The sequence below is a fragment of the Spirillospora sp. NPDC052269 genome (assembly GCF_040679435.1).
GTDB lineage: Bacteria > Actinomycetota > Actinomycetes > Streptosporangiales > Streptosporangiaceae > Spirillospora.
In genome coordinates, this window is sequence record NZ_JBFAUU010000036.1 from 1 (window position 1) to 52,576 (window position 52,576).

The window sequence follows — 52,576 nt, forward strand, 5'->3', positions numbered from 1 at the left end:
TTATAACTGGTGTGGTTACTGGAGTTCAGAGGTTTGCTCTTCCTATCTCCCTTCCCACGTTCTGGACGCCGCCGCCCAGTCCGCCCAGGGCGCGCGAGATGCCCGGCCGGAAACCCCGGCCGGGCATCTCGCCGAACTCATGACGCCGGCCAATTGATCAACAGTGCGCGGCGTGCCCTGAGTATGTTCCGGGAGCGGGACGGGAAGGTCTCCCCGCCCGGTCAGCGCCCACCTGACAGATTTTCGAAAATGCGTTCGACCACGGCCGCCTGATCCTCCCTCAGGAAGAAATGCCCGCCCGGAAACGTGTGCGATGAGAAATACGCGGTGGTGTGATCGGCCCATCCGCGCGCGTCCTCGGCAGTGGCGCTATCGTCCTGTTCCCCGACAAGCGCCACGACAGGGCAGTCGAGCTTCGGGCCCGGCCGGTACCGGTAGGTCTCGACCGCACGGTAATCGCTGCGCAACGGCGGAAGGATCATCTCCAGGACGGACGCGTCCTCCAGGATGCGCGGATCAGTGTCGCTCGTCCGCTTCAGGTGCTCCACCAGCCCGGCGTCGTCCAGCAGATGGACCGCGCTCTCCCGCTGCACCGCGGGCGAGCGCCGCCCGGACAGGAACAGCACCGAGGGGTGCGCGTCCAGTCGTTCCTTCATCCGGGTGGCCACCTCGAAGGCGATGACCGCGCCCATGCTGTGCCCCAGGAACGCCACGGGCTCCTTCATCAGCGGCTCCAACGCGGTGAACGCCGCGTCGGCGAACTCGTCGATCGTGGCCGGGAGGGGCTCGCGTATGCGGTCCTGCCGACCGGGGTACTGCACGGCCAGAACCCGCAGTGAGCGGCTCAGCGCCTCCGACAGCGGGCGGAAGTAGGTGGCCGAGCCGCCCGCGTGCGGGAAGCACACCAAGGTCGGCGCGTCGTCCGGGCCGGAATGGAAGCCGCGGAGCCAGAGGTCGTCCAGGTCGGTCATCGATAGATCATCCGTTCTCTCATCGTTCAGCGAGTTCGAGAGAGCCCGGGCACGCGCCCGAGCTCGGCCAGGCCCTCCAGCAGACGGTCGGTATCCTCGGCCGAGCTGTAGGGGGCGAGCCCGACGCGCACTCCGCCCTCGTCGCCCAGCCCGAGTCGGTGTGCCGCGTCCACCGAATAGAAGGTGCCCACCCCGGTGTCGACTCCCCGAGCGGCCAATCGGCGGTGCACCTCGCGCGGCACGTGGCCGTCGACGGTGAGCAGCAGCGTCGGGACACGGTGGCGCGCACGCGAGTGCAATGTCACGTTCCCCAGTCCGGCCAGTTCGCTCTCGAGCCGAGCACGCAGCGCGTCCTCATGGGCCTCCACGGCCGCCATCGAGGCGACGATCCGCTCCCGGCGCGTCCCGCTGGGCGGCGCGGCCAGCTCCGCCACGAAGTCGACGAGGGCGGTCATCCCCGCGAGGACGCCGTAGGGGAGGATGCCCAGCTCGAACCGTTCGGGGACTGTGTCGGGCGAGGCCGCCAGCTTGTCCGGCTCCAAGGCGTGCAGCAGTTCCGGCCGCGCGGCAAGCACCCCCAGGTGCGGCCCCATGAACTTGTAGGCCGAGCAGGTGAGCAGGTCCGCGCCAAGCCCGGCGAAGTCGACGGCCGTGTGCGCGGTGTACTGGGCGGCGTCGACCTGCACGAGCGCCCCGACCTCGTGCGCCAGCCGGGCGATCTCCGCGACCGGGGGACGGGTTCCGACCAGGTTGGACGCGGCGGTCACCGCGACCAGGCGTGTGCGTTCCGACAGCACCTCGCGCACGTGCTCGACCGTCAACTCGCCCCGGACGGGGTCGAAGTCGGCCCAGCGGACGGTGGCCCCGGCGGCGGCCGCGGCCTCCGCCCACGGCCGGGCGTTGCACTCGTGGTCGAGCCGGGTCACCACCACCTCGTCCCCCGGCCCCCAGGTACGGGCGAGGGTTCGGGCGAAGTCGTAGGCGAGCTGGGTGGAGCTGCGTCCGAAGACGATGCCCTGCGGGTCGGCGCCGAGCAGGTCACCGAGCGCCGCCCGGGCCTTCAGCACGATCTCCTCGGCGTTGCGTTCGCCGGCGGTCCACTCGCCTCGGTTGCACAGTGGGCTCGACAGCGCATCCGCAATCGCCTCGATGACGGGCTGGGGCACCTGCGTGCCGCCCGGCCCGTCCAGGTGCGCGGATCCGGCCTTGAGCGCAGGGAACCAGGCCCGGACTGCATTGACGTCGTAGGGAGGGGAGTACGGCACAAGCGCTCCGTGGGTGTCGGCAGCTGGTCCTCCGACGAGGATCTCCGCCCGGCTCCCCGAAGACCATGAGAAACAGGTGGCAGAAATGCCCACCACACCCCGGCCGGATCCACCTCCACCCTTATGACCTGCAGGAACGCGGCGACGCGGTCGGCGGCAGTCCCGGGGCCCTACGCGGGCGGGGTCGTCGCCAGCGCGGCGGTGCGGACGAGGTCGGCCACGGTGCCGGAGAAGGTCGGGAGCATCCGCAGCGCGAGGGCCCAGGCGTCACGGGACGGGTCCAGGTGCTCGCGGACGAGCGGGGCGAGCGCGGCCACGGCGTCCGGGCGGCTGCTCATGGTCTCCAGGACCTTGTCGGCCGGATGCGCGAGGGCGATCACCTGCTCCCAGGTCACCACGCCCTCGTCGACCGCGCCGCACAGCCACCAGCTCGCCGGGTGTCCGCCGAGGATCTCCTTCGGCGTCTCGTCCTCGATGAGGGTGTCGGTGTACTCGATCCACCGCCACCGGCGGCGGCCGGCCTCGTCGCGGACCGGCTGCGGGCACTCGGGGATCCCGGACAGGCCGAGTAGGGAGAGCGTGCCGAGCTCGCCGCGCCGGTGCGCGGCGACGAGTTCGTCCCAGTGCCACAGATGCGCCTCGCGGAACACCTCCGCCGAGGGGTGGGAGGAGTTCTCGCGGATGTGGTCGAGCTGGGCCTCGGCCGTCTCGGCCTCGGTGACGGTGGCGCGCAGCTCCGCCAGGGCCTCGGCGGGGTCCGGCTTCGCGAGCAGCTTGGTGACGGGGCCCCGCACCTCCTTGCGGATGACCTTGCGGGAGAACACCAGTCCCTCGGGCTCGTTGTCGAGGAGGTGACGGACGGCCGCCGGCCCCTTGCGGTCCCACAGGTTGAGGAGCAGGCGCAGCTGTGGGGTGATGCCGCGCACGCGCACCATGCTGAGGATGTACCGCTGGAGCCGTTCGTCGGAGCAGCTGACGGCGTCGCGGGCGCGGAAGCCGCCGTCACGCTTCAGGAGGCGTTCGACCAGGCCTTTGTCGATGCGTCCGGAGAGGAGCCGTTCCCGCTGGAGGCCGGTCGCGCCGTTCCGGATGAACAGGCGGGCGTTGACGACCGGGTCGCCCTGGCCCATCAACGTCTCGATCGCCTCGGCGGTGATCGAGGGACGCTGCGCCAGCGCGAGCCGGTAGCGCTTCGGCCGGGCGCGCATCGCGAAGTCCAGCCACTCGTCGTGCCAGGCGCCCTGGCCGAACAGGTCGGCGACGGTGCGGTCGTCGAAGTGCTTCAGGAGCTTCAGCTGCGTCTCGACGGGCGCGAGGTCCAGCAGGGCGACGAACTTCGCCCGCGTCCCGGAGACGGACGCGACGGCGTCCCAGGCGGGCAGGTCGCCCGCGCCCGGCCAGCTCGTCGTCTTGGCCCCCTTCTTCTTGGCCACGGCGGCCTCGGCTCCGGCCTCGGCGAGCAGGTCGGCGAGATCGCCGCGGTAGCGGGGCAGGCGGGCCCGGACCGTCCGCCATGCCTCCACGTCGTCGCCCAAGTGCTCGGCGACCAGCGCGGGCGGGACGATCTGGCCCGCGGCGACCTCGGCGGACGACGCGACCTCGCGCAGGTCGGCAGGACAGTCGGCGCGTGCCGTCAGGGCCTGGAGCACCGGCGGGACGAACGGGCGGTCGGCGTGCGCGCGACGGACCGCCTCCCAGTCGACGTGGTCGCGCAGGCCCAGCAGTTCCACGAGGTCGCCGGACTCCGCGTCCTCGTAGAGCTCCTCGATCAGGCCGTCGGTGCCCTCGGCGACGGCCACCGCCTCGTGCAGCACCGCGACGTCCCCGTCGGCCAGCACGATGCGCAGGACCTCGGCGACCGCCGGGCGAAGCCCGCTCCGGTCGATATCGCTCAGCCGCGCGAGGCCGCCGTCGTGGTCGTGGACGGTGAGCAGCGCGCGCAGCTGCTCGGCGCGCGTGAGTTCCGAGCCGACGTCGGCGAGCGTCGCGCGCGCCGCCCCGTCCACCGGGCACACCACCTGGGCGCGACGGCGGGACGTCGAGCGCCGGTTCAGCTGCTCCAGGACGCCGTGGGGCCTCGTCGTCCAGTCGTCGCCCGGGCGCGGGGCGGCCAGCGCCTCGCGGCAGGCGCGCAGCGACCATCGGCGACCGCCGAAGTCGACGGCGTGGACCACGTCCCGGACGCCGGTCGCGGTGAGGCGGATCTGGAGGGCGACGTCGCCTCCGACGACGGCGTCGTTGTCCGCCAGGAACTGGAGCGGCCCGGAGCGTCCCCCTTCCAGGAGCGCCTCGACGAGGCGCTCCGGGAGCGGCCCGGCCGACAGCGACCTGCCGAAGCAGTCGGGGAGCGAATCCAGCAGCGAACGCCATTCGCGCAGGTCGGAGGCCGCGAACAAGGCGGAAAACGCGCTCTGGTCGGTGTCGATGAGAAGCTCCCGAGGACGTCCGGCGGGCACGCGGGATGCCCGTTTCGGCCGGGAAGCGTAGTACCCGAAAGTTGATCTTCGCCACCGCTTCCCCGGAACCGGCCCGGCGCATTCCCACCCCGGCGGGGGCGAGCCACTGCACGAGCATCGCCCCGAAGCCGTCGCGCTCGCTCCGCGGCACGCGGCTCAGCGCGTGGTACCCGCTTTCGATCGCTCCCCGGAGGACTGCGGCGGGGCGCCGGGGTCTGGAGGTGGGACATCGAGCCGTAGCGGGCAACGGGCGCCGCGTACTCGGCCGGGTTGTGGAACTCGATGCAGCGCGCACTTGCCGTTGTCGTAGGCGACCGTGGAGTACCGCGACGAGTTTCGAGCTTCTCGCCGTCGAACGTGAGCCAGGTCAGAAAGAGATTCGGGGCATCGCTCGGGGGCCCTTTTCGTTCCCCAAGTACCCGGGGGCCAGCTGCACCAGGCCTACGCGGACTTGCGGCCGAACACCAAGTTCGATGGCCTCCGTGCTCTTGGGGGGGTCACTGCTAAAGCTGATGCTGGTGCCCTCCTCCGTGACTGCCGTGGACGAGTGCCCGCGGAGATCGGCGATGTCCTCGATCGGCACCCCGCTGGCACTCGTGATCGAGACGAAGGCGACGAGCGCGTCTCCGGGGCCGTGCGTCTTGCTCGGCTGGGGGCGCACCGCCACTTCGACCAGGTCATCGCGATGCCTTCGCGTGACCGAACGCACCTGCCCGCTTGCATAGTCCGGTGTCGACCGGGCACGTGCGACGTGTACGGCGGATCGAAGGGAGGAGACATGGGTTTCCTCGACAAGCTCAAGAACAAGGCGCAGCAGAGCAAGGGACGCGGCAAGGAGGCGGCCGGGCGGGCTGCCGACGACCCTTATCTGGAAGCCGAGGGGCGCAAGGACCGTGCGGCCGGCGGTGCGAAGCAGGTAGGCGAGAAGGCCAAGGATGCCGCCCGCGAGATCCGCAGGAGCACCGAGCGGTGATCCTGCTCCAGTGGCTGGGACTTCTGACGTGCCCCTAGCCGTTGGTTGAACCTCGCTCCCCTGATTCCTGCCATCGCGTTCGGAACAACGGCGGTGATGGTGTCGCCTTCCCCACCGGGGCGCAAGCCCCGGTGGGGACTCAAATTCGGGTGACGTCCTGTACTGGAAGACGAGCCCCGAGGACCCGGAAGCATGGCCGGTGGTCGTCCGCACCGGCAACGCCGAGTGGCACGAGTTCCCGGTCGGCGTCGTGGAGTTCCTGACCGGCATGTATAGGCGCACCCTCGATGTGCCGGGCATGCCCGACAACTTCCCCGATGACGACCCGGAGGTGCTGGGCCTGAGCGACCAGATCGACTGACCGCCGGCTGAGCCCCACCGAACCCCCCTTCGGGGGGGCTCCTCGCATGCAGACGACCGTCGGGTCAATATCGGCAGGTGGACGATGTGGGTTCGCCGTCGCTGACAGAACGCAGTACAGATCTCAGATGGACGGAGCCGCACCTACTCCCAGAGCTCCGCTGCAGCTCAGCAGAGGCCGACTGCCTCGTCGAGGCCATCACCGTTCTGCATGCCACCAGATCATGGTCTGAGGTTTGACAGTCTTGCTGTGCGCTCTTCGGGGCGTCAGGTGATCATGGCGTTGGCGTCGTCCGGACGTTGGCCGCTGTGGCCGGCGCGCGACTCTTGAGGGAGATCTGGCAGTGGCCGTTCGAACCCGTTTGAGCTTCCGGTCCCGTGGACTCGGCGCAGTGGTCGCGGCGGTGTTGCTGGTCGCCGTGCCTGGCGTCGCCGAAGCCGACGGCGGTCCTCCGGGGTCGGTGGTGTCCAACTATGAGACTGCGACGGGTGCGGTTCTGGAACGTGATGCTGGGCAGAGCTCGCCGATTCCAGGGCAGCCTGGCAAGAGTCTGTGGGTGTTCGGCGATACGCCGATCGCGGTCAACGGTTCCGTTTGCGATTCGTGCTTCATTCCCGGCAGTACGGCCGCCGTCGGCACGGACACGCCTGGCAAGGTGCCGACCGGGCTCAGCGAGCTGCCCACACCGCCTGCGGCGCCGGCCCTTCCCAACAGCGGCGCACCAAAGGTGTTCCTCCCGAATCGGACCGATCTGAAACTCCCGGGCGGGGCGGGGTGCGGCACCGGTGGGTATTCGGCGTCCTGGGTGTCGGGCGCGACGCCGGGGCCTGACATGCCCTTGCGCTACGGCGGGACCTCCTATGACGCCCGCAAGCTCGTCTTCCTCATCTACGGCACGTTCTGCGTGACGAAGAGCGCGATGATCAACGAGGGGTTCGCCGCGACGTTCTACGACCCGGTCGCCAACGCCTTCGTCGCTCCGTCGACCATCTTCGGCCAGGCACCGGACGGTACCGAGAGGCCGTGGCAGGAGAATCTCAGCTCGCCGGTCTTCTCCTCGGACGGCTATCTCTACATGTACGCCACCTGCAGTCCGTTCAAGTGTTCAGGCGGCGGAAGCACGACCGTCGTCCGGACCCCAGTGAGCAAGTGGAATAGCGGCTCGTCCTACCAGTGGGCGGCCTCGGCCTCGCCTACCGGCGGGGTCACCAGCTGGACTAGTGCGTCCGCCCAGGCCGTGACCGTCCTGCCCGGGCAGGCGGCGCTCACTCAAGTGGACGTCAAGTCCTATCCGGGCCACGGGCTGATCATGCTCGGGCAGACCGACTTCAACGGCGCGTACCAGAAGTGGACGGCTTCGTCCCCGGCGGGCCCATGGAAGGCAGGGTCCTCTGGTCGGCTCGGCGAGTGCGCCACCTACACCAATAACTGGTGCTACGCGTTCACCGGACATCCCGAGTTGAGCACCTCGGCCGGGGCGATGGTGTCGTACTACCGGCCCGACAGCAACCGCATACGGATGGACGTCATCCCTTGGTAGCAGCGGAGCTGCTGGAGCTGCGGTACCGCGGGCACTGGGGAGGCGACCTCACCTGCTTCCAGGACCGGCTCCAGGTCGCGCTCCACCCTGGTGTCGTGCTGCCCGCTCGCGCATCCCGAGTTCAGCCCGGGCGCGGAGGATCAGGCGTCCGGTGGGCACCAGGGGCCCTGGTGGACGGTCGGGCCTTCGCCGAGGTGGAGGGGCAGGCGGCGACCGGTGATCTCGTGTGGGGTGATCCGGACGAAGGACGCGCCCGGCAGGTCGAACCATGCGGTGGGGCAACGCCGCGCCAGCCGGTCGGCTTCGGCGGGATCGTCGACGATCCGGGCCGGCCCATGGATCAGGACGCTCCAGCCTGTGCGGAGCGCGGGTTCGGCGTCGTCGGCCTCGAAGGCGAGTTCATGGCTCGCTCTCGCCGCCTCCAGCTTGTCGCCCGGGGCCGTTCGGAAGACCACGGTGCCTTCGTCCAGGAGGAAGTTCACCGGCAGCACGACGGTGCGCCCGTCGTCGCCGGTCCAGGCGACGCGTCCGACTGTGGCGGTCTCCAGCAGTCGCAGGCAGGCGGGTCGCTCGAGGACATCGGGAGAGGCTGGTCCAGTCATCAGCAATGTCCTGTCTCGCGAGGGGCGAAGGGGAAGCAGAGTGGCGGCGTCGCCTGGCCTCGACTTTCGAGGACGGCGTCGCCGACATGTCCATTCCAGCTGCCGCCAGGCCGTGTCCATAGGGCCGGACGGCCCGTCTGTCAGGGACCTTGGTCCGTCCGTCCGCCAGGGCGGACGGACGGATGCCCTTCGCATGCCGCCGCGTTCGTTCGGACGCGCGGTGTTCCGGCGGGCTCAGCGGGTGGGGTGGCGGTCGAAGCTGGTCCAGGCGGTGTCCCACAGGCGGGAACGCACGCGTTCGCAGCGGCGGCGGAACAGCAGGTAGACCAGGGCAAGGGGCGCGGCCACGACGATGCATAGCGCGCCGACGGCGACGACGGTGTCGCTCACCGTCCTTGCATGGGAACGTGGTGGGTCGGCGGTGAGGCGGGTCGGGGTGGCCCAGAGCTGCACGGCGTCGCCGACGGCCGTGGCACGGGCCGTGGTGTAGGAGCCGACGATGTGGTGGCCGTCGGAGGCGGTGCCTGTGACTTCCAGCCGAAAACCGCGCCTGCGTTCGGTCACGCCCGTCACAACCGCCGACACCGGACTCCATGTTGCGGCCTCGGCGTGCTCGACCCGGACGCCGTGGTCATAGGACGACGCGCCCGCACGAAGGGAACCAACCAGCGCGGCGACGAGGAAGAAGGCCACGAGGGCCAACCCGAGAAGCCGTTGGTGGCGGTCCACGTCGCGGCGCAGGGGGTTGCCGTCGAAGCCGCACAGGCGGCGAAGGGCGCCGAGCCGCGACCGCGGCCCGGGGTGGCGCGAACGGCTCATCATCGGCTCCTCGGTCGTCCTGGAGCACAGGCTAGGGAGCGGGCACGGTCCCGGCCCAGGGCCGAGGGGCCCATCGGCGCACGGACCATGGGTCCCTCCGACCAGCGCGGACCGAGGGACGAACGTCCCGGCTTCAGGGGGCCAAAGCGCCTTTGCGCGGAACGACTCCCCCGGTGGTGAACAGGGTGCCGACATAACGCCAGCGTGAGGAAGCGAGAGCACGATGACTGCCTCCGAACAGGGCCATGTCCCGTGTCACCCCGCGTCCACAGGCCCGAACAGGAGCCCCGCCGGTAGCCAACAAGGCCGAGCGGATCAAAGCCACCAGAAGGAGCACGGCCCATGCACCGGCGAGCTGGAGCTCCGAACACAGGCTGGACACCAGTCGCCGACACCATGTGATCCACGAAGACCCAAGCCAGGAAAGCCGTTGCGGGTGGTTCACCCAAGCTGGTGATCTCCGTCTGGACACCCGGGCCGAACCCCGCATGCGCGGGGGCACGATTTGGGTGCCGGTGTCGGCCCTCTCGAAGGGACCATCCCCGCGTGTGCGAAGCCGACACCTCTTGACCTGGGAGTCTGTGTGGCGGAACGTGGATTTTCATTTAGTTGGACTTCAGGACTGACTGGTGTCCGTGCGGCGACAACGACACCGTAGCTGGTGAAGATTCTGGTGGTTTGATGCTTTGAGATCCCCTCTGTTGTTTGGGCTGCGGTGGGAACGCGGCGGCGGCTGACCTGACCGGATCAGCCTGGACGTCAAGGTCGGCCCCCGAAACGCCTGGCCAAGGGCTGTCCCGTAGCGGTCGGGGCCCGGCGGCGATGATCTTGGTGTGGAGCAGGTGTTCTGTGCGGATGACCGGGTGTGGGTGCCGATGTTCACGGGGTTGTCGGTGCGGCAGTTCCGTCGTCTGGTGCGGGTTGTTGCAGGTCGGGGTGGTGAGCAGACCGGGACCGGTCGCCGGTGGGGTCTGCCGCTGGCCGACCGGGTGCTGCTGATCGCGGTGTACTACCGCACGAACGCGGGCGATGCGGCAGGTCGCGTTGTTGTTCGGGATCTCCAAGTCGGCCGCGCACCGGATCGTGGACCATCTGGCGCCGTTGCTGGACCTGGCCCCGACCTCCCGGCGGCACGGCCCCGACACGGTACTGATCGTGGACGGCACGCTGGTGCCCGCCCATGACCGCGCCATCACCGCATCGTCGAAGAACTACCGGTTCTCGGTGAACATGCAGGTCGTGATCGACGCCAACACCCGCCTGGTGACCGCGGTCGGCCGTCCGGTGCCGGGCAACCACAACGACTGCACCGCCTACCGCGACTCGGGAGTCGAGAAGGCGGTCGGGGACGCGCACATGATGGCCGACGGCGGCTACCAGGGAAACCCGCAGGTCATCATGCCCTACCGCAAACCCCGCAACGGCCGTGAGCTGCTCGCATGGCGGGTCGAGCTCAACACCGTCCACAAACGCGTCCGAGCTCGCGTCGAACACGCCTTCGCCCAGAGGAAGTGGTGGAACATCCTGCGGAACTGCCGCCGCAAACACGGGCGGCGTCCTGCACGCCACCCGCGGCATCGCCCTCATGCACAACCTGACCCTGGCCAGCTGAGCCAGCCACCAACAGCCCGACGACATCGTTTGCCGTCCGGCACCCGCTGACCATTACGGGACAACCTTTAGCCCGGCCTTGTCCAGAAGCACGGACGCTGTCGGTCTGAGGTGCGGTCGCGGGTTCTAGAGAACCGGGGCGGGCTCTGCCCGGGAGCCCTCTGCGCAGATGGGGCTGATCGCCAGCCGGATCAGGTTGATCGTCCTGTGGTCAGCCAAGTGTTGTACCAGGGGCGGAAGCTGTCACCGAGGGGGTGAATGCCCATGTCACTGCATCGGCCGTCCAGCCAGAGGTTGCCGCGTTCGGGTCCGGTGATGACCAGCCGGATGATGTAGCCGCAGCCCTCGTGGACGATCGGCAGCGATCCGGTGATGTGGTCATCGTCCTCGTAGCCCGGTGTGTCGTAGGGCGGGTCCCAGGGGCGGTCGTGCGGAAACGCGGTGCGTAGGAAGTCCGGATTTTCGCTGGGCAGTACGTCTTGCGTCGGGTAGTGGTCGAGAGGGAACAGGCCGTAGTACGGTCCGGCTCCGCCGTTGCCGACCCGCAAGAGGAAGTCCCGGTATTCGCCGGGCAGGCGGATGCCGTGCCGACTTTCGAAGGAAGCGAGAGCAGCCCGTGACAGGGGCGGATTCAGCGTGTACTCGTGGGCGCCGGCGCCGAAGGTCTTCAGGTCTGGGTCGGCGCGCCGCATCTCGGCAAGCCCGGTCCGGACCTGGTGCCGGTTCCACATCCGAATGACCCTCGACCTCAGTCCGCGGCCGCGCGCACTTCACCTCGTCCTCGGCTGGCATGAACGCCTCGACCAACTCCCGCGCAACCGCGGACACGCGGCCCGATCGATAGAGGTCCCCGACCTCAGAGATCACCACCAACTCGACACCGATCACCATATCGGCCCCGAGCCCCCTGGCCTATGGCCCTGGCCACGGGTCCCCGCCGACCGCCGTCCGGCAGGCGGGGAGCCACTCGTCCGGCCGCCCCTGCGCCGAGCCAGCCCCCATCATGGACAGAGCCGTGGCCGCCACAACGGCAGCGCCTGCGGGGCCGACCTCTGGTTCGGCCAGGGAGCAGCGGACTGGACGGGGCCATCCCCGCGTGTGCGGGGCCGATTTAGCGGTGGCCTTCACGGACACCACGCGCTCAGGACCATCCCCACCGTTCGACGTATCCGGTGTCGACGGAGCCCGAGGTTGAGCCGACCATCCACCCGTCTGTGGGCGCGTCGATCGAGAAGCCGCCCAGGACGAAGTCCTGCATGTCCGGAACCTGGGCGTACGGTATCGCCCGCCGGCCGCCGCCGTTCCAGCGCAGCATCACCGACCCGCCGTCACCCTGAGGAGCGTCATTGCATCCGGAGCTTCCGCCCCCTTGGCCATAGGTTGCTCCTGAAGCCCACGCGCTGTCCTGACCGGTCGCCACCACGCTGTACAGCGACCCACCGTTCGCCGACGCAGGAACGATGCAGTCCCGCCAGGCGGGCGCCACCGGCTGCACCGCCGCGACCGCCATCGCCAGCAGAGCACTCATGTTGGGCATGATGCCTTCCCTCCAAGAGGGAACGAAATTGCCAATCCCCCGTTATTGCCCCTGCCGCCCCGACCGCTTCCCCCGGCCTGCCCAGCCAACGCCGGACACAACGCCCCCCCTCAGCCCCACCCGCATCGGAGCATTGCATCGGGGCCGTTTCTGTTCCTGGAAGGCGTCGGGGAGCCACCTGCACCGCACTACACAGCCCTGCTGCGGAGCAACACAGAGTCAGCGACCTTCGCCTGTTCACCGGCGCCGTTCCGCACAGCAGTTGAAGGGGCGGAAGGTTACGTCATCTGACGGAATCGGGGGCGATCCGACCGGCCTAGCGTTCCGGGCGTTAGGTATCCGGGGACCATTGGGTGGGCGGGCGCGGAGTGCCGACTTGGTGGTTCGGGCTGCTGCGGTGCACACGATGGTGGCCGGTCAGGCTCCGCAGCGGGCTCTGGCGGTGCGGGGTGACCGGATCGTGGCGGTCTCTCCCGACCCGAACGGCCTCGACCATTTGGTGGGGGCGCGGACCAGGGTGCATGACCTGCCTGGGGCGACGGTGTTGCCCGCGTTCGACGACACTCACACCCACATGGTCTTCGCTGGGCTCGGGGCGGACGATGTGCCCGTCCACCTGGCCCGTGACATCGCCGGGTTCCTGGAACTGATCCGCGAGCGGGCCAAGATCACTCCGGAGGGTGAGTGGATCCGCACGACCACCAATTGGCAGGAACTCAATCTGGCCGAGCGGCGCATGCCCACCGCCGCCGAGCTCGACCGGGCCACCGATCGTCACCCGGTTCTGGTCAAGCGTGGTGGCCACAACGACGTCGTCAACACCTTCGCCCTGCGTCTGGCGGGCATCACCATCGACACCCCTGAGCCGCCGGGCGGCGTCATCGGCCGCGATGCTGACGGGAACCTCAACGGTCGGTTGATCGACAACGCCCAGCGGTTGGTGGAGCGTCTGGTCCCGGCTCCGGACCGGGCGCAGCGTATCGATGGGCTCCGTCTGGCCAGCTCCTGGTACGCCGCCAGTGGCATCGGCACCGTCCGCGACTGTGCTGTCAGTCCCGAGGACTACGCGGTGTTTCGGGATGCTCGCAGGAGTGGGGCGCTCGCCACGCGGGTGCGTGCGCTGCTCCATACCTTCGGTATGTCCAGCGTGTCCCAGGTGGAGGATCTGCTCGACGTCATGGAGGAGTGGCGCTACGACTCCGACCCGTGGCTGCGGGTGTGGGGCGTGAAGTTCGGTCTCGATGGCGGGCTCGAGGCCGGAGCGACCGAACTGCCCTATGCCTGCGATCAGACCTACTCGGGCACCCTCACCTGGGAACCCGATGTCTTCACCCAGGCCGTGGAGGCGGTGGTGCGGCGTGGGTGGCGGGTCGGCACCCACGCCCATGGCGACCGCGCCGTCCGTGTCCTGCTGGATGTCTATCAGCGGGTTCTGGACCGCAACCCGGGTCTGCCCGCCGGGGCGCTGGTGATGGAGCACGGTGCGCTGGTCGGGCCTGAGCAACGTGCCCGTGCGGTGGCGATGGGTATCCCGGTCACCATTCAGCAGCCCCTGCTGCACGACACCGCGGAGGTGGAGACGGGGTTTTGGGGGCCTGAGCGGGTCGCCGCAATGTATCCGGCGCGGGAATGGCTCGACGCGGGTGCGCTGATTGCGGGCGGGTCGGATTTCCCGGTCGGGCGGTTCGGCGCGATGCGGTCGGTGTGGGGCATGATGACGCGGCAGACGGTCATCGGCGTCCAGGGGCCGGAGCACGCCATCACCTATGGCGAGGCCGTCGCCCTGCACACCACCTGCGCGGCCCGGCTGCTCGGGGAGCACGACCTGCGCGGAATGCTCAGCCCCGGACGCCTTGCCGACCTCACCATCTGGGATCGCGATCCCGGCCGCTGCCCTGCCGACGATCTCCGCGATCTCGTTCCCACCCACACCATCGTCGGTGGCGCCGTCGTCGCCAGCCGGTGATCTCCAGGCCGTTCCGCGTGAGGAGCGGCGTGCGGTCGCCTGTCGTCGTGCTGATCGCGGATCATGGTGGGTATGACGAACGACGCTATTTCGAAGGACGGCAGGGCGCGGGTGCTGGCGGACGGCACGGAGCTGCCGCTGCTCGGGCTCGGTGTCTGGCAGGTTCCGGACGGGCCCGAGTGTGTCAACGCGGTCCGCTGGGCCCTTGACGCCGGGTACCGCCATATCGACACGGCCCAGGCCTACGGCAACGAGGCCAGTGTGGGCAGGGCGCTCAAGGAGAGCGGGCTCGACCGTGAGGAGGTGTTCATCACGACGAAGTTCCTCCCCCGTTCTCCGGATCCGGTACGGGCCATGGAGGAGAGCCTGCGCCGGCTCGGCGTCGACCAGGTCGACCTGTACCTGGTCCACTGGCCGCAGGGCGGGCCGCTGTGGGCGTGGACGGGTATGGAGCGCGCCGCGGAGCTGGGGCACGCCCGCTCGATCGGTGTCTCGAACTTCAGTACCTCCGACCTGGCGAGCGTGGCGGCGACCGCCGAGCGGATGCCCGTGGTCAACCAGGTCCACTACAACCCGTTCGCCCACCGGCGGGCGCTGCTCGACGACTGCCTGAACAGGGGCATCGCCCTGGAGGCTTACAGTCCGCTGGGGACTGGGCAGCTCCTTTCGGACGCCGCTGTCGGGGCCGTCGCCGCGGAGGTCGGCAGGACTCCCGCGCAGGTGCTGCTGCGCTGGTGCACGCAGCGCGGGATCCCGGTGATCCCCAAGTCCGTCCACCGTGAGCGCATCGAGCAGAACATGCAGGTCTTCGACTTCGACCTGTCCGACGACGCGCTGGCGCGGCTCGACAGCCTCGACCAGACCGAGGGCACCGGAGAGGCTCTCGAACATCCGTGGTGGTGATGTGCGTCGTGAGGCGTCCGGTCGGCGTTCGGCCGGCCGGGCGGGTCACGGTCGCTCTTGTTCGTCCTGGTGGGCGGTGAACGCGGCGCCCACACCGCCCAGTGCTGACTGGAGGCGTTCGAAGGCCAGGCGGACGGCGACCGATCCCTCACCGATGGCGGCGGCGACACGGCTGACCGAACCGCTGCGGACGTCGCCGACGGCGAAGACGCCCGGCCGGCTGGTCTCCAGGAACAGCGGCGCCGTGGCCGCGTCCTCCAGGTGGGAGGCCGGGATGGCGCTGCCGGTGAGGAGGAAGCCTTGCTCGTCCTCGGCGAGTTGTCCCGCCAGCCAGCCGGTTCCCGGTTTGGCGCCGACGAAGATGAATAGGCCGGTCACCGGCAGTTCTGAGGCGTCCTTGCGGTCCTTGTGGTGGAGTCGCACGGCCTCGAGTCGCTTCTCGCCGACCAACGCGGTGACCTCGGTGGACGTGTGGACGGTGATGTGCGGGTCGCGTTCGATCCGGTCCGCGAGGTAGCGGGACATCGAGGCGTCCATGGACGTCCCGCGGACGATCACGTGGACGGCGGCGCACGGTCTGCTGAGGAAGAGCGCGGCCTGGCCCGCGGAGTTGCCGCCACCGACGACCGCGACCGGCCCGGTCTCGCAGGCTTGGGCCTCGGCCTGCGTCGCCGCGTAGTACACCCCGACACCCTCGAACTCGGTCAGGCGGTCCAGGGGCAGCCGGTTGTAGCGTGCGCCTGTGGCGATGATGACCGATCTCGCCTGGACGGCCTCGCCGTCGTCGAAGGTGACCCGGTGTGCGCCGTCCCGGTACGAGAGCGAGGACGCCCGGGCGGCCAGCTTGATGCGGACACCGAACTTCTGCGTCTGGAGCGTCCCGCGTGCGGCCAGTTCCTCCCCGGACAGGCCCGCCGGGAAGCCCAGGTAGTTCTCGATGCGGGACGAGGTTCCCGCCTGGCCGCCGACCGCGGTGTCCTCGGCGAGCGTCGTGTCCATTCCCTCGGACGCGCCGACGACCGCGGCCGCGAGTCCGGCCGGTCCCGCGCCGACGACGAGCAGGTCGCAGACGCCCGGCGGGTACGAGTCGGCGTCGCCGGAGATCGCCAGGGCGTCCAGGAGGGCGTGGCCGCCGGGGTTCCGTAGCACCGGTCCGCCGGGCACGATGATGATCGGCAGTTCGGCGATCGGGACGTCCAGGCCCTGGAGGATCCCTTCGGCCTCCGGCGACGCCTCCAGGTCGAGCCAGTGCCAGACGAGGCGGTTCCTGGCCAGGACCTCCAGCAGCCGCCGTGTGTTCCGGTCGAAGCGCGAGCCGATCAGCGTCAGGCCGCTGCCGCGGCTGACGAGCGCGGAGTGGCGGAGCAGGAAGGCGCGCAGGATGAGGTCGCTCAGCCCCGGTTCCTGCGCCATCACACGCCGGAGCCGCTCGACCGGCACCGCGAGCACTCGTCCCGCCGAGGTGGTGACGGCGGTGAGGAATGCGCGCTGTCCGGTGAGCATGCCGATCTCGCCGAGGAATTCCGACGGGCCGAAGGAGGCGATGACGGTCGCGTCGGGACGTCCGTACCCCTCGACGATGTCGGCTGTGCCCGCGAGCAGGACGATCAGGTCGTAGGTCTCGTCGCCGTCGGCGAACAGCACGTCCCCGGTAGCCACGTCGCGTTCGCTTCCGTGGGCGCGCAGCAGGGCGAGCTGCGCCTCGTCCAGTGCGGGAGAACGTCCGGGAAGGGAGATCAGGCGGTCGTCCGCGCCCATGGCGCCTCCAGGCGAACGGTCAGGGCTTGCGATGGCCCGAATGCGTTCATTCTGGGCCGGACGCCGAACCCTCGGTATCGGCAATCCGACCGCACCTGGAAGCGCGGTCGTGATCAAGCCGACACGCGTGTTGAGGACCGGATGCGGCGGCGAGTTTCACCATCACGGTGCCGCCCGGCTCCGGGCTCGGCTTTGGACGGGGCTGCACTTGCTCGCGAGTGCCGACGCTGAGTGGGGCGGGTGTGTCCGTCCGGCTGTTGCCTGGTAGGCCGAGGCGGGGTGCCTCAGTTGGTCAGCAGGTGTTCTCGGCCGAACATTGTTGCGGCGGCACGGGCGCTTGGTGTGCCGGTGTCGAGGTTCGCGCCCGCCTCGCGGAGCGTGGTCACGACGTCGTCCGCGCCTTTGAACAGGGCGCCGGCGATGGGGGTCTGGTCGCGGGCGTTGCGCAGGTCCGGATTCGCGCCTCGGTTCAGGAGGGCGCGTACCGTGTCGGCGTGTCCGTGGTAGGCGGCGAGCATGAGCAGGGTGTTCGCCGCGGGGTCGGCCGCGTCGACGGGCAGTCCGTGGTCGACGAACTCCATGAGTTGTTCGGTGTCGCCGTCCCTCGCCAGGTCCATGGCCATCGCCATGATGCGTTCGGTCTGCTCCGACGAGAGTCCGCGGTCACTCATGAGTGTTTCTCCTGGTCATGTCTGCGGGGTCCGGTCGCCGCTCCGGCGTGGTGCACGTGATCGTGTGCCACGCCGGAGCGGCGTTCGCGGGGACGGTCCGAGGGACCGTGGTTGGCGGGGTCTCAGATGTTGCCTGCCGCGAGTGCTTCGATCGCCTTGCGGACGCCTTCGCCGTAGCCGGGGTCGGCCTGGGTGCAGTTGGCGATGTGCCGCTCGATGGTCGCCTGGGAGGCGCCGTTGATCGCGCGGGCGGTGTTCTCGAAGAGCACCTGCTGCTGCTCGGGGGACATGTTCCGGAACAGGTTGCCGGGCTGCTCGAAGTAGTTGTCGTCGTCCTCGCGGAAGTCGAAGCGGTCGGCGAACGCGCCGACGGCCTGGCGCGGCTCGCGGTAGGAGGGCTGCTCCTGCCAGCGACCGTAGGAGTTGGGCTCGATGCCCGGCGTGGCGCCCTGGTTGCCGTCGACGCGCATGGCTCCGTCGCGGTGGTAGGAGTTCACCGGGTTCTTGGGCGCGTTGACCGGGATCTGGTGGTGGTTCACGCCCAGGCGGTAGCGCTGGGCGTCACCGTAGGAGAACAGCCGGCCCTGCAGCATCTTGTCGGGCGAGAAGCCGATGCCCGGGACGACGTTGGCCGGGGTGAAGGCGGCCTGCTCGACGTCGGCGAAGTAGTTGTCGGGGTTGCGGTTCAGCTCCCACTCGCCGACCTCGATCAGCGGGTAGTCCTTCTTGGACCACACCTTGGTGAGGTCGAACGGGTGGTACCGGTAGGTGGCGGCCTCGGCCTCCGGCATGATCTGGACGTAGAGCTTCCACTTGGGGAAGTCGCCGTTCTCGATCGCCTCGAAGAGGTCGCGCTGGTGGGACTCGCGGTCCTTGCCGACCAGCGCCTCGGCCTCGGCGTCGGTGAGGTTCTTGATGCCCTGCTGGGTGCGGTGGTGGAACTTCACCCAGAACCGCTCGCCCTCGGCGTTGACCAGGCTGTAGGTGTGCGAGCCGAAGCCGTGCATGTGGCGGTAGGACGCGGGGATGCCGCGGTCGGACATCACGATCGTGACCTGGTGGAGCGCCTCGGGCAGGTGGGTCCAGAAGTCCCAGTTGTTCTCGGGGTCGCGCAGGTTGGTGCGCGGGTCCCGCTTCACCGCGTGGTTGAGGTCGGGGAACTTCAGCGGGTCGCGGAAGAAGAACACCGGGGTGTTGTTGCCGACGAGGTCCCAGTTGCCCTCGTCGGTGTAGAACTTCAGCGCGAAGCCGCGGATGTCGCGCTCGGCGTCGGCCGCGCCGCGCTCGCCGGCGACGGTCGAGAAGCGGGCGAACATCGCGGTCTTCTTGCCGACCTCGGAGAAGATCTTGGCGCTGGTGTAGGCGCTGAGGTCGTTGGTCACCGTGAAGGTGCCGAACGCGCCCGAGCCCTTGGCGTGCATCCGGCGTTCCGGGATGACCTCGCGGTCGAAGTGGGCGAGTTTCTCCAGGAACCAGACATCCTGGAGGAGCATCGGGCCGCGCGGACCGGCGGTCAGGGAGTTCTGGTTGTCGGGGACCGGCGCGCCGGCGACGGTCGTCAGCGGCTTCTGGTTGTTCTCAGGCAAGGCTTCTCCTGTGCGGATCGTTCGTCGGGTGCTCGTTCGTCGGGTGCTCGTTCGTCGCGCGCGTGGGTGGGACGGCACCTGTGGCGTGTTCCCTCGGCCTCGTCGGGCGCGGCTCGTCACGGGTCCTGGGCGTCGCGGCGTGGGGCCTGGTCCACCGCACAGCGGATGCCGGTGTCCGGGTGGTGGCATGCCCGCGCCTCTCGGCGGCGTGGCGGCCCCTCGGGTGGGTCACCCGCGCCGCCGCTCCTTGCTGTGCGAGGTCCTCGACGAGGGGCATGCCTCGACCCAACTTGCTTTTCTTGAATAAGTCAAGTCTTTGAGATAATCAACCTAATGACCGTCGGGGCAGGTGCCGGGGAGGGCGCTCGGGCGAGCGGACGCGTGGCGTCTACCTGGGCCGCGGCTCGCCGAGCTGGGAGTCGGTCCAGGTGGGGACGGTCAACGCGTCGCCCACGGCGATCTTGCCGGTGCGCAGGACCGAGAACTTGGCGCCGAACGCCACACCGCCGGCCGCGGCGCGGCGATAGGCGGCCAGGGTGCGGAGGGGCTCGGGGCCGGCCTTCTCGCCGCGTTCCTGGTCGACGAGCGTGACGGCGCAGCGGATCGCGAGCTTGGCGTAGGCGAGTTCGGCGTTCCCCGCGACGATGCGGTGTGCGCGGTCCTCCTGGTGCGGCTCGTCCCATCCGTCGATCACGATGTTCGGGCGGAACCTCGACATCGGGATCGGCGGCCCGGGGAGGCGTCGGTTCAGCTCGTCCAGGGTGGCCCGTGAGATGGCGTGCACGGGGCTGCTGTCGGCGTATCCGGAGGTTCCGGGCGTCCGTCCGTCGGCGATCCTGTCGTGCTCCGGTGGCACCCGCACCAGCCTGCTCGCTTTGCCGAGCACCGACGACAGCCATTCGGCGGAGGCGTCGCCTTGATCGATGCCCCGGTAGCTGTTGCCGAACAGTTCGACCCCTTGGCGGGGGGCATCCAGATCGACGTCGATGTCCAGGTCGTCGAATCCGGGCGCACGGAGGGTGAGCCGCCCGCCGCCGGTGTCGACGTCAGGCCGGACGAGTGCCAGCAGAGGGTCGCGCCGCTGGCTCCGGAACGTCCCGTCCTCGTCGACCACCATGAAGCTGCGGTCATGCGCCAGGCCCGCGTCGGTCACCATCGTCTCGCTCAAGGGAACACCGGCACAGCCCTTGACCGGATATGAGATCAGCTCGCTGATCAGCGCCGTCATCTTTCGCCCTCCGTCACATCGCTACGCGCAGGGACGTTACGAGGGAGTCCGGCCGCGAGACCAGAGGCAAGGGCGCTATCTGACGTCGATTGGTGAGGTTCCGCCCCTCAGCCGCCCAGCATGGGCTTCGGCGCCCCGACACCAGGTCTCCTGGATGACGTTGGTCAGCGTGATGAGCAAGCGCGAAACGTCTCCCCCGGGCCTGAGGACCTGTTCGATGCCTCGGCCCGTCGCGTCCGGTACGAGGGGGTCAGTTGGGCGGCGGAACGAGCAGGTCGCGGTAGTCGGCGCACCGGACCTTGGTTCCGGGACGACCGTCCCCCACGTTCAGCTCGACCTCCTTGACCCCGGGGATCGCCTGGGCGGTGCAGGCGATCTGCGCCTGCCAGACACGCGGCCACTTCTCGGGGCGAAGGGTCGTGGCCAGCACCACGGTGACGGTGTCGGCTTCACCGAGCGCGCGGGCGAGTTCAGATGAGCCGCTCTGGGGGCGGACTCCGTCGATGGGCTGGTCAGGCAGCCCGGCGACGATGCCGACGCCGGGCATCGTGCTCGTGTACCCGGCTTTGCGCTCCTTGTCGGTGACGCCGTATCCGAGCTGCCACAACGGCATGCTCGGAGCCCCGGACAGTCCAGGCCGGACCACCGGTGCGAGCCTGCCGTCCTTGATGAAGTAGATCGTGTTGTTGACGGCCGGACCCTGCGCGCTGGGAAGTGGACCGACCTTGGTGATCCCGGTCGTCGGGACGCCGCAGCCGCACGCGAAGGCGAGGACCGCGACGACCAGCGTGACGGGGCGCCTGTTCATTCCGCTCCTTCCAAGGGCAGCCACAGGATGAACACCGCGCCTCGGTCGGGTTCGGTGGACGCCTCCAACGTGCCGCCGTGGAGCAGCGCGTTCTCTCGGGCTATCGCCAGGCCGAGCCCGCTGCCCTCACTCCGGGAACGGGCCGCGTCCGCCTTGACGAACCGGTCGAAGATCACCGGCAGCAGCTCGGCGGGGACGCCCGGTCCCGTGTCCGAGACCGAGAGCTCGAACCCGGGAACTCCGTCGCACTCCTGATGGCGGACACGCAGACGCACCGGTGGACGGCCGTGCCGGAACGCGTTGCCGACCAGGTTGGCCACGATGACGTCGAACCGGCGCGGGTCCAGCCGCGCGACAAGGTCGTCCGGGACCGCCGCATCGACCTGACCCGACCAACCGCGTGCGTCCAGCGTGGCCGCGACCGCGTCGGACACCACCACGTCGTCCAGGACGAGCGCCGCGGCGCCCGCGTCGAACCGGCTGATCTCGATCAGGTGCTCCACAAGGGCGCCGAGCCGTCGTGTCTCGGCCACCACCAACCGCGCCGCCGTCCCGTCCGGATCGTCCTCCAGGACGTCGGTGAGCGCGGTCATCGAGGTGAGCGGGGTGCGCAGTTCGTGCGAGACGTCCGCCACGAACCGCCGCGCCGCCGCCTCCATCGCCCGCAGCTCGGTGACCGTCATCTCCAGGGCGTCCGCCGCCTGGTTGAAGGTGCGGGCCAGGTCGCTCAGCTCGTCCCGGCCCCGCACCTCCACCCGTGTCGCCAGTTCCCCCTCTGCCAGTGCCCGCGCTCCCGCGCCGAGCCGTCGCACCGGCCGCAGGACCCCGCGCGTGGCCACCAGTGCCAGTCCCAGCGCGAACAGCAGCGCGGCGGCGTCCGCCGTGGCCATCGCCTGAGTGAAGGACCGCAGGTCGGCGGCCTCCCGATCCAGGCTGACGCTGACAAGGACGATCGGCGGGGTCGAGCGCTGCGGGTCGGTCGCCGACGTGATGTATCCCGTTATGAACGTCCCGACCAGCAGGTACGGCCGTCCTCGATACCGGACCCGCTGGACGACCATGGCCCGCGTGGCCTTTGCGGAGAACGCGGCCGACACCGGCACGTGGAGCTGGCCGGGCGGGAGTGGCGGCACTGGCCGGTCCAACGGCAGTGTCACCGCATAGGCGCGCTGGCGCCCGTCGGCGGTTCGCAACGCCGCCTCCAGCGTGCCCGACAACACCCGGCCCGCGTCCGCCGGAATCTGGACGGGCACCATCCGCACGACGGTCTGGCGAACCTGCGACACCACGGCGTCCTGCGTGCGTTCCAACATCGCGTCCCGCACCAGGACATAGCCGACCCCGGACGCGAGCACCGAAGCCAGCAGCGCCACAGCGCCGAACGCCGCCGCCATCCGCATCCGCAGGCTCGTCATCGAGCCTCCGCCCTGTACCCGACACCGCAGATGGCGGCAATGCGGACGCCCCGGCCATCACCGCCCATCCCCAGCCCGCTCACCCCGCCGCCCCCGCGAGAACGCTCACCACCGCGTCAGTATGCAACCGTCCATGATCTTGTAGCAGCAATGTCTCAAGATCCGAACATTCCGCACAACCTGCCAGCGAGGCCGTCAGACGGCGGAGGGACGAGCGGGGTCGGTGGGAATGATGGCAGCCTGATCGAGACGCACCTCAAGGGCTTCGTGTCCGTGTTCGCGCGCGAAGCCCACCTCTGCCGCGGTGACGGGCAATACCCACAGCAGACGAGCGTGACCGCCGACCAGAGGGCAGTGCTCCAGGTCGGGCCCGTGAAGGTAGGGCAGGGACACCATCAAATGGTCACAAGCGGAACCGGGAACCCACGGTCGTCCGATGGCCAAGGAGTGATGAAGGTCCAGGTGGTGGAACACGTGGAAGTGCGCGACCATCGCCAGCAACTCGGCGAAACTGTCATCGCGAACGGGTGCCGACAGCACGAACTCCAAGCCGTGCCCGCGGTCGGTGTGCACTGCATTCCAGCAGCCCGCGGTGATGTAGGTCCAGCTGTCGATCCGCGGGCCGGGAGCCGCGGTCAGCATCCGAAGGCCGGGCAGCGCCTCACGCCGTCCCGCCCCCAGCTCGTAGTCGGCCGACTCGACCACATGCCCGGAGAAGAAACCGCGTACGTGCGCCTCAACCGCCTGGGCGGCCTCAACACGGCCAGCGTCAACCTGCACAGACTCGATTCTCCCAGAGCACACCCTCACCGCATCATTGCTCGCGTGCACAGGAACGGCGACGCGGTGCGAGGTGGCTCACGTGTGTTTGGTCTGTCAGTGGCCCATGGGACGGCGCTGGTTCGGGGAGGCGTTGCACGCCGCGTTGTGGCCGGAGCCGCAGATCGCCGCCAGTGCCGTGCTCCGTCGCTCACTCAGGGCCCGGATCTCTTCCGCGATCCCGCACGCGGCGGCGATGGCGTCGCTGGGGCACGAGGTCATCGGTGTGGACATCGACCAGGCCAAGGTGGACCGGCTGAACGCCGGTGAGTGCCCCATCTACGAGATCGGGCTTCCCGAGCTGCTCGTCCGTCATACCGAGAGCGGGCGGCTGCGGTTCACCACGGAGATCCGCGAGGCCGCCGAGTTCGCCGAGGTGCACTTCATCGGCGTCGGCACGCCCATCGATGTCGATGGACGCTCCTACGACACCAGCCAGGTCTACGGTGCCGTCCGGCAGCTCGCGCCCCACCTCGAGCGTCCATGCACGATCATCGGGAAGTCCACCGTCACCGTCGGGACGACCAGCCAGGTCACCGCGCTCGCTCAGCGGTTAGCCCCCGCTGGCGCGGGTGTCGAGGTCGTCTGGAACCCCGAGTTCCTTCGGGAGGGCCACGCGGTGCAGGACACCCTTCGTCCGGACCGCATCATCGCCGGGCTGACCACCGCCGAGGGCGAGAAGGCGCTCCGCGCCGCCGAACGGGTCAACGAGCGACGTATCGACGTTGCCCTGCGCCTGATTCACCGGGCTCTGGGCGACCGTCTTCTCAAGGGTGCCCAGGTCACCGTCTGGGGTGCCGCCTTCAAACCCGGAACCAGCGACGTCCGCGAATCCCCGGCTCTCGCCCTGGCCCAGGCCCTCCAACAGGCCGGCGCCACCGTCACCGTGCACGACCCGCAGGCACAGGCCACCGCCACGATGCGCCATCCAGAACTCGAGTGCACCTCGGACCTGCCGGGCTCGCTCGACGGCGCCGATCTGGTCGTCCTGGCGACCGAATGGCCCGAGTACCTGCAGGCCGATCCCCAGGCGCTCGTGGCCCTGCCGGCGAACCCCTTGCTCGTCGACTGCCGCACCGCCCTCGATCCCGAGCCCTGGCGGTCGTCGGGATGGACCGTCCACCAGCTCGGCCGACCCGAAAACGCCACGGGGGCGTTGGGGGCGGGCTAGTCGGGGGTGATCGCGGTCAGGGAGGCGTGGATGAGGTTTTGGGTTCGGGTGCTCAGGGTGGTGTAGTCGGCGCCGGATTCCAGGGCGAGGGTTGCGGCGTTGACCAGGCCTTGGAGGAGGGCGGCGGTTTGGTCGGGGTCGTCGTCGCCTAGTTCGGCGAGGGCTTGGACGAGGGGCTCCAGGATGCCCTTGTGGGCTTGGGCGGCGTCGTCGCGGAGGGCCGCGCGGTCGCGTCCGGCGGCCAGGGCCCGGGCGATGCGGTGCTCGCCGTCGCGGACGAGTTCCAGCTGGGCCAGGGCATGGGCCGCGATCTTGTCGGCGGGGGTTTCGGCGGCGTCCATCAGCGCGGCGATGTGGGCCGTCCAACGCGGGGTCGCGTCGGCGACGACGGCGGCGAAGAGCGCGGCGCTGTCGGGGAAGTAGCGGTAGACGCTGTTGCGGGCCAGCCCGGCGCGTTCGGCGACCGCGCCGAAGGTCACCCGGTCGGCGTCGCCGCCCTCCCCCAGCAGTTCGCGGGCCGCCTGGACGAGCGCCCGGCGCTGCTGTTCCCGGTGGTCGGCGACCGTGGCGGCGGAGATCTTCGGCACCTCCTCATCGTAGTGCGGGGATTTGCGGACACCCTGTCGCCATCCGGTAAGTTAGCGACACAGCGTCTCTAACTTGGGGGTTCCGTTGTTCCTCGCCCTGCGCGAAATCCGCGCGGCACGTGGTCGCTTCCTGTTGATGGGCCTGGTGGTGATGCTGGTCGCCGCGCTCGTCGGGATCGTGTCCGGCTTCACCACCGGGCTGGGGAACGACACCGTCTCCGCCCTGCGCGCGCTCCCGGCGACCCACGTCGCGTTCGCGACCGGCGCCAAGTCCGACCAGTTCAACCGCAGCCTCGTGGACGAGGCGACGGTCAGCCGATGGAGGCAGCGGCCCGGCGTCGAGGCCGCCCCCCTCGGCGTCACGATCACCCGCGGGACGACCGATCGCGGCCTGGAGATCGACATGGCCGCGTTCGGCGTCGAGCCCGGGACGTTCCCGGCTCCCCCGGTGCGGCGCGGGACCGGCCTGGACGCCGTCCATCCGGGTCTGGTGGTCTCCGGGAAGCTCGCTTCCGACGGTGTTCGCGTGGGCGACGTCGTCACGGTCGACCGGCTGGGGCTGAAGCTTCCGGTCACGGGCGTGACCGATGACCTGTCCTACGGGCATGTCCCTACGGCGTATCTGCCGCTCGACACCTGGCGTGCCATCAGGTTCGGCATCCCCGGCACGCGGACCGCGGCCGACCAGTTGCCCCGGGACGCGTCCGGTGTGGCGCTCCGGGCCAAGGCGGGTGCGGATCTGGCGGCTGCCGACCGGGCCTTGGGCACGCTGACGCTGCCGATGTCGAAGGTTCTGGAGGCTGCTCCCGGTTACAAGGGCGAGCGCGTGACGATGTCCTCGATCCAGGTGTTCCTGTACCTGATCGCGCCGCTGCTCGTCGGCGCGTTCTTCGCGGTCTGGACCGTCCAGCGGGCGCCTGAGCTGGCGCTGCTGCGCGCCATCGGTGCCTCCCGACGGCGCCTGCTGTCGTACACGGTGCTGCAGGCGGCCCTGGTCGTCGTCGCCGGGACGATCGCCGGAGGCGCGCTCGCGCTGGCGACCGGACTACTGCTCGGCGCGGCCGTGCCGTTCAGCCTGCCCGCCGGGACGCTCCTCGCCACACTCGGCGCCGTCGCCCTCGTCGGCCTGGCGGGCACCTGCCTGACGCTGCGGCGCGTCACCACCCCCGACCCGCTCACCATGCTCGGAGCCTCCCGATGAGCCTGTCTCTTTCCGCCGTCACCGTCACGCGCGGGCACGGCCAAACCCTCACCCCAGTTCTGCGCGACTTCAACGCGAAGTTCGTCCCTGGCGAGGTCACCGCGCTGGTCGGTCCGTCCGGGTCGGGCAAGTCCACGCTGCTCGCGGTGGCGGGCGCCCTGCTCTCCCCCGACAGCGGCGCCGTTGATCTGGACGGCACCGACATCACGCGGCTCAGCGACCGTGAACGCACCCGCCTCCGCCGGGCGCGGATCGGCTACATGTTCCAGACCGGCAACCTGCTCAGCGCCCTGACGGCAACCGAGCAACTGCTGGCCGCGACCTACGTCGCAGGTGAGGGCACCCGCCGACACCACGCCCGGGCCGTCACGGCCCTGGAGGAGGTCGGCCTCGGCGACCGCCTCAAACACCGTCCCGACCAGTTGTCGGGCGGAGAACGGCAGCGCGTCGCCCTGGCCCGCGCCCTGTTCCTCGACCCCAGACTGCTCCTGGTGGACGAGCCGACCGCCGCCGTCGACCGTTCCCAGGCCGACGCGATCGCCGAACTCATCACCGACCGCACCCGCGCCCACGACTGCGTCACCCTGGTCGCCACCCACGACCCCACGGTCATCGCGTCCGCCGACACCGTCATCAACCTGGACGCCGCTCCCTAGCGGCGTTGCGAGCACCGGCGCCCCTGGCATCCGCCGACACCCCACAGCCCCTCCGGACGACCGGGAGGACCCGTTCCCAATTAATACGTGCCGCGTAGTACGTGGCGTGTACTATCACTGGCGTGGCTACCACTGACGCCCCCGTTGTGCTCGACAACGTGACCAAGAAATTCGGCGCCACCACGGCCGTCGACTCCGTCTCCTGGGCCCCGCGGCTCGGCCGGGTGACCGCCCTGGTCGGCCTGAACGGCGCGGGCAAGTCCACCCTGATGCGGCTGATCACCGGCCTCGTCCGCCCCACGGGCGGCGAGGTCGCGGTCGGCGACGTCCGCGGGGGCCGCGCGCTGTCGGCGATGATCGAGGCGCCCGCCCTGTTCAGCGGACTGTCCGCCCGGCGCAACCTGCGCATCCACGCCTCCCTCACCGGCGCGGACCGGGCCGACGTCGCGCGGGTCGCCGAACTGGCGAGCATCGACGACGTGCTCGACCGCCGGGTCAGCGCCCTCTCGCAGGGGTACCGGCAGCGCGTCGCCATCGCGGTCGCGCTGCTCGCGCGCCCCCGCATCCTGCTGCTGGACGAGCCGACCAACGCCCTGGACCCCGAGGCCATCCGCCAACTGCGCCAGCTCGTCCGGAAGGTGGCCGACGACGGCTCGGCCGTCATCGTCTCCAGCCACCAGCTGCGCGAACTGGAGGGCACGGCCGACGCGCTGACCCTGATCCATGAGGGCAAGGTCCGCTACGACGGCCCGTTCGACGCCTTCGTCGGACCGCCGAGCCTGCGGGTGCGAGCCGTCGGCGACGCCGCCAACCGCGGCCTGCTGAACCTGCTGGAGAGCCACGGCATCCACGGCGAACTCGACGGGCCCGCCATCCGGATCCGGCAGAACGGCGGGGACGGCGACGAAATCGCGCAGGCGGTGTTCAGCGCCGCCGCGGGCGCGGGCATCGACCTGACCGAGCTCAGCCACATCGCCCCCACGTTGGAGGAGGCGTTCCAGACCGCCACCAGCGCCGCGTCCACGATCACCGAATCCCCCGTCACCGCTGGAGCCCAGTCGTGAAGTCCTACCGCGCGGAACTCCTCCGCTTCGTCAACCGGTCGTCGATCGCACTGCTCCTGCTGTGCGTGGGCCTCATCCTGTTCTCGATGAGCAACGCCGGCCACCAGCACCACACCCCGCTGTGGGGGTTCCGGCAGGCCGCCATCCTGACCGCCACCCTGCTCCTGGGACGCGCCGCGGTGGTGGCGTCCGGCGACTTCAGCAGCGGCACCATCCGCGCCTGGCTCATCTCCCGGCCGTCGCGCGCCGAGGTGTTCAGCGGGAAGCTCGCCGCCTCGATCACCTTCGCGGTGGGCGCCGCCGTCCTCGCGGGCGCGGTCGCCTACGCGCTCAGCGGCACGATGGGCGACGTCCCCGGTTTCGGCGCGATGGCCGAGGCCACCGGGCAGCTCGCCTTCGCGGGCACCGTCCTGACGTTCTTCGGGCACGCGGTCGGCGTGCTGACCCGGTCGATCCCGGTCGCGCTCACCCTCACGCTCGTCTGGATCCTGCCCGCCGAGAAGGGCCTGCAAGGACACTCGGCCACCCTGGACAAGTGGCTGCCAGGCAGCGTCCTGCAGGACATCACCCTCAACCGCCTCCGGCAAGGGATGTCGCCGACCGGGGCCGCATTGCACTCGGCGCTGCCGTTCGTCCTGCTCGACGTCCTCGCGCTCGTCCTGTTCCTGCGGCGCGACGTCAACAACTGAGTGGACGGCACAGGTGACAGGCCACGAGGTCGCGACGATCCCGGCCAGCGTCCGCGGCCTGGCCGGGGACCTGCGGCGCCACAGTGGCGTGATCTTTCCGGAAGAGTGATACTTGCCGCGTAGTACGCGTCGGGTGAAGGGGGAGGGATGCAGGTCAACGACTCGCAGATCCTGGTGTTGTGCGTGCTGGCCGACGGGCCCCTGCACGGCTACGCCATCAACACCGCGATCGAGGAGCTCACCGGGAACCGGCTCGGACCGGGCAGCCTGTACGGGGCTCTCGCCCGGCTCGAGGCCAAGGGGTTCGTCGAGTACCTGGAGGGCGAGGGCCGCCAGCGTCCCGTCCGGCTGACCGGCACGGGACGCGAGGCGCTCAGGGAGGAGTTGCGGACCATGGCCCACGTCGCCGACGTCGGCCTGCGCAACCTCGGGGCGGCCCCGGCATGACACCCGCTCGCGCCCTGGTGCGGCTGTACCCGGAGGCGTTCCGGGAGCAGTGGGGCCCCGACCTGGAGACCGAGATCGACATGGCGGGCTGGCGATCCTGGCCCAACACCCTGCTGGGCATCGCCGACATGTGGCTCCACCCCTCACTGTGGCCCGCCCGGTCCCCGGCACAGCGCCGGCTGCGCACCACGACGATGGCGATCTCGGTCACCGCGCTGTGCTGGTTCGTCTCCCACGCGGGCGTCGAGGCCGACTCGGCACTGTCCCGCTCCGTCGGCCACTCACAGCCGATGTCGGCGGGCCTGCTCCTGACGCTGACCGGGCTCGCGCTGATCGCGCCGCTGCCCCGGCCGACCGTCGCCGGACTGGCCGTCCTGATCCGCAGGGTCGCGGCCCGGCTGGCCCTCCCCTCGTTGCTGGGCATGTCCGTCGTGCTGTCGGTGCATCTCGGCGTGAACTCCCATACGCCACTGCCGATGCGGGCCTTCCTGCTCGCCTGCTGGTGGACGGCGCTGGCAGTCGGGGCCGTCCGCACCTGCCGGATCACCGCCGACCTCGGCGCGCGGGTCGTCCCGCCCCGTCCGGGCCGCCTGCGCCTCGGCACCTGGGTACTCATCGGCGGCGCGGCCACCAACGCGGCCACAGTCCTCAGCGTCTCGCTACGCCCCGAGGCCGACCTGACCGCGTTTGGAGTCGCCGCCGCGATCCTGGCCCTCATTCCAGCCTTCGGCCTGGTCCTCCGAGACTGCGGCCGGCCGTCCGGGACCGACGGCTGACCACGACCGCGGAGAACCGGGCCTAATCCCCAGCACGTGGCCCGTGGACGTCGACGGTCAGTCTCTGCCGCAGAGTCGACGGGGCTTCGCCCAGGTGGCGGCGGATCGTCCGGGTCAGGTGGGCATGGTCGGCGAAGCCGTACTCCGCGGCGAGTTCGGCGAGTTGGGCGCCGCTGCCTTGAGCCAGGTCCTCCAGCACCGCCCGCACCCGCAGGTCGTTGCGGTACGCGGTGATCGTGCGGCCGGTGACCCGCCGGAAGACCCTGCTCAGGTGCTTGGGCGAGGAGCCGACCATGCCCGCCAGTTCGTCCAGGCCGGTCGTCAGGTGGCCGGAGTTGAGCGCTTCCTGGACCGTCGACGCCAGCCGGCGATGCTGTGAACGCATCGCGGCCGACCCGTGGACGTCGCCGGTGCCCACGGGAGGCTGGGCCAGCAGGGCCTCCAGCAGCATGTGGAGGCGCTCTTCGATCTCCAACCGGTCCACACCCGCCTGGCAGGCGCCGAACAGCTCCCGGTGCCGCAGGCCGACGGCGGCGCTCACCGGGAACGCCCAGTCGCGTCTGCCGGCCAGGACGCCCGCGTGCTCGTCGAAGGCGTCCGGCGTGAAGGTGATCGCGGTGAAGGTGTAGTTGTTGCCCGCCGGCGAGGCGAACCGCTCCTGGGTTCCGGCGAGGTTGACATAGCCGGTGGCCGGATCCAGGAACGACTGACGGCCGACGGCCTCGCGCAGGAAGCCGCCACGGTGGAACAGGCAGAGCCCGTCGGTCTCATCGACGGCGGGCTCCTCCCAGCCGGACGGCTCATCGTCCTGGTTGACGACATGGTCGATCTTCAGGCCGCTGGAAGATGCCGGAAGCAGACATCTGATCATGGTGCCCACTATCGCCCGGTCCCCCGCTCCAGGGAAGGGCGTCACCGAAGCCCCGGGCGGGCCGCCTCGGAGACCGCACGCCTTCCACCCCGCACGGTGGAGTGAGCACCGATGTTCAAGCGCTCCGCGAACCTGATGACCATGCTGACAAGTAGTCACCGAGTCGTCCCCGCGGACCTCACGAGAGGTCCTCCGACCACGTGATCGACGGAGGTCGCCATGGCTCTCACGTACTTCACGACCGGGGGCCTGGAGCCGCGCGACCGACTCGGCGCGTGGCACGAGACCTCGCTGCGTGTGCACGACATCCCCACTCTGATCAGCAGCCCGCACCGGAACGCCTTCGACGCCGCGCTGTCGGCGGCGTCGCTCGGGGACGTCCGGATCTCGCGGCAGACGCATTCGCCGCTGACCATCAGGCGGACAGGCGGACTGATCCGGCGACGCGACCCCGAACGCTACGTCCTCACCCTGATCGAGAGCGGCATCGTCACCGTCGGCCATCAGGTGCGAAGCTCGTCCGCCGGGCGCGGCCAATTACTGGTGATGGACAGCCATCGGCGCTGGCGCGCAACACTGACGTCCACCGATGGGCAGAGGAAGGAGCAGCGGCCGCCCGTTCGCCACCTTGTCATGGACTTCCCACGCCGAGCGCTGTCCCTGCCTCCCGGCCTCGTGGACGACCTGGTCGCGGTGCCTTTCGACGCTCAAGCCGGGATAGGCGCGATCCTGCACCGCCACCTACTCCAAGCGCTGGGCCAGGCGGACACCTGTGGCGAGACCGACCTGAACGTCCTCAGAGACGTCACGCTCGACCTGGTCGGAGCCCTGCTCGCACGTCGGCTCGATGCCGAGTCCGCGCTCTCCCCGGAAGCCCGGCAACGAGCTCTGACGGCACGGATCCACCGCTACATCGACGACAACCTCGCCGACCCGACCCTCTCGCCACAGCGCGTCGCCGACGCCCACCAGATCTCGCTGCGTTTCCTCTACAAGCTCTTCCAGACGCAGGAGACCACGGTCGCCGCCCACATCCGGCTGCGCCGGCTCGACCGCTGCCGCCGTGACCTCGCCGATCCGGGAATGGCCCACCGATCCGTCCAGCGGATCGCGCTCCGCTGGGGGTTCTCCGACCCGTCCCATTTCAGCAAGCTGTTCCACAAAACCCACGACCTCTCCCCTGCCGACTACCGCATCGCCTCCCTGCGCACGTCCGGATACACCGAATCCCCATCACCGTGCACGCCCTAGTCGAAGTCGAGGAGGGGCGATGAGTAGTCGAGGGGGCTTCTGCGGGCGGCGGGAAGTGTCCAGGGGCGGTGGACGTGCGAACGGTCGAGGTCGGCGAGTTCGGGGACGTAGCGGCGGACGTAGCCGCCGGTCGGGTCGAAGCGGGACGCCTGGCGCAGCGGGTTCATGGTCTGGCCTGGGCGGGTGTTGTTGCCGGTCCCGGCGACCCATTGCCAGTTTCCCGCGTTGTTGGCGATGTCCCCGTCGACGAGCCAGTCGTTGAAATGGCGCAGTCCCTGCCGCCAGTCGATGCCGAGGTCACGGGTCAGGAAGGACGCCGTGATCAGGCGGGCACGGTTGTGCATGTAGCCCTCCCGACGCAGCTGCCGCATACCGGCATCGACGATCGGGATCCCCGTGATGCCCTCTCGCCAGGCCGCCAAGGCGTCCTCGTCATGGACCCATCGGTGTCCGCGTGGCCGGTAGTCGGCGCGCGGCAGGTCGGGGAAGGCGGCGGCGACCTGGTGGTGGAAGTCGCGCCAGGCGAGCTGGCGTCGGAACCCGGCGGGGCCCGCCTCGGCCGCTTCGCGGGGCGAGACGCAGCCGAACTTCAGGTACGGGCTGAGCCGGGACGTGCGGTCGGCGGCCAGATCGTCATGGACGGTGTCGTAGTCGGACGCATCGTCCTCCAGCCAGCGCGCCAGACGCCGACGTCCCGCCCGTTCGCCTCCCTCGGCAAGATCAGGGGAGGGCGTGCCCGACGTCAGGTCGGCGAACGTCGGCAACGGGCCGCCTCGCAGCCCGGACGGCAAGTGGACGGTGCGTGGTGTGGCCGCGATCCCACGCCAACGGGTCGCTTCCCAGGCCCGCCAGTACGGCGTGAACACCCGATAGTGATCACCGCCGGACGGGGTGAGATCCCCCGGCGGAACCACCGTGATGCCGGGATGGACGGTGACCTTGAGCCCGAGCTCCCGGAGGCGGGAGAGGCGGCGCCGGGCGTACGACGAGCGTTCGTCGGCGATGAACAGTTCGGTCGCGTCCGTCCGCTGGGCGAGGCGAGCCACCTCCTTCACCGGATCACCGCGCCGGAGCACCAGATCCCCGCCCAGCCCGCGCAGCGAATCACGCAGGTCCGCGAGGGCATCCAGGAGGAAGCGGACGCGGTTGGGGACGCCGAACGGCCCGTCCAGCAGCCCGTCATCGAAGACGAACACCGGGACGGTCCGATCCGCCCGGCAGGCGGCGGCCAGCGCGGGATTGTCACGCACCCGCAGGTCACGGGTGAACAGCATCAGCGAAGTACTCATCATCGGGTGTTCGGCGCCGACGGGCCGTCCGGTTGGCGGATGTCACGTAAAGGCGCTCCACCACGTCAACCGGTATGGCCCCCGGCGACGAATCCTGGATGAAGGGTCATGACAGCAGGCCGATGAGGTCTCGGGAGGAGAGACGTGGGCGAGGCGGAGCAGCCTCAGGCACAGGCGGACGTCGGACTCGGCATCGGGGCGGTGGCGCAACGGCTGGGTGTGGCCCCGTCGACGCTACGAACATGGGACCGCCGCTACGGCATCGGCCCGAGTGCGCGCAGCCCCGGCGGACATCGTCGCTACACCGCCGATGATCTCGCCCGGCTCGAGAGCATGCAGCGGTTGATCCTCTCCGGCCTTCCCCCCGGCGAGGCCGCGCGGGCCGTGCTCGGCGCGTCCGCCGCCAGGCCGCCATCGCCGCGAGGGCATGGCGCGGGCGGCAACCGCGTCCGGCTGAGCATCACCTCCGAAGAGGCGGCAGACCGTGCCCGCGGTCTCGCACGGGCCGCGATGGCGCTCGACGCGGCGGCGATGACGTCCGCCGCGCGCGCCGTCCTCAGCGCGGACGGTGTCGTGGCGGCCTGGGACGGGGTCTTCGTGCCGGTCCTGGACGGAATCGGACGCAAGCACGCGGCGTCCGGTGACTACATCGAGGTCGAGCATCTGCTGTCGGCCGTCCTCCTGCAATGCCTGGCCGAACGAACACCGCTGGGCGACGTGCAAGCGACACCGCCTCCCGCCAACCGACCGGTTCTGCTGGCGTGCGCTCCCGAAGAGCAGCACAGCCTCCCGGTATACGCCCTGGCCGCCGCGCTGGCCGAGGACGAAGCCGCAGTCACCGTGCTGGGCGCCCGGGTGCCGTCCGCGACACTGAGCGCGGCGATCAAGCGAATCGGCCCGCGCGCGGTCTTCGTCTGGTCGCAGACCACCGACACCGGCGACCCGTCCTGGCTCGACGACCTCCCCGGAACACGCCCACCGCTGCGCACGGTGATCGGCGGCCCCGGCTGGGCCCGCGACCGCATCCCCGACGGCGTCCGCCTCGTAACAGCACTCCCCGAAGCCATCAGCGCCCTCGCCGACCTCGTCCCCCGATCAGTCCCAACTGGTTGACTGTGGCGACCTGGAACGGCCGTCTCCGGAAATATGGGGCGGTCCTAATCCCGGTGATGTACGTCACCCACCACACCGGCTCGAAGCGCCATCCGCGCAGGGCCGCCTCACCAAACCCGTTTACGTCCTACAAAACCGCGAAGCCCCATTCGCTGAAAACAGCTCGTTGTTCAATGGGTGGGGTTGGATCGGGTGCGCCGGCAGACGGCGGATCTCAGCCGGGGTGAACGGCACGATCCGCCCGCGGCTCTTGGGGCGTGTGTCGCGGTGGCGGTTAAGTAGGCGGCGGCCATCATCGACAAGGCGAAGTGTCGATACCAGGCGTCCCAGCGGCAAGCCTGGAAGTGGTCCAAACCATTCTCGGACTTGGTAGGCATTCAGCCCCGTGGCTTCAGCATCCCGAGGTCGAGCCGCCGCGTGAATCCTGCGCTGATAATCGGTCGCTTCCGGCCTCGCGCGACCTTAGCATCGCGGGCATGGATCTTCCGGACTGGGCGCGTGACGTCTCGAGGGTCGCGGTGCTCACCGGCGCCGGGATCAGCACCGACTCCGGCATCCCGGACTACCGGGGCGCCAACGGGGTGTGGACCAGGAACCCCGAGCTGCTGGGCTTGTTCAACCGCAAGGACTTCCACGCCGACGCCGACGTGCGCCGCCGGTTCTGGGCCGCGTTGTCGGTGCTGGAAGGGCGCGATGCCGAACCCAACGCCGCCCACCTGGCGCTGGCCCGGCTGGAGTCCACCGGCCTGTCCTTGCGGATCCTCACCCAGAACGTTGACGGCCTGCACCAGCGGGCCGGGTCGACGCACCGCAAGGTCCTCGAACTCCACGGCTCGATGGCCACCACCACCTGCACCCGGTGCACCGCCAAGACGCCGACCGAGGACGTTCTCCGCAGAGGTGAGGACGACCCGGCCTGTGCCTCGTGCGGCGGAATCCTCCAGCCGTCGATCGTCCTGTTCGGACAGTTCCTCGACAAGGACCTCCTGGGCAAGGCCGCCACCATCGCCCAGGCCGCGCAACTGTTCGTCGCGATCGGCAGTTCGCTGCTGGTCGAGCCCGCAGCCGCACTGTGCCGGGTCGCCGTCGAGGCCGGGGCCACACTAGTGATCATCAACCGTGACCCGACACCGTACGACGACCTCGCCACCGAGGTGATCAGGGAGCCGATCGGTGTCGCCGTCCCCGCCCTCTGCGCGGCCCTTCATCCGTAGTCGTGGGTTCAATTCCCACACACGCCATCGTGACCCGGGCACTTTGCGGCTTGGTGCCGGCTCTGCGAAGGCCTGGCGGTCGGCGGCATGGAAGAGGCTGGGATCCTGCCGTCACACACGATCATGTTGGAGCTCGATCAACTGATCAGTGAGTACCGGCCCGTACTCTGGGGCTGGGAACGAGGCGGGTGCGCTGCCGTTCGCGCGTCCTGCTTGTGGCGTTGTCGGCCTGCATGCGGTTTCGAGCGCGACAACTCGTACTTGCCGCGCAAGCGGCTCGGCGGGCCCTGGCTGATCGCCACGGTGCGCGGCGTCGGCCACCGCAGCGGCACAGGACCGGACGCCGAGAACGAGGAAAGACAACGTGGATAGGGCACCTGGGTTGAGCGTCCGCCTCAAGCTCACCCTCAGCTACGTCGGATTCCTCATGATCGCGGGCACCTTACTGCTCGCCGCCGTGTGGGTGTTCCTCCTGCGAGGACGGTCGAAGGGGCTGTTCGTCCCCGGTCCGCGCGACTTCCTCCGCACCTTCGAACCAGGCAGCTTCGGTCCGGCCGTCTTCGTCCCGGCCGCGATACTGGTGCTGGCGTTCCTGCTGGTGTTCGGCCTCGCCGGGGGGTGGGTTCTCGCCGGGCGGATGCTGGTCCCGCTGACCAGCATCACCGATGCCACGCGCGCGGCTGCGAGGGGGTCGCTCTCTCACCGGATCGAGTTGGAGGGGCGCAGGGACGAGTTCCGAGAGCTCGCTGACGCCTTCGACGGCATGCTCGCGCGGCTCGAAGCGCATGTCGCCGAACAGCAGCGCTTCGCGGCCAACGCCTCTCACGAGCTGCGTACCCCACTTGCGATCATGCAGACCATGCTCGACGTCGCTCGCAACGATCCGAGCCGGGAGAGCAGCGAGTTCGATGAACGCCTCCGCGCCGTCAACGCCCGAGCGATCGACCTCACCGAGGCACTGCTGCTGCTCAGCCGCGCCGACCAGCGCACCTTCGCCCGAGACGACGTCGATCTGTCTCTCATCGCGGAGGAGGCCACCGAGACGCTCCTCCCCCTCGCTGAGAAGCATGGCGTCGTCCTCGAGACCTCCGGGGACATCACCCCGACCATTGGGTCCCAGGCGCTCCTGCTGCAGTTGACCACGAATCTCCTGCACAACGCGATCGTCCACAACCTGCCCGAAGACGGCACCGTCCGGGTCAGCACCGCTGTCGGTCCCGAGGGCGCCGTGCTCACGGTCGAGAACACCGGCGACAAGCTCAGCCCGCACGTGGTCTCCAACCTCACCGAGCCGTTCCAGCGCGGCACCGAACGCGTCCGCAGCGACCACGTGGGCGCCGGCCTCGGACTGACGATCGCCAAGAGCATCACCCAGGCTCACGAAGGAACGCTCTCGCTTAGTCCGCGCGCGGGCGGCGGGCTCCGCATCAAGGTACGGCTACCCACGGCAGGTCCCGTAGGAAGCAGGACGAGATTCCAGCTTGGCCGGTGTACCCGCGTCGCTCGTAGACCTTGTGCGCTTCCGACCGTGACCTTGGCTCACTCCAATCCTCGTGAGGCGGTACTTCGCTTCTCAGCGACCGCGATGAGCACGTGCCGAGCCAGGGCGACGTCCGCGTCCGGTGCGCCGGCCGCCGACGCGCGGGCCGACGGCGGCCAGTTCGGCGCATGTCATCGCTCCCGAGCAAGCCACCGGTCACCATCAGTACCGGCCCGTCGGGCCGCAGTCCGAACCGGCGTCGGGCGGCGTCGCGCAGCCCGGGCCGGTCGAGCCCGCTGACCGCCGGCCGCAGCGGAATCCCGATGGCGGTGGCGTGAGCCAGCCGGACACTCGGCGCGGCGGTGAACACGTGCGTCGTCATCCGGGCCGCCAGCCGGTTGGCCACTCCGGGCCGGGCGTTCGCCTCGTGGATGACGATCGGCAGGCCCCGCCTGTGGGCGGCGAGGTAGGCGGGCATGGCCACGTAGCCGCCGAAGCCCACCACGACCTCGGCCCGGACGCGGTCGAGCACGGCCTCGGCCGCCCGCACCGAGTCGCGCAGCCTGCCCGGCGTTCCCAGCAGGGCCCGGTTCAGTTTGCGCGGCAGCGGCGCCGGCGGGATGAGTTCGAGCGGGTAGCCGCGGGCGGGGACGAGGGTGGTGTCCAGGCCGCGGACGGTGCCGAGGGCGGTGATCTCGGCCGTGGGTTCCAGGCGGCGCAGGGCGTCGGCGAGGTTCATCGCGGGCTCGATGTGCCCGGCGGAATGGCCACCGGCGACGACGACGCGCGGTGGCGGCTCGCTTGGCATCACGATGCCTCTCTGATCAAGATTCCGCGGCTCGCGTGAAACCGCTCGAATACCTGCATGGGCAATGACACGGAGTCTGAATTGTGCGAGTAGCCCGACGGATTATGGAACCGCACGACACCGTAATCGACCGCATAGACCAGCACGAGGTGGCCTCCGCGTTGGGGCGCAGGGGTGTTCGGGTCCCGAATATCAGGTGATACTGACGCGATCATGACCTGCCCGGGTCGCACCTCTCGGCTGGAGACGTGCATGGGGGTGTGCTCGACCAGTTCGCAGTGGAAACCGAACTGCGAGCCGACCCAGGCCATGAACGGCCGGTAGATGAGTCCTTGAACCTCGCCGGAGGGCTCCACCACGTAGCAGCCCCGGTCGAGGGCCAGCGCGAGGAGTTCGCCCATCGGCAGTCGGATGTCGGTCCAGCCCAGGAGCAGCGACTGCAGGCACGCCAGACCGCAGACCTTGCGGGACCAGAACAGGTATTCCTCGCTTGAGCGGTATCCATCGGAGGCCCAGTCGTGCAGTCGCGATGGATCAGGACCACCCAGGAAGACCTCCAGCCCTGATGGACCGGTGCGCCGCATGACGACGTCGTCGTTGCGTTCCAAGTGTCCCCACTGCGAGATGCAGTGGAGACTCCGATCACGTGATGGGAAAGTCGAAGTAGACATCAGGATGGGGCTCGTTCCTCAGCGTGTAGTGCCACCATTCGCAGTCGTACCGATCGAATCCGCAGTCCTCCATGATGGAGCGGAGATGCTCACGGTTCTGGGTCTCGGTAGGCGTGATTCCTCGGGCTCGATGATGTGAGATCGGATCCATGAGGTCGTGGCCGCCACCCATGGGAACGAGTTCACCGGTGGCGAGGTGATAGAGGGTCAGGTCGACGGTGCTGCCCCTGCTGTGGCCCGACTTCGCGACCACATATCCGTTCTCGAACATCTGGGGCCGGTCGATGTTCGGGTAGTGCCGCGGTTTGGTCCGGCCGTCCTCAGGCTGTTCCGACCAGCGCAGGAAGCAGTCGACGGCGCGTTGGGGGCGATATCCGTCCCAGAGGAGCAGCCCGAGGCCATGGGAGGCCGCCTTCTCGCGTGCTTGCTCCAGGGCCGCGCACAGGGGCCGGGTGCCGACGATGCGATTCGCGAGATAGCCGTCCACCGGCTTGCCGGTGAAGTTGTCCCAGGTGGCGTACTTGGCATCCCAGCGGACGCCCGGCACCCATTCGTCGACGTAGACGAAGTCGTCGTTCATCGCTTCTTCCCGTGCAGTGCCATCGAGACGAGCCGGTCGATCACGTCGGACAGCGACAGTCCCGCGGCGGCCATCATCCGCGGGTAGCGGCTGTAGGACGTCAGGCCGGGCATGGTGTTGACCTCGTTGAGCACCACCTGTCCGTCGTCGGTGAGGAACATGTCGACGCGGGCGAGTCCCTTGCAGCCCAGGACTCGGTAGATCGTCTTGGCGGTCTCCTGGACGAGCCGGCGCGAGTCGTCGGAGATGTCGGCGGGAACGATGAACGTCGAGTTCTCCGATCCGGTCTCGGGTGAGTCCTCCTGGTGGATTCTGAAGAATCCGTGCGAGAGGTCGACGCGATCCACCTCGCCGGTGACCACGCCGAACCGTTCTTCGAGGACCGCGCAGCCGATCTCGCTGCCGGCCACGGCCTCCTCGACCAATGCCTTCGAGTCGTACTGGTGCGCCGCGCTCAGCGCGCTCGCCAGCTCGCTTTCGTCGGTGACTTTGCTGACGCCGTACGAGGAGCCCGAACGGGCCGGCTTCACGAAGACCGGATACCGGAAACTGTCGGGATCGACCTTCTCGTCCTCCGCGACGACCCTGAAGTTCGGTGTGGAGATTCCCGCGCTCTTGGTGACGGCGTAGGCCAGGGACTTGTCCATGCACACGGCCGAGCCCTGGATGTCGCAGCCGACGTAGGGGATACCGGAGAGCTCCAACAAGCCCTGGATCGCGCCGTCTTCACCGAACCTGCCGTGAAGCACGGGGAAGACGAGGTCGAGGCGCATCGCCTCGTAGCCCCCCTGGCCCATGACCAGCAGACCGTGCACGCTTCGGTCCGGTGACAGCGTGACGGGACGGGCGCTGCCGTTCTCCCAGTCCGCGGCGGGGCCGTCGCACAGTTTCCAATCGCCGTCGGCCGAAATGCCGATCCAGAACGGCTCGTACTTCTCGGTGTCGAGGTTCCTCGCGACCTCGCGCGCCGACTTGATGGAGACGGCGTGTTCCTCGCAAGCGCCTCCGAAGATGACTCCGACCTTCAACCTGCTCATGCTGTTCTCCCTTTCTCGAAGTTCAGGCAGTTGATGAGACTGTTCTCGACGATGTCCTTCAGGGCGTGGTCGGTGTCGTAGGCGGAGTGCGGACTGATCAGCACATTCGGCAGGCGTTGCAGTCGCACCAGGGCCTCGTTCTCGAGACGCCGGTCTCGGCAGTCGGCGTAGAAGATGCCTTCCTCGCCTTCGAGGACGTCCAGTGCCGCGCCGCCCAGCCTTCCGCTCTCCAGTGCGTCAAGGAGGGCCTCGGTGTCGAGCAGAGGCCCGCGACCTGTGTTGACGATGTACGCGCCGGGCTTCATCCGCTCGATGCGAGGGCGATCGAGGAGATGGCGGGTGTCCGCCGTGAGCGGGGTGTGGAGCGTCACGATGTCGCTCAGTTCGATCAGTTCGTCGAACGACACGTGGTCGGTTGAGGCGTGGGATCGGTTGTCGTGGATCAGCACGCGGCAGCCGAAGCCTCGCAGCCGGTCGATGACCGCTGTGCCGATGCGGCCCGTTCCGACCACCCCGACGGCCAGGTCCCGCAATTCCTTGCCGCGAGCGTCGCTCAGCCGATAGTCGTGAGCGTCGGTGCGGCGGACGGTGGATTTCGCGTGGCGCACCGCCATGAGCATCAACATCAACGTGTAGTCGGCCACGCTGTCCGGTGAGTAGGCGACGTTGCCGACCGAAATGCCGACGTGCTCAGCGCACTCCAGATCGATGTGGTCGTAGCCGATGCTTCTGGTGCAGAGGTATTCCACACCGGCCTTGCCGAGCGCCAGAAGCGTGGGACTGGTGATCCGGGTCTTGTGGCTCACGCTGACGCATCGGTTGCCACGCGCCAGTTCAGCATTGGTCTCGCAGACTGCGGCCTCGGTGATGGTCAGCGACAGTCCGAGGCGCGGCCCCATCTCCTGGAACAGGCCGGCTTCGTCCTGGCCGCATCCGAAGACCGCGAGTCCTGTCGTCGGGATGGACGAGGGAGACGGCTCGCTCATCGTTCGGACGCGACGTTCCGTGGCCGTTTCGCTGGAGATCAGACCCAATTCGTTGGAGTCCATGCCCCAAGTCAAGACAACACCGTGTTGCCAGGACGTATGCGATTCTCGATACGCGGACGATAAGCCGCTCCAAGCTGCCGGATCACGTCAGCGCAGCGGCTGAGCATGTCCCGCAAAGGCGCCTTCCTCAAGCGGGGGGCGTGCCGGGGTCCCCAATGAAGCAAGAATATTCCAGATCCCAGCGGAGAACGTCTCCATGGATGCTTTCAGTCAGCGAATAACTGGCGCCACCGGAACATTCCCCGCATTCTCCTTCACAGGAGAGGCTTTTCCATGAACTCGCTTCTCTATTGGCTCTGGCCACGCCATCCTCATATATCGACCTCGAGCCCACCAACGATGATGCGAGTCCTCATGGGCGAGATGACCGCCCACGGCGCTGACGCGGTGCCGCCCCCCTCGACCATGTGTTGGCTGTGGGGCAGAGTCGGAGCCAGGCTCTCAGGTCGGGCAGCAGGTCCCGGCACACGGTCGGCCGGGCCGCCAGCCGTAGCGACCCGGCAGGGAGCCCGTCGCGTTGTGCGGGCCAGGTCGCGGATGGCAGCGACTGCGATCGCGGCGTGGGCATGAGCGAGGATCCGGCGGCCGAACGCGGTCGGCTGCGGACGTCCGTGCCGGGTCAGCACGGGTCGACCAGCCCATTGACGTCGGCGTGGTCGCTCGGTGGGCCGTGGCACTAACTAGCGGCCTTCCTCGGTACTGGCACCGAACGGGCGCATTGGGCCGGCGAAGTCAGCGGGCGCGGCGTGGGGCCAATGGCACCGCGGCCAGCGCCGCGAGCGCCGTGCCCGCCCAGACCAGCGTCCAGGACGAGGCGTGCAGAGCGGCCGGGATCAGCAGCGGGGTGAGGAACCCCGCCATGAAGATCGTCGTGCCGGTGAGGCCGAGCGCGGTGCCGGCCCGGTCCGCCCCGGCGGTCACGGCGGCCTCGGTGTAAGCCAGTCCGTGCCAGGCGTTGGCCAGCAGAGCGGCGAGGGTGAGCCCGGCGACGGTGACCGGCACGGGGGCGTGCGTCAGGACGGCCGCGCCGCCCATCGCGACAGCGGTGGCCACGCCGACCGCCCGCAGCAGGGTCCGGCGGTTGCCGCGCCGGTCGCTGAACCGGCCCGTCCAGATGCGCATCGCACCGCCGCCGAGCTGGCCGATGGCCACGGTCAGCGTGGCGTACCAGCCGGCCGCGCCGCGTGCGTCGTGCAGGTAGATCGCCGCGAACGACAGCACGGCGAACTGCGGGACGGTGAGCAGGCCTCCGGCGAGGGCGATCCGCCACACCAGCGGGTCTCGCAGCGGCGAGGGGCCACGCCCGGCGGCAGTGCCGGGCGCCGGCTGCTCCGGGCCGGGGTCGCGCAACCAGAACCAGGTCGCCGCGGCCGTCGCGAGGCTGACGATCGCGCACACCCCGAACACGGCGCGATAGCCGTGCGCCGCGGCGAGCCAGGGCAGCAGCGCGACGCCGAGCGCGCCCCCGGCCGGGATGGCGGTCTGCCGGATGCTCATGGCGAAGCCGCGTTCGTCCTCGCCGAACCAGGTCATCACCGCACGTCCGGACGCGCTGTTCATCGCGCCGCCGAGCAGGCCCGCCAGCAGCAGGCCGATGGCCAGCGCGGTCTGCCCGGCGCCGTCGGCCGGGGTGAACGCGGCGGCCATCACCGCCATCAGCAGGCCGCTCGAACCGAGCCCGGCGAGCAGCACCGTGCGGTCGCCGAGCCGGTCGGTGAGCAGCCCCCACAACAGGTCCGAGGCGGCGGTGCCGAGCCCGAACAGGCCGACGGCCAGGCCGAACCCGGCGGTGGACAGGTGATAGCCCTCACGCATCGTCACGCCGGTGACCGGCAGCCCGGCAAAGCCGAGCGCGAAGCTCGCCTGGGCCGCCACGCCCACGCCGAGAACGAGCCAGCGCCGCCGTGGGCGGACCGCGGGCAGGGGCGCAGCGGTGATCGACGCCATGGACATCCTTCCGAAATAACCATTCGAGGCGGTTACCAACCTGGCCCGTGCTTCCATAACCTGTCAAGTCGGTTACTGTCGGGATATGGAGTTCACGTTCGTCGGAGGGAACCTGGGCCTCGACCTCGCCGGGACGGTCGGCGCCCGCAGGAGTCGCCTTGTCGAGCTGCTGCCGACCCCCGTCGACCTGGCGCGCTGGACGGTGGCCGCGAACCTGCTCGACACCGAGCCCGCTGTGACCGAGGCGGATTTCACCGCCGCCCAGGAGCTGCGCGAGGCCGTGTACCGCCTGGCCATCGCCGCGCGCGAGGGGACCGCCTACGACGCGACCGATCTCGCGGTGCTGAACCGCGCCGCCGAACCCGCGCCGCCCACCCTGCGCCTGGACGGTCCGGGCACCCTCGCGCGCACGGGCGGCGTGCGCGCCGCGCTGGCCGCCGCGGCCCGCGCGTCCGCCGAACTGCTGGGCGGCCCCGACGCGGCACGCGTGCGCGAATGCGAGGCAGGCGACTGCACCCGCCTGTACGTCGACGCCTCACACCGGGGCACCCGCCGGTGGTGCGACATGCGAGGCTGCGGCAACCGCGCCAAGGCGTCCGCCTACCGCGCCCGCCACAAGCCCGCCTGACACCGACCAGCCCCTCAGCCAGCGGCGATGCAGGAGCGCGTCTCGCCCAGTGCCGCAGGCGGCTCGGGGCCTGACGCTGCCGAGCTCACCGCACGCGAGAGGGAATCGCGAAGGCCCACTCCAGATCCTTGACGCACCCCAGGATGCCCGCACCGCACCAGGGCGCACCCACTGAAGGCCGCTCGGCGCGGACCTTGGGGGCCGGTCTACGGACGGGCTTGGGTGCGGTCTCGGACGATGATCTTGCCGGTGTTCTCGCCGCGCAGCATTCCCAGGAACGCGTCCACGATGTGCTCGAAACCGTCGACCACCGTCTCGTCCAGAGCGAGCCGGCCGCTCTGCAGATGCGGCACCGCGAACTCGTACAACTCGTCCTGCAGGTCGCGGTAGTTGCTGACCAAGAAGCCCTCCATGCGGAGGCTCTTCTCCACGATGTCCGCGTAGTTGAAGCGCGGCGACGGGGCGTGGGGCGTGTTGTACTGGCTGATCGTGCCGACGCGGACGATGCGTCCGAACTCGCGCAGCGCTCCGACCGCCGCGGCCAGCTGCTCGCCGCCGACGTTGTCGACGAACACGTCGATGCCGCCCGGCGCGGCCTTGCCGAGCAGGTCGGCGGCGGGCCCGTCATGGTAGTCGAAGACGGCGTCATAGCCCACCTCCCGCGTGATGTGGGCGGCCTTCGCCGCCGAGCCCGCACTGCCCACGAGCTGTCCGGCGCCGAGCAGTCTGGCGAACCGTCCGGTCGCCGTGCCGACCCCGCCCGCGGCGGCCGACACGAACAGGTCCTCGCCCTCCTGGAGCCGGGCGATCCGGGTCAGGCCCACATGGGCGGTCAGGCCGGTGCCGCCGAGGACGCTCAAGTACGCGGTCAGGGGCACCTCGTCGAAGCGGGGCAACCGTCGGATCTCCTCGGGCGTGACCACCGCGTGCGTGCGCCAGCCCTGCCGGTGGAAAACGATCTCGCCCTCGGCCAGCCGAGGCGTGCGCGAGGCGATCACCCGTCCGATGGTGCGGCCCTCCAGCGGCGCGTCGAGCGCGAAGCCGCCGGGCACGTCGTCCATCATCTCGCGGTGGTACGGGTCGACGGACCAGTAGAGGTTCTCCACGAGCGCGCTGCCGGCGGCGGGGTCGGGAATCGTGGACTCAACAAAGGCGAAGTGCTCGGCGGTGGGAAAGCCGTGCGGACGGGCGGTCTGCTGCACGGTGAGCGCGGTCTCGTTCATGCCCGGACCGTAGGGCGGGAATGCGCCACCTGGGCAGCCGGTTGCGCTCATACGAAACACCGTTCCATGAGCAGTTCTCATACGACGAGGTGAGCACCCCGTGGCCCGCACGTCCGACACCGATCTCACCCAGCAGGATCTGCGCGTCCTGGTAGCGGTCGCGGACACCGGCGGCTTCTCGGCCGCGGCCGGCACACTCGGTCTGACCCAGTCCGGGGTCTCCCACTCGGTTCGCGGCAGCGAGCGCAAGATCGGCGCCGTCCTCTTCGAACGCGGCCGCACCGGAGCCCGCCCCACCCCAGCCGGAGAGAAGGCCGTCGCGCACGCCCGCCGCGTCCTCCGCCTGCTGGACGTCCTGACCGCCGAGGCGCGCGGCGCGGCCCGATCCGATGCCGCGGAAGGGCCACTGCGGATCGCGGCTTTCCGCAGCGCGGCTCTGCACCTGCTGCCGCCCGTCCTGCAGCGGCTACGCGCCCGACACCCCGGGATCGAGCCGCAGGTGCGGATCGTACGCGAGGTGGGACGCGGCACGGCCGGCGAAGTCGCCGACGGCAAAGCCGACATAGCCATCGCCACCCTGGGCGGCTCCGTGCCACTTCCACCAGGTCTGACCGCGAGCGGGCTCCTCGAAGAGCCGTATGCCCTGGTGCACGCGGCGGGTCACCCCTCCCCACGCTCGCTGCCGCTGGTCGACTGGGCCGAAAGCTGTGGTTCGTACACGCGCGACTGGTGGGATGCCCAGGACTGGATCCCGAAGGCGACCATCGAGGCCGAGGACGACGGCGCGGTGCTCTCCTTGGTGAGCGGAGGCCACGGCATGGCGGTCATGCCAGCACTTTCCTTGGTCGGAGCACCGAAATCAGTCGGCATCACCGACCTCGGCCCCGACCGCCCGACCCGCCAGGTCGGCTATGTCACCACCACCGAACTGGCCGGATCCGCCGTCGTGCGCGCCTTGGTGAGGGAACTACGAGCAACAGCCCCGCAGGTTAGGACCCTTCTCAGCGACGAGTTGGATCAGATCGAGCGCTGACCGGGCTTGACCGGTAGCGACGCCAGGGCCGACAGGGCTGATACCACTCCCCCGGTAGCCGGATCGGCGGTCGTGCCAAGTGCGCCGCTGGTCACTGGCAGGGTGGCTGGTAGGGCCGGTCTGGCAGGAAACGTTTCCATTGCTGTCGGGTGATCGGATCGCCTGCCGAATTGCAGAGGTTGGTGATGATGGGCTTCGGACTGATGTCCCACAGGTCGATCCCGCTGCTGGCCCGGACCACGGCGAGTTGCCGGCCGCCCGGGCTGAAGGCGAGCGAGTAGAGGTTGGCCGACGAACCGGGCAGGTAGGACTCCCGGGTGGGATAGTTCGGGTCGGTCAGGTTCCAGATCTCTGGGCGGTACCCCTCATCCGAACTCGAGGAGATGTCCACCCTGACCAGTGCGACATGGGTTCCGTCGGGGGTGAAGGCAATCGGTCCGCCGTATTCGCCGATGGTCACGTTGGCCGGTGGGCCGGACGGTCGGTTCCGGTCGAGGTGCCACAGCAGCAGGCTTCCGTTGCTCTGGTAGGTCGCGAGCAGCTTGCCATCCGGTCGGAAGGCCAGGTGCGCGGAGTCGACGCCCGCCGCGAGCTGCCGCGACCACAGTTCGGTGGGGTGCGCCGGATTCGCGAGGTCCCAGCTCCTCACCTGCACTCTGGTGTTCGGCCGGGAGTCCGTCGTCTTCCTCAGGGGCGAGTCCTCGGTGACGAGCGCCTTCCCGTCCGGGGAGAAGGCAAGCGCCGTGCTGGTCGCCTGGATCCGGGCGACCTGCCTTGGGTTCCGGGGGTCTGCGATGTCGAAGAGACGGACGGCCGGTGTCGAATGGTTGGCGGCGACCCAGCCGTTCATGTCGGACACGGCGAGCAGGGGCTTGGTGGGGCTGAAAGCGATCTCCTGAATGCCGTTCTTCACCTCGTCACCGATCGTGGCCAGGGGCCGACCGGTGGGGTGGGCCGTGTCGCGCAGGCCTACGCCCACGTATTGCGTCTTGCCGTCCTTGTCCTTCTTGTAGACCTCGGCGTCGGCGAGGAGGCTTCCGTCGTGGCTGAGCGCGATGCCCACGGCCGTGAACATGTTGGGAGCCGGTGTGGTGGCCAGCAGCCTGGCTTGCTGCCATCCGGTCACGTCCACCAAGTAGTTCTCACCCACCCCTTCCATGGCGATGAGCTGCTTTCCGCCCGCCGCCCGGAAGGCCAGTTGGCCTGCCGTTCCGGGCACCAACGGCAGAAACGCGCTGGCTCCGGGTTGAGCGGTGTTGGACGCGTACCAAACGAGGACGCCCCGGGTGGTGCTTTGCAGCAGTCTGCGGGGCTTGCTCGGGTCGAACAGGACCGTCCCGGTCCCTTCCGAGGAAGATCCCCGGCTCGGCATCGACGTCCCAGGCACGATCGAGTCGGGATCAGGCGCGGTGGAGTACATCCACATGTGCCATGCGGTGCCGCACGCCCCGACAATGTGATCGTGGGCGGGGCTGAACGCCAAGGAAGTCATGTCATCGATGCAGGCCGAGGAAGCGCGCTGCCTTGGTTTTATCCACCGGGGCGTACGTGGCTCGTCGAGTCTCCACAAGCCCAGGTCTTCTTCGGATTTCACTGAGACCGGAGCCGCCAACAGACGTCCCGTACGGTCGAAGGCCACCCGGTGCAATGCGCTCTTGGTCGCCTGCACGCGGGTGTACGACGCGCCTTTGAGTGTGGCGACCCGCTTGGGATGCCCTGCGTCAGCCACGTTCCAGAGCTGGATCCGACCGTCCACGCTCATGCTGGCGAGCAGGTTGCGCTGGGGAGAGACGGCCAGCGAGTCGACCTGCGTTGAGTGTTCCTGTAGGGACGGCAGCGCAGCGAGGGCGGCGCGGTTGCCGATGTTCCAGAGGAGGATCTCTCCCGTGGAGACGCCGGCGAACAGGGTCTTGCCGTCCGCACTGATGGCAAGTGCGGTGGTGGTGCCTCCCACTGTGAGCGCGGCGGTTCGAACCGGGTGGACGGGATCCGTGATGTCCGACAACTCGACTGTCGCCGTGGTCGGCCGGCCGCTGTCGTAGGTGACCGCGGCGAGTGTTCGGCCGTCGGGGCTGACAGCGATGGGCCCGACGGTGTCCGCTGCGATTCGCGCCGAGCCGCTCCTGGAGCGCAGCACGATCGAGTCGCCGGTCGAGATCGCGAGGACCCGGCCGTCCGCGTTAGAGGCGAGGTCGTAGGACGCCCCCTGCGCGTTGATCACACCTGGCGTCCGCTGGCTGTTCAACAGCGCGCCCTGCCCGGCCTTGTGGTCGACCCGATACGCGAGCAGGCTGAGCTGTTTGGCCAGCCCGGGCTCGTTGACGCGCAGATTCTCGGCCTCGGCGGCGAGGTACCTGGAGAGGTCGCGTTCGTGTGCCTGCTCCGCCTGTCGCTGGAAGGTGGCGGAACCGGCCAGGCCCGCCGAGGCGAGCAGCGCCAGCACGGCGAGGAAGGCCACGGAGATCCGTCGGCGAAGGACGCCCCGGCGTTCCAGACGCATGGAGGTGTCCACGAACTCGGCGAGCAGGGGGTCGAGATCCTTCGCGCTCGCCGAGGCGGCCTCGGCACGCTGGCGCAGAGCCGCCAGGCGGTTTCCCCGGTACAGCAGGGACGGATCCCGCTCGAAGCGCTCCCATGCCGTGACGTCGTCGGCGAGTTGCTGACGATCGCGCAGCCAGTCGCGGTCCGCGTCCACCCACTCCTGCAGGAGGGGCCACGCGCGAATCAATGCCTCATGGCTGATACGGATGGTGTCCTGGTCGACCGTGAGCAGACGGGCCTCAGTGAGCCGGTCGAGCGCCTCCTGCGCAGCTCGGGTGTCGGTCAGCCCGTGCAGGAGGACGGAGCGGTCCATGGGCTGGGCCGTGTCGACAGAGTCCATACCGACCCGGACCAGTCGGGGCAGCATGACCTTGACGGCTTCTTGCCCCTCTGGGCTGAGCGCCTCGTACACCCTGTCGGCTGTATGGGCGATCGCCTGCGAGATCCCGCCGGTCGCGCGGTATCCGGCGACGGTGAGACGCGATCCGGTGCGTTGCTGCCAGGTCGCCCACAGCGCGTGGGACAGCAGCGGAAGCGCACCGGCCTCCGGACGGCCGCCATCCATCGCGCCGAACTCGTGCAGCATCAGGTCGGCGAGCCCGTCGTCGAGTTTCAGCCCCGTCTTGGCGGCCGGTTCCTCAATCGCGGCACGGAGTTCGTCCTGGTCCATCGGCTCGATGAGCAGCTGCCGGTCGCGGAGAGCCGCGAGAAGGGCAGGCTCGGCGGTGGCCTGGCCGTAGAAGTCGGCTCGCAGCGCGAGGATCACGAACGTCCGCGGCGGACTGCCGTCCACCGGCGTGGCGATGGCGGTCAACGCCTGTAGGAACGCGGCCCGTTCCACTTCGTCCTGGCAAAGCGTGAACAGTTCTTCCAACTGGTCGACGAGCACGACCAGCCGCCGTCTCGGGTGGTCGGTGAGGAGTCGGCCGACCCAGGCTGTTGCTTCTTCGGGGTCTCCACGGATGGCTTCGACGCCGTCGGGAGGTGCGTCGAGCTGTCTGGCAAGGCGTCGCAGCGGGCTCGTGCCTGGGGTGAGTCGCAGGACTACCCAGCCGGCGGATGTGGCCGAATCGTGGGCACGCAGCCTGTCCAAGAGTCCGGCGTTGAGCGGAGGACGAGGCGTGGCTGCTGATGCGCGACGCCGAGGGCGCCAAGTTCCTGTACCGCATGGCCAAAGCAGCAAGGAAGCACTGGGCCGGACTCGCGGTCATCAGCCAGGACGCCGCCGACCTGCTCGGCTCCGACCTCGGCCAGGCCGTGGTCGCCAACGCCGCCACCCAGATCCTGCTCCGCCAGGCCCCACAGGCCATCGACGCCATCGCCGACGCATTCGCGCTGTCGGACGGAGAACGCGGCCTGCTGCTGTCGGCCGAACGCGGACGCGGCCTGCTCACCGCCGGATCCCAGCGGGTGGCATTCCAGGTGATCGCCAGCGACGCCGAGACCCGCATCGCCACGACCGACCCCGCCGAGCTGGCCGATCTGGACGAACAGGAGGACGACCTGCTGTGAACCCCGACCCGTGGTTCGTTCCACGACTGCTGCTGACCTGGCTGTACGGCCACTACCTGATCGTCGCGCCGCCCCTGATCGCCGCGGACACGGTCCGGTACGCCGTCCTCCGCGCGCGCCAACGGCGGATGGCAGCCGGGAGCCGGTGCGTCGAGATCCAACCGCCGCCGCAGGCGGACCTGGCCAGTGCGCACGCGCTGTGGAGCAACCTGATGGGGCTACTGCGTCCGGCTTGGGCCCGCGTGCTGTTCGGGCAGCCGCATCTGGCCTTCGAGTACCTCTTCAACGCGGGTGGCACCCGCATCCGGCTCTGGGTGCCCGGCAACGTCCCGGACGGTCTGGCCGAACACGCCGTCGAAGCCGCCTGGCCGTCCGCCCGCACCACCACGATCCCCGCCGACCAAGCCGTCCCAATCCCGCCGTCGCAGTGGGCGTCCGGAGGCTGGCTGATGCTGGCGCGCGGCGAACATCTCCCGCTGAAGGATCGCCACAACAACGACCCCCTCCGCGCCCTGATCGGCGCCGCGTCGGCCATGCCCTACGGCCAGCACGCCTGTGTGCAGATCCTGGCCCGGCCCGCGACCGGACGCCGCCTGGCCCCTTTGGACCTGCTGGCCGTCGAACGCCACACCCGCGCCCTGCTCACCCTCCTCGAGCCCGCCCGCCGTCGTGCTCCGGTCCCTGTGAGTCGGGACGTGAGCGACCGCGCTGGCCAGATCGAACACACCGCCCAGGCACGCGCCGCCGCGGACAAGGCGGCCCAGTCCCGCTATGCGATCGCCATCCGGTACGCCGTCACCACCATGCCCTCCGATCAGCCCGTGACTGCGACTATCTAGGAGGCTCGCCGCAGCGCCGTCGTCGGACGTGCGCACGCCATCGCGTCCGCCTTCGCCATCTACTCCGGGCACAACCGGCTGGAGCGTCGCCGCCTGCGCCGTCCCGCCCAAGCTCTCAACGGGCGTCATCTGGGGCGCGGTCAGCTGGTCTCGGTATCGGAGCTGGCCGCCGTGGCCCATCTGCCCTTGGACGAGGCCGTCCCCGGGTTGAACCGCGCGGGAGCCCACTCGGTCGCGCCGTCCCCAGCGATCGCCCGCCACGGGCCCGATGCCAAGCCCCTCGGGGATTCCGACTCCGGCACGGCCCGTCCGGTCGGGCTGCGCGTCGCGGACGCCGTCCACCACGTCCACGTCATGGGCCCGAACGGCACCGGCAAGTCCACGTTGCTCGCCCAGATGATCCTCGCCGACGCGTGCGCCGGACGCGGCACCGTGGTCATCGAGGCCAAGGGAGTCTCAATGACGAAGCCAAGCCGCTTGCGTGACCGGCGGAGCGGAGGTGAAGACCCGTCCGTCACGCAGCAACGCCTATAGCACGCTGGCTCGTTGGCGGGCCAGGGCGATGACGGCCTGGACGTGTTTGCAGCCTTCGCCGCGCTTCTCGAGGTAGAAGTCCCGGTTCGGGCCCTCGCGCATCATGCTGGTCTGCGCGGACAGGTAGAACACCCGGCGCGGACGGCGGCTGTAGTGCTTGGGCCGGTGCAGGTTGCCGGTCCGGCGGCCGGAATCATGCGGGACGGGCACGAGCCCGGCCGCCGACGCCAGGTGGCCGGCGTCGGCGTAGGCAGACAGGTCGCCGGCGGCGACAACGAACTCGGCTCCGAGTATCGGGCCCATGCCGGGCAGGGACTCGATGATCTCGGCCTGCGGGTGGCTTCGGAACGTCTCGTGGATCTGCTGGTCGATCCGCTTCAGCCGGTCGTCCAATGCCAGGATCTGCATGGCCAGGTCAGCCACGATCTGCGCGGCGACTTCCTCGCCGGGCAGCGCGGTCTGCTGTGCCTGGGCGGTCTCCAGCGCGGTCCCGGCGACCGCGTCGGCGCCGCGCTGGAGACCGCCCAGGCACACGTCACCAGCCCCATCATGAACAAGCTGCGCGCGTTCCTGCTGCGCCCGTTCGTCCGCGACGTGCTCGGTTCGGCCCGCTCCACCTTCGACACGGGCGACATCCTGGACGGCGGCATCCTGCTCGTCCGGCTCCCCAAGGGCGTGCTCGGCGACGACACCGCGCGCCTGCTCGGCTCGATGATCCTGGCGCAGGTCTGGCAGGCCGCCGCCCGCCGCGCCCGCCTCGGCCACGCCCGCCCACACGCCGCCATGTACGTGGACGAGTGCCACAACTTCCTCACACTGCCGCACGCCCTGTCGGACATGCTCGCCGAAGCCCGCGCCTACCGCGTCTCACTCACGCTGGCCCACCAGTACCTCGACCAACTCCCGCGCGCCCTGCGCCAGGCGATCTCCTCCGACGCCCGCAACAAGCTCTACTTCGCCCTGTCCCCCGACGACGCCGCCACGGTCGCCACCCACTTCCGGCCCGTCCTGTCCGCGCACGACCTGGCCAGCCTCGCCGCCTACCAAGCCGCAGCCCGCCTGGTCGTCAAGGCCGC

Annotated in this window: 46 protein-coding genes and 3 pseudogenes; 23 read left to right on the forward strand and 26 right to left on the reverse strand. The window is 69.8% G+C overall.

From position 1 onward, the window contains the following. Positions 1–221: 221 nt before the first annotated feature. From AB0L06_RS42705 to AB0L06_RS42715, 3 genes are all read right to left on the reverse strand, one after another. Positions 222–971: a thioesterase II family protein gene (locus AB0L06_RS42705; protein WP_500237434.1), complete on the reverse strand. Its 750-nt coding sequence runs from the start codon at positions 969–971 to the stop codon at positions 222–224. 26 nt (positions 972–997) lie between these two features. Further along, complete coding sequence (locus AB0L06_RS42710) at positions 998–2,236, reverse strand: cysteine desulfurase-like protein (RefSeq protein ID WP_500237436.1); 1,239 nt, start codon at positions 2,234–2,236, stop codon at positions 998–1,000. Positions 2,237–2,406: 170 nt separating this feature from the next. Then, positions 2,407–4,632, reverse strand: coding sequence for a hypothetical protein (locus AB0L06_RS42715; protein WP_500237438.1), 2,226 nt, complete (start codon positions 4,630–4,632; stop codon positions 2,407–2,409). An 838-nt stretch (positions 4,633–5,470) separates the two neighbouring features. Here AB0L06_RS42715 and AB0L06_RS42720 point away from each other — a divergent pair. From AB0L06_RS42720 to AB0L06_RS42730, 3 genes are all read left to right on the forward strand, one after another. After that, the gene (locus AB0L06_RS42720; RefSeq protein ID WP_500237439.1) at positions 5,471–5,665 is read left to right on the forward strand and encodes a CsbD family protein; all 195 of its coding nucleotides are present in this window, start codon (positions 5,471–5,473) and stop codon (positions 5,663–5,665) included. 199 nt (positions 5,666–5,864) lie between these two features. Then, entirely contained in the window at positions 5,865–6,026 is a 162-nt protein-coding gene (locus tag AB0L06_RS42725) for a hypothetical protein (protein WP_500237441.1), read from the forward strand. A gap of 343 nt (positions 6,027–6,369) precedes the next feature. Next, the gene (locus AB0L06_RS42730; RefSeq protein WP_500237442.1) at positions 6,370–7,566 is read left to right on the forward strand and encodes a hypothetical protein; all 1,197 of its coding nucleotides are present in this window, start codon (positions 6,370–6,372) and stop codon (positions 7,564–7,566) included. A gap of 140 nt (positions 7,567–7,706) precedes the next feature. On the opposite strand, the gene AB0L06_RS42735 is transcribed toward AB0L06_RS42730, so the two are convergent. Beyond that, positions 7,707–8,168 (reverse strand): pyridoxamine 5'-phosphate oxidase family protein, encoded by a 462-nt coding sequence (locus AB0L06_RS42735; protein WP_500237444.1) that lies wholly within the window; start codon positions 8,166–8,168, stop codon positions 7,707–7,709. A 234-nt stretch (positions 8,169–8,402) separates the two neighbouring features. Next, positions 8,403–8,987 carry an Rv1733c family protein gene (locus tag AB0L06_RS42740; RefSeq protein ID WP_500237446.1) on the reverse strand — a complete coding sequence of 195 codons (585 nt, stop codon included), beginning with the start codon at positions 8,985–8,987 and terminating at the stop codon, positions 8,403–8,405. Positions 8,988–9,820: 833 nt separating this feature from the next. Between AB0L06_RS42740 and AB0L06_RS42745 the strand changes: the two are divergent. Further along, positions 9,821–10,599: pseudogene (locus AB0L06_RS42745) on the forward strand (transposase). Between the two features lie 190 nt (positions 10,600–10,789). On the opposite strand, the gene AB0L06_RS42750 reads toward AB0L06_RS42745, so the two are convergent. Both AB0L06_RS42750 and AB0L06_RS42755 read right to left on the reverse strand, forming a co-directional pair. Continuing rightward, positions 10,790–11,329 carry an SMI1/KNR4 family protein gene (locus tag AB0L06_RS42750; protein WP_500237447.1) on the reverse strand — a complete coding sequence of 180 codons (540 nt, stop codon included), beginning with the start codon at positions 11,327–11,329 and terminating at the stop codon, positions 10,790–10,792. A 410-nt stretch (positions 11,330–11,739) separates the two neighbouring features. Then, positions 11,740–12,126 carry a hypothetical protein gene (locus tag AB0L06_RS42755; RefSeq protein WP_500237449.1) on the reverse strand — a complete coding sequence of 129 codons (387 nt, stop codon included), beginning with the start codon at positions 12,124–12,126 and terminating at the stop codon, positions 11,740–11,742. Between the two features lie 415 nt (positions 12,127–12,541). Between AB0L06_RS42755 and AB0L06_RS42760 the strand changes: the two genes are divergently transcribed. Both AB0L06_RS42760 and AB0L06_RS42765 read left to right on the forward strand, forming a co-directional pair. Further along, complete coding sequence (locus tag AB0L06_RS42760; protein WP_500237451.1) at positions 12,542–14,101, forward strand: amidohydrolase; 1,560 nt, start codon at positions 12,542–12,544, stop codon at positions 14,099–14,101. A 72-nt stretch (positions 14,102–14,173) separates the two neighbouring features. Next, positions 14,174–15,004, forward strand: a complete 831-nt coding sequence (locus tag AB0L06_RS42765) for an aldo/keto reductase (RefSeq protein WP_500237453.1) — start codon at positions 14,174–14,176, stop codon at positions 15,002–15,004. Positions 15,005–15,049: 45 nt separating this feature from the next. Here the strand turns inward: AB0L06_RS42765 and AB0L06_RS42770 are convergent, their stop codons facing one another. The 7 genes from AB0L06_RS42770 to AB0L06_RS42800 all read right to left on the reverse strand — a co-directional run bounded on the left by AB0L06_RS42770 (position 15,050) and on the right by AB0L06_RS42800 (position 23,250). Then, positions 15,050–16,762, reverse strand: coding sequence for an FAD-dependent oxidoreductase (locus tag AB0L06_RS42770; protein ID WP_500237455.1), 1,713 nt, complete (start codon positions 16,760–16,762; stop codon positions 15,050–15,052). Between the two features lie 284 nt (positions 16,763–17,046). Continuing rightward, the gene (locus AB0L06_RS42775) at positions 17,047–17,433 is read right to left on the reverse strand and encodes an ankyrin repeat domain-containing protein (protein WP_500237456.1); all 387 of its coding nucleotides are present in this window, start codon (positions 17,431–17,433) and stop codon (positions 17,047–17,049) included. Between the two features lie 122 nt (positions 17,434–17,555). Beyond that, entirely contained in the window at positions 17,556–19,208 is a 1,653-nt protein-coding gene (locus AB0L06_RS42780) for a catalase (RefSeq protein WP_500237458.1), read from the reverse strand. Positions 19,209–19,407: 199 nt separating this feature from the next. Further along, the gene (locus tag AB0L06_RS42785) at positions 19,408–20,247 is read right to left on the reverse strand and encodes an MOSC domain-containing protein (protein ID WP_500237460.1); all 840 of its coding nucleotides are present in this window, start codon (positions 20,245–20,247) and stop codon (positions 19,408–19,410) included. A 250-nt stretch (positions 20,248–20,497) separates the two neighbouring features. Continuing rightward, positions 20,498–21,055, reverse strand: coding sequence for a hypothetical protein (locus AB0L06_RS42790; RefSeq protein WP_500237462.1), 558 nt, complete (start codon positions 21,053–21,055; stop codon positions 20,498–20,500). Beyond that, entirely contained in the window at positions 21,052–22,470 is a 1,419-nt protein-coding gene (locus tag AB0L06_RS42795) for an ATP-binding protein (RefSeq protein WP_500237463.1), read from the reverse strand. The genes AB0L06_RS42790 and AB0L06_RS42795 overlap by 4 nt, the downstream gene beginning before the upstream one ends. Positions 22,471–22,665: 195 nt before the next feature. Further along, positions 22,666–23,250 carry a suppressor of fused domain protein gene (locus tag AB0L06_RS42800; protein ID WP_500237464.1) on the reverse strand — a complete coding sequence of 195 codons (585 nt, stop codon included), beginning with the start codon at positions 23,248–23,250 and terminating at the stop codon, positions 22,666–22,668. An 82-nt stretch (positions 23,251–23,332) separates the two neighbouring features. Here AB0L06_RS42800 and AB0L06_RS42805 point away from each other — a divergent pair, with 82 nt between their 5' ends. Beyond that, positions 23,333–24,460, forward strand: a complete 1,128-nt coding sequence (locus AB0L06_RS42805) for a UDP binding domain-containing protein (protein ID WP_500237465.1) — start codon at positions 23,333–23,335, stop codon at positions 24,458–24,460. Here the strand turns inward: AB0L06_RS42805 and AB0L06_RS42810 are convergent. Then, positions 24,457–25,047: a TetR/AcrR family transcriptional regulator gene (locus tag AB0L06_RS42810; protein ID WP_500237466.1), complete on the reverse strand. Its 591-nt coding sequence runs from the start codon at positions 25,045–25,047 to the stop codon at positions 24,457–24,459. The two genes, AB0L06_RS42805 and AB0L06_RS42810, sit on opposite strands and share 4 nt — an antisense overlap. A gap of 73 nt (positions 25,048–25,120) precedes the next feature. Here AB0L06_RS42810 and AB0L06_RS42815 point away from each other — a divergent pair, with 73 nt between their 5' ends. The 6 genes from AB0L06_RS42815 (at position 25,121) to AB0L06_RS42840 (ending at position 29,880) form a co-directional block, all read left to right on the forward strand. Continuing rightward, positions 25,121–26,248: an FtsX-like permease family protein gene (locus AB0L06_RS42815; RefSeq protein WP_500237468.1), complete on the forward strand. Its 1,128-nt coding sequence runs from the start codon at positions 25,121–25,123 to the stop codon at positions 26,246–26,248. Continuing rightward, positions 26,245–26,904, forward strand: coding sequence for an ABC transporter ATP-binding protein (locus tag AB0L06_RS42820; RefSeq protein ID WP_500237469.1), 660 nt, complete (start codon positions 26,245–26,247; stop codon positions 26,902–26,904). Before AB0L06_RS42815 ends, AB0L06_RS42820 begins: the two co-directional genes overlap by 4 nt. A gap of 122 nt (positions 26,905–27,026) precedes the next feature. Continuing rightward, positions 27,027–27,968, forward strand: a complete 942-nt coding sequence (locus AB0L06_RS42825; protein WP_500237470.1) for an ABC transporter ATP-binding protein — start codon at positions 27,027–27,029, stop codon at positions 27,966–27,968. Then, on the forward strand, positions 27,965–28,657 hold the full coding sequence (locus AB0L06_RS42830) for a hypothetical protein (RefSeq protein ID WP_500237472.1): 693 nt from the start codon (positions 27,965–27,967) through the stop codon (positions 28,655–28,657). Before AB0L06_RS42825 ends, AB0L06_RS42830 begins: the two co-directional genes overlap by 4 nt. A 147-nt stretch (positions 28,658–28,804) precedes the next feature. Continuing rightward, positions 28,805–29,104, forward strand: a complete 300-nt coding sequence (locus AB0L06_RS42835; protein ID WP_500237474.1) for a PadR family transcriptional regulator — start codon at positions 28,805–28,807, stop codon at positions 29,102–29,104. Then, a complete protein-coding gene (locus tag AB0L06_RS42840) occupies positions 29,101–29,880 on the forward strand; it encodes a hypothetical protein (protein WP_500237475.1) in 780 nt (259 codons plus the stop codon). The genes AB0L06_RS42835 and AB0L06_RS42840 overlap by 4 nt, the downstream gene beginning before the upstream one ends. A gap of 22 nt (positions 29,881–29,902) precedes the next feature. On the opposite strand, the gene AB0L06_RS42845 is transcribed toward AB0L06_RS42840, so the two are convergent. Then, entirely contained in the window at positions 29,903–30,751 is an 849-nt protein-coding gene (locus AB0L06_RS42845; RefSeq protein ID WP_500237477.1) for an AraC family transcriptional regulator, read from the reverse strand. A 219-nt stretch (positions 30,752–30,970) separates the two neighbouring features. Between AB0L06_RS42845 and AB0L06_RS42850 the strand changes: the two genes are divergently transcribed. Further along, positions 30,971–32,002, forward strand: coding sequence for a helix-turn-helix domain-containing protein (locus AB0L06_RS42850; RefSeq protein WP_500237478.1), 1,032 nt, complete (start codon positions 30,971–30,973; stop codon positions 32,000–32,002). Here AB0L06_RS42850 and AB0L06_RS42855 read toward each other — a convergent pair. Then, positions 31,999–33,291 (reverse strand): cryptochrome/photolyase family protein, encoded by a 1,293-nt coding sequence (locus AB0L06_RS42855; RefSeq protein WP_500237480.1) that lies wholly within the window; start codon positions 33,289–33,291, stop codon positions 31,999–32,001. The genes AB0L06_RS42850 and AB0L06_RS42855 overlap by 4 nt on opposite strands. A 144-nt stretch (positions 33,292–33,435) precedes the next feature. Here AB0L06_RS42855 and AB0L06_RS42860 point away from each other — a divergent pair, with 144 nt between their 5' ends. The 3 genes and pseudogenes from AB0L06_RS42860 to AB0L06_RS42870 all read left to right on the forward strand — a co-directional run. Next, on the forward strand, positions 33,436–34,404 hold the full coding sequence (locus tag AB0L06_RS42860; RefSeq protein ID WP_500237481.1) for a MerR family transcriptional regulator: 969 nt from the start codon (positions 33,436–33,438) through the stop codon (positions 34,402–34,404). 476 nt (positions 34,405–34,880) lie between these two features. Beyond that, entirely contained in the window at positions 34,881–35,618 is a 738-nt protein-coding gene (locus AB0L06_RS42865; RefSeq protein WP_500237482.1) for an SIR2 family NAD-dependent protein deacylase, read from the forward strand. A 637-nt stretch (positions 35,619–36,255) separates the two neighbouring features. Then, positions 36,256–37,005, forward strand: a pseudogene (locus tag AB0L06_RS42870) (sensor histidine kinase); the annotation flags it as partial. 40 nt (positions 37,006–37,045) lie between these two features. Here the strand turns inward: AB0L06_RS42870 and AB0L06_RS42875 are convergent. The 6 genes from AB0L06_RS42875 to AB0L06_RS42900 form a co-directional block, all read right to left on the reverse strand. Beyond that, on the reverse strand, positions 37,046–37,906 hold the full coding sequence (locus AB0L06_RS42875) for a UDP-N-acetylglucosamine--N-acetylmuramyl-(pentapeptide) pyrophosphoryl-undecaprenol N-acetylglucosamine transferase (RefSeq protein WP_500237483.1): 861 nt from the start codon (positions 37,904–37,906) through the stop codon (positions 37,046–37,048). Further along, a complete protein-coding gene (locus AB0L06_RS42880) occupies positions 37,906–38,514 on the reverse strand; it encodes a hypothetical protein (protein WP_500237484.1) in 609 nt (202 codons plus the stop codon). Before AB0L06_RS42880 ends, AB0L06_RS42875 begins: the two co-directional genes overlap by 1 nt. A 34-nt stretch (positions 38,515–38,548) precedes the next feature. Further along, complete coding sequence (gene vanX, locus AB0L06_RS42885; protein WP_500237485.1) at positions 38,549–39,157, reverse strand: D-Ala-D-Ala dipeptidase VanX; 609 nt, start codon at positions 39,155–39,157, stop codon at positions 38,549–38,551. Next, positions 39,154–40,194, reverse strand: a complete 1,041-nt coding sequence (gene vanA, locus AB0L06_RS42890) for a D-alanine--(R)-lactate ligase (protein WP_500237486.1) — start codon at positions 40,192–40,194, stop codon at positions 39,154–39,156. Before vanA ends, vanX begins: the two co-directional genes overlap by 4 nt. Then, entirely contained in the window at positions 40,191–41,180 is a 990-nt protein-coding gene (locus tag AB0L06_RS42895) for a D-isomer specific 2-hydroxyacid dehydrogenase family protein (protein WP_500237496.1), read from the reverse strand. Before AB0L06_RS42895 ends, vanA begins: the two co-directional genes overlap by 4 nt. 795 nt (positions 41,181–41,975) lie before the next feature. Beyond that, positions 41,976–43,190 carry an MFS transporter gene (locus AB0L06_RS42900; RefSeq protein ID WP_500237487.1) on the reverse strand — a complete coding sequence of 405 codons (1,215 nt, stop codon included), beginning with the start codon at positions 43,188–43,190 and terminating at the stop codon, positions 41,976–41,978. A gap of 85 nt (positions 43,191–43,275) precedes the next feature. On the opposite strand from AB0L06_RS42900, the gene AB0L06_RS42905 reads away from it, so the two are divergent. After that, a complete protein-coding gene (locus AB0L06_RS42905; protein WP_500237488.1) occupies positions 43,276–43,818 on the forward strand; it encodes a CGNR zinc finger domain-containing protein in 543 nt (180 codons plus the stop codon). Positions 43,819–44,024: 206 nt separating this feature from the next. On the opposite strand, the gene AB0L06_RS42910 is transcribed toward AB0L06_RS42905, so the two are convergent. Next, positions 44,025–45,041, reverse strand: a complete 1,017-nt coding sequence (locus AB0L06_RS42910) for an NADP-dependent oxidoreductase (RefSeq protein WP_500237489.1) — start codon at positions 45,039–45,041, stop codon at positions 44,025–44,027. Positions 45,042–45,141: 100 nt separating this feature from the next. On the opposite strand from AB0L06_RS42910, the gene AB0L06_RS42915 reads away from it, so the two are divergent. Next, positions 45,142–46,074, forward strand: coding sequence for a LysR family transcriptional regulator (locus AB0L06_RS42915; protein ID WP_500237490.1), 933 nt, complete (start codon positions 45,142–45,144; stop codon positions 46,072–46,074). Between the two features lie 91 nt (positions 46,075–46,165). Here AB0L06_RS42915 and AB0L06_RS42920 read toward each other — a convergent pair whose 3' ends face one another. After that, complete coding sequence (locus AB0L06_RS42920; RefSeq protein ID WP_500237491.1) at positions 46,166–49,798, reverse strand: nSTAND1 domain-containing NTPase; 3,633 nt, start codon at positions 49,796–49,798, stop codon at positions 46,166–46,168. On the opposite strand from AB0L06_RS42920, the gene AB0L06_RS42925 reads away from it, so the two are divergent. From AB0L06_RS42925 to AB0L06_RS42935, 3 genes are all read left to right on the forward strand, one after another. Further along, positions 49,741–50,127, forward strand: coding sequence for a TraG/VirB4 family ATPase (locus AB0L06_RS42925; RefSeq protein WP_500237498.1), 387 nt, complete (start codon positions 49,741–49,743; stop codon positions 50,125–50,127). The two genes, AB0L06_RS42920 and AB0L06_RS42925, sit on opposite strands and share 58 nt — an antisense overlap. Then, positions 50,124–50,966: a DUF8128 domain-containing protein gene (locus AB0L06_RS42930; protein ID WP_500237492.1), complete on the forward strand. Its 843-nt coding sequence runs from the start codon at positions 50,124–50,126 to the stop codon at positions 50,964–50,966. Before AB0L06_RS42925 ends, AB0L06_RS42930 begins: the two co-directional genes overlap by 4 nt. Positions 50,967–51,137: 171 nt before the next feature. Then, positions 51,138–51,500: an ATP-binding cassette domain-containing protein gene (locus AB0L06_RS42935; protein WP_500237493.1), complete on the forward strand. Its 363-nt coding sequence runs from the start codon at positions 51,138–51,140 to the stop codon at positions 51,498–51,500. On the opposite strand, the pseudogene AB0L06_RS42940 reads toward AB0L06_RS42935, so the two are convergent. Then, a pseudogene (locus tag AB0L06_RS42940) lies at positions 51,495–52,013 on the reverse strand (transposase); the annotation flags it as partial. The gene AB0L06_RS42935 and the pseudogene AB0L06_RS42940 sit on opposite strands and share 6 nt — an antisense overlap. Before the next feature lie 36 nt (positions 52,014–52,049). On the opposite strand from AB0L06_RS42940, the gene AB0L06_RS42945 reads away from it, so the two are divergent. Further along, positions 52,050–52,576: TraM recognition domain-containing protein (locus tag AB0L06_RS42945; protein WP_500237495.1), on the forward strand; the 527-nt coding region annotated here is incomplete at its 3' end.

Bases quoted from the DNA above. Each gene is read 5' to 3' on its own strand.
- AB0L06_RS42795 (WP_500237463.1), bottom strand. From the start codon at position 22,470: ATGACGAGCCTGCGGATGCGGATGGCGGCGGCGTTCGGCGCTGTGGCG.
- AB0L06_RS42895 (WP_500237496.1), bottom strand. From the start codon at position 41,180: ATGAGCGAGCCGTCTCCCTCGTCCATCCCGACGACAGGACTCGCGGTC.
- AB0L06_RS42760 (WP_500237451.1), top strand. From the start codon at position 12,542: ATGGTGGCCGGTCAGGCTCCGCAGCGGGCTCTGGCGGTGCGGGGTGAC.
- AB0L06_RS42785 (WP_500237460.1), bottom strand. From the start codon at position 20,247: ATGACGGCGCTGATCAGCGAGCTGATCTCATATCCGGTCAAGGGCTGT.
- AB0L06_RS42865 (WP_500237482.1), top strand. From the start codon at position 34,881: ATGGATCTTCCGGACTGGGCGCGTGACGTCTCGAGGGTCGCGGTGCTC.
- AB0L06_RS42790 (WP_500237462.1), bottom strand. From the start codon at position 21,055: ATGAACAGGCGCCCCGTCACGCTGGTCGTCGCGGTCCTCGCCTTCGCG.
- AB0L06_RS42905 (WP_500237488.1), top strand. From the start codon at position 43,276: ATGGAGTTCACGTTCGTCGGAGGGAACCTGGGCCTCGACCTCGCCGGG.
- AB0L06_RS42855 (WP_500237480.1), bottom strand. From the start codon at position 33,291: ATGAGTACTTCGCTGATGCTGTTCACCCGTGACCTGCGGGTGCGTGAC.
- AB0L06_RS42740 (WP_500237446.1), bottom strand. From the start codon at position 8,987: ATGAGCCGTTCGCGCCACCCCGGGCCGCGGTCGCGGCTCGGCGCCCTT.
- vanX (WP_500237485.1), bottom strand. From the start codon at position 39,157: ATGAACGACGACTTCGTCTACGTCGACGAATGGGTGCCGGGCGTCCGC.
- AB0L06_RS42720 (WP_500237439.1), top strand. From the start codon at position 5,471: ATGGGTTTCCTCGACAAGCTCAAGAACAAGGCGCAGCAGAGCAAGGGA.
- AB0L06_RS42705 (WP_500237434.1), bottom strand. From the start codon at position 971: ATGACCGACCTGGACGACCTCTGGCTCCGCGGCTTCCATTCCGGCCCG.
- AB0L06_RS42840 (WP_500237475.1), top strand. From the start codon at position 29,101: ATGACACCCGCTCGCGCCCTGGTGCGGCTGTACCCGGAGGCGTTCCGG.
- AB0L06_RS42750 (WP_500237447.1), bottom strand. From the start codon at position 11,329: ATGTGGAACCGGCACCAGGTCCGGACCGGGCTTGCCGAGATGCGGCGC.
- AB0L06_RS42845 (WP_500237477.1), bottom strand. From the start codon at position 30,751: ATGATCAGATGTCTGCTTCCGGCATCTTCCAGCGGCCTGAAGATCGAC.
- AB0L06_RS42900 (WP_500237487.1), bottom strand. From the start codon at position 43,190: ATGGCGTCGATCACCGCTGCGCCCCTGCCCGCGGTCCGCCCACGGCGG.
- AB0L06_RS42780 (WP_500237458.1), bottom strand. From the start codon at position 19,208: ATGCCACCACCCGGACACCGGCATCCGCTGTGCGGTGGACCAGGCCCC.
- AB0L06_RS42770 (WP_500237455.1), bottom strand. From the start codon at position 16,762: ATGGGCGCGGACGACCGCCTGATCTCCCTTCCCGGACGTTCTCCCGCA.
- AB0L06_RS42765 (WP_500237453.1), top strand. From the start codon at position 14,174: ATGACGAACGACGCTATTTCGAAGGACGGCAGGGCGCGGGTGCTGGCG.
- AB0L06_RS42835 (WP_500237474.1), top strand. From the start codon at position 28,805: ATGCAGGTCAACGACTCGCAGATCCTGGTGTTGTGCGTGCTGGCCGAC.
- AB0L06_RS42820 (WP_500237469.1), top strand. From the start codon at position 26,245: ATGAGCCTGTCTCTTTCCGCCGTCACCGTCACGCGCGGGCACGGCCAA.
- AB0L06_RS42850 (WP_500237478.1), top strand. From the start codon at position 30,971: ATGGCTCTCACGTACTTCACGACCGGGGGCCTGGAGCCGCGCGACCGA.
- AB0L06_RS42755 (WP_500237449.1), bottom strand. From the start codon at position 12,126: ATGAGTGCTCTGCTGGCGATGGCGGTCGCGGCGGTGCAGCCGGTGGCG.
- AB0L06_RS42735 (WP_500237444.1), bottom strand. From the start codon at position 8,168: ATGACTGGACCAGCCTCTCCCGATGTCCTCGAGCGACCCGCCTGCCTG.
- AB0L06_RS42775 (WP_500237456.1), bottom strand. From the start codon at position 17,433: ATGAGTGACCGCGGACTCTCGTCGGAGCAGACCGAACGCATCATGGCG.
- vanA (WP_500237486.1), bottom strand. From the start codon at position 40,194: ATGAGCAGGTTGAAGGTCGGAGTCATCTTCGGAGGCGCTTGCGAGGAA.
- AB0L06_RS42910 (WP_500237489.1), bottom strand. From the start codon at position 45,041: ATGAACGAGACCGCGCTCACCGTGCAGCAGACCGCCCGTCCGCACGGC.
- AB0L06_RS42875 (WP_500237483.1), bottom strand. From the start codon at position 37,906: ATGCCAAGCGAGCCGCCACCGCGCGTCGTCGTCGCCGGTGGCCATTCC.